At 68.5% G+C, this 57407-nt stretch carries 50 protein-coding genes (1 of these 50 running past the window's edge); 24 read left to right on the plus strand and 26 right to left on the minus strand.

Going from position 1 to position 57407, the window contains the following annotated elements; genetic code table 11:
* Positions 1-390: 390 nt before the first annotated feature.
* Positions 391-1158 (minus strand): peptidoglycan editing factor PgeF, encoded by a 768-nt coding sequence (gene pgeF, locus MFF01_RS12495; RefSeq protein ID WP_238225760.1) that lies wholly within the window; start codon positions 1156-1158, stop codon positions 391-393.
* Positions 1159-1370: 212 nt separating this feature from the next.
* Here pgeF and MFF01_RS12500 point away from each other — a divergent pair, with 212 nt between their 5' ends.
* The 3 genes from MFF01_RS12500 to MFF01_RS12510 all read left to right on the plus strand — a co-directional run bounded on the left by MFF01_RS12500 (position 1371) and on the right by MFF01_RS12510 (position 4640).
* The gene (locus tag MFF01_RS12500; RefSeq protein WP_238225762.1) at positions 1371-2072 is read left to right on the plus strand and encodes a hypothetical protein; all 702 of its coding nucleotides are present in this window, start codon (positions 1371-1373) and stop codon (positions 2070-2072) included.
* 348 nt (positions 2073-2420) lie between these two features.
* Positions 2421-3506: a Rieske 2Fe-2S domain-containing protein gene (locus MFF01_RS12505; RefSeq protein WP_238225764.1), complete on the plus strand. Its 1086-nt coding sequence runs from the start codon at positions 2421-2423 to the stop codon at positions 3504-3506.
* A 60-nt stretch (positions 3507-3566) separates the two neighbouring features.
* Positions 3567-4640: an MBL fold metallo-hydrolase gene (locus MFF01_RS12510; RefSeq protein WP_238225766.1), complete on the plus strand. Its 1074-nt coding sequence runs from the start codon at positions 3567-3569 to the stop codon at positions 4638-4640.
* 6 nt (positions 4641-4646) lie between these two features.
* On the opposite strand, the gene hslU is transcribed toward MFF01_RS12510, so the two are convergent.
* The 4 genes from hslU to hslV form a co-directional block, all read right to left on the minus strand.
* Positions 4647-5960, minus strand: a complete 1314-nt coding sequence (gene hslU / locus MFF01_RS12515; RefSeq protein ID WP_238225768.1) for an ATP-dependent protease ATPase subunit HslU — start codon at positions 5958-5960, stop codon at positions 4647-4649.
* On the minus strand, positions 5960-7069 hold the full coding sequence (locus tag MFF01_RS12520) for a hypothetical protein (protein ID WP_238225770.1): 1110 nt from the start codon (positions 7067-7069) through the stop codon (positions 5960-5962). The genes hslU and MFF01_RS12520 overlap by 1 nt, the downstream gene beginning before the upstream one ends.
* 69 nt (positions 7070-7138) lie before the next feature.
* Positions 7139-8809 carry a methyl-accepting chemotaxis protein gene (locus MFF01_RS12525; protein WP_238225772.1) on the minus strand — a complete coding sequence of 557 codons (1671 nt, stop codon included), beginning with the start codon at positions 8807-8809 and terminating at the stop codon, positions 7139-7141.
* A gap of 64 nt (positions 8810-8873) precedes the next feature.
* The gene (gene hslV, locus MFF01_RS12530) at positions 8874-9431 is read right to left on the minus strand and encodes an ATP-dependent protease subunit HslV (RefSeq protein ID WP_238226026.1); all 558 of its coding nucleotides are present in this window, start codon (positions 9429-9431) and stop codon (positions 8874-8876) included.
* 481 nt (positions 9432-9912) lie between these two features.
* Between hslV and MFF01_RS22065 the strand changes: the two genes are divergently transcribed.
* Complete coding sequence (locus tag MFF01_RS22065; protein ID WP_283207186.1) at positions 9913-11655, plus strand: putative bifunctional diguanylate cyclase/phosphodiesterase; 1743 nt, start codon at positions 9913-9915, stop codon at positions 11653-11655.
* Positions 11656-11745: 90 nt separating this feature from the next.
* Here MFF01_RS22065 and eda read toward each other — a convergent pair whose 3' ends face one another.
* From eda to MFF01_RS12560, 3 genes are all read right to left on the minus strand, one after another.
* Positions 11746-12363: a bifunctional 4-hydroxy-2-oxoglutarate aldolase/2-dehydro-3-deoxy-phosphogluconate aldolase gene (gene eda / locus MFF01_RS12550; protein ID WP_238225774.1), complete on the minus strand. Its 618-nt coding sequence runs from the start codon at positions 12361-12363 to the stop codon at positions 11746-11748.
* 214 nt (positions 12364-12577) lie between these two features.
* Positions 12578-14401 carry a phosphogluconate dehydratase gene (edd, locus tag MFF01_RS12555; RefSeq protein ID WP_238225775.1) on the minus strand — a complete coding sequence of 608 codons (1824 nt, stop codon included), beginning with the start codon at positions 14399-14401 and terminating at the stop codon, positions 12578-12580.
* Positions 14402-14516: 115 nt separating this feature from the next.
* Positions 14517-15992: a SulP family inorganic anion transporter gene (locus MFF01_RS12560; RefSeq protein WP_238225777.1), complete on the minus strand. Its 1476-nt coding sequence runs from the start codon at positions 15990-15992 to the stop codon at positions 14517-14519.
* Positions 15993-16422: 430 nt separating this feature from the next.
* Here MFF01_RS12560 and MFF01_RS12565 point away from each other — a divergent pair, with 430 nt between their 5' ends.
* Complete coding sequence (locus MFF01_RS12565) at positions 16423-17571, plus strand: GGDEF domain-containing protein (RefSeq protein WP_238225780.1); 1149 nt, start codon at positions 16423-16425, stop codon at positions 17569-17571.
* Here MFF01_RS12565 and MFF01_RS12570 read toward each other — a convergent pair.
* The gene (locus MFF01_RS12570) at positions 17550-19421 is read right to left on the minus strand and encodes an ABC transporter ATP-binding protein (RefSeq protein ID WP_238225782.1); all 1872 of its coding nucleotides are present in this window, start codon (positions 19419-19421) and stop codon (positions 17550-17552) included. The genes MFF01_RS12565 and MFF01_RS12570 overlap by 22 nt on opposite strands.
* A 218-nt stretch (positions 19422-19639) precedes the next feature.
* Here MFF01_RS12570 and MFF01_RS12575 point away from each other — a divergent pair, with 218 nt between their 5' ends.
* From MFF01_RS12575 to MFF01_RS12610, 8 genes are all read left to right on the plus strand, one after another.
* Complete coding sequence (locus MFF01_RS12575) at positions 19640-20128, plus strand: tRNA (cytidine(34)-2'-O)-methyltransferase (protein WP_238225784.1); 489 nt, start codon at positions 19640-19642, stop codon at positions 20126-20128.
* A gap of 62 nt (positions 20129-20190) precedes the next feature.
* On the plus strand, positions 20191-20865 hold the full coding sequence (locus MFF01_RS12580; protein ID WP_238225786.1) for a PspA/IM30 family protein: 675 nt from the start codon (positions 20191-20193) through the stop codon (positions 20863-20865).
* 47 nt (positions 20866-20912) lie between these two features.
* Positions 20913-21185: a YiaA/YiaB family inner membrane protein gene (locus tag MFF01_RS12585; RefSeq protein ID WP_238225788.1), complete on the plus strand. Its 273-nt coding sequence runs from the start codon at positions 20913-20915 to the stop codon at positions 21183-21185.
* A 43-nt stretch (positions 21186-21228) separates the two neighbouring features.
* A complete protein-coding gene (gene hemF, locus MFF01_RS12590; protein ID WP_238225790.1) occupies positions 21229-22155 on the plus strand; it encodes an oxygen-dependent coproporphyrinogen oxidase in 927 nt (308 codons plus the stop codon).
* The gene (locus tag MFF01_RS12595) at positions 22152-23288 is read left to right on the plus strand and encodes an ATP-dependent DNA helicase (protein WP_238225792.1); all 1137 of its coding nucleotides are present in this window, start codon (positions 22152-22154) and stop codon (positions 23286-23288) included. Before hemF ends, MFF01_RS12595 begins: the two co-directional genes overlap by 4 nt.
* Positions 23289-23503: 215 nt before the next feature.
* Positions 23504-24526 carry an HD-GYP domain-containing protein gene (locus MFF01_RS12600; protein WP_238225794.1) on the plus strand — a complete coding sequence of 341 codons (1023 nt, stop codon included), beginning with the start codon at positions 23504-23506 and terminating at the stop codon, positions 24524-24526.
* Positions 24527-25393: 867 nt separating this feature from the next.
* A complete protein-coding gene (locus MFF01_RS12605) occupies positions 25394-27019 on the plus strand; it encodes a porin (RefSeq protein ID WP_238225795.1) in 1626 nt (541 codons plus the stop codon).
* Positions 27020-27285: 266 nt separating this feature from the next.
* Positions 27286-28215: an amino acid ABC transporter substrate-binding protein gene (locus MFF01_RS12610; protein WP_238225797.1), complete on the plus strand. Its 930-nt coding sequence runs from the start codon at positions 27286-27288 to the stop codon at positions 28213-28215.
* A 170-nt stretch (positions 28216-28385) separates the two neighbouring features.
* Here the strand turns inward: MFF01_RS12610 and MFF01_RS12615 are convergent, their stop codons facing one another.
* Positions 28386-29228, minus strand: coding sequence for an urease accessory protein UreD (locus tag MFF01_RS12615; RefSeq protein WP_238225800.1), 843 nt, complete (start codon positions 29226-29228; stop codon positions 28386-28388).
* Between the two features lie 31 nt (positions 29229-29259).
* Entirely contained in the window at positions 29260-30105 is an 846-nt protein-coding gene (gene sseA / locus MFF01_RS12620) for a 3-mercaptopyruvate sulfurtransferase (RefSeq protein ID WP_238225801.1), read from the minus strand.
* 223 nt (positions 30106-30328) lie between these two features.
* On the opposite strand from sseA, the gene MFF01_RS12625 reads away from it, so the two are divergent.
* On the plus strand, positions 30329-30526 hold the full coding sequence (locus tag MFF01_RS12625) for a hypothetical protein (protein ID WP_238225803.1): 198 nt from the start codon (positions 30329-30331) through the stop codon (positions 30524-30526).
* Between the two features lie 9 nt (positions 30527-30535).
* On the plus strand, positions 30536-30892 hold the full coding sequence (locus MFF01_RS12630) for a hypothetical protein (protein ID WP_238225805.1): 357 nt from the start codon (positions 30536-30538) through the stop codon (positions 30890-30892).
* Here MFF01_RS12630 and MFF01_RS12635 read toward each other — a convergent pair.
* Together MFF01_RS12635 and MFF01_RS12640 are read right to left on the minus strand one after the other, a co-directional pair.
* The gene (locus MFF01_RS12635; protein ID WP_238225807.1) at positions 30873-32084 is read right to left on the minus strand and encodes a GNAT family N-acetyltransferase; all 1212 of its coding nucleotides are present in this window, start codon (positions 32082-32084) and stop codon (positions 30873-30875) included. The two genes, MFF01_RS12630 and MFF01_RS12635, sit on opposite strands and share 20 nt — an antisense overlap.
* Positions 32084-33496 carry a lipopolysaccharide biosynthesis protein gene (locus MFF01_RS12640; RefSeq protein WP_238225809.1) on the minus strand — a complete coding sequence of 471 codons (1413 nt, stop codon included), beginning with the start codon at positions 33494-33496 and terminating at the stop codon, positions 32084-32086. Before MFF01_RS12640 ends, MFF01_RS12635 begins: the two co-directional genes overlap by 1 nt.
* A gap of 275 nt (positions 33497-33771) precedes the next feature.
* Between MFF01_RS12640 and mntR the strand changes: the two genes are divergently transcribed.
* The gene (mntR, locus tag MFF01_RS12645; RefSeq protein ID WP_238225811.1) at positions 33772-34224 is read left to right on the plus strand and encodes a manganese-binding transcriptional regulator MntR; all 453 of its coding nucleotides are present in this window, start codon (positions 33772-33774) and stop codon (positions 34222-34224) included.
* A 31-nt stretch (positions 34225-34255) separates the two neighbouring features.
* On the opposite strand, the gene MFF01_RS12650 is transcribed toward mntR, so the two are convergent.
* From MFF01_RS12650 to MFF01_RS12675, 6 genes are all read right to left on the minus strand, one after another.
* Positions 34256-35536, minus strand: a complete 1281-nt coding sequence (locus MFF01_RS12650; RefSeq protein ID WP_238225813.1) for a type III PLP-dependent enzyme — start codon at positions 35534-35536, stop codon at positions 34256-34258.
* Positions 35537-35541: 5 nt separating this feature from the next.
* Positions 35542-37050, minus strand: a complete 1509-nt coding sequence (locus MFF01_RS12655) for an AMP-binding protein (RefSeq protein WP_238225815.1) — start codon at positions 37048-37050, stop codon at positions 35542-35544.
* A 4-nt stretch (positions 37051-37054) separates the two neighbouring features.
* The gene (locus MFF01_RS12660; RefSeq protein ID WP_238225817.1) at positions 37055-37333 is read right to left on the minus strand and encodes an acyl carrier protein; all 279 of its coding nucleotides are present in this window, start codon (positions 37331-37333) and stop codon (positions 37055-37057) included.
* A 97-nt stretch (positions 37334-37430) separates the two neighbouring features.
* Positions 37431-38348 (minus strand): transglutaminase family protein, encoded by a 918-nt coding sequence (locus tag MFF01_RS12665; protein ID WP_238225819.1) that lies wholly within the window; start codon positions 38346-38348, stop codon positions 37431-37433.
* Positions 38345-40864 (minus strand): circularly permuted type 2 ATP-grasp protein, encoded by a 2520-nt coding sequence (locus MFF01_RS12670; protein WP_238225821.1) that lies wholly within the window; start codon positions 40862-40864, stop codon positions 38345-38347. The genes MFF01_RS12665 and MFF01_RS12670 overlap by 4 nt, the downstream gene beginning before the upstream one ends.
* Positions 40861-44130, minus strand: coding sequence for a transglutaminase family protein (locus MFF01_RS12675; RefSeq protein ID WP_238225823.1), 3270 nt, complete (start codon positions 44128-44130; stop codon positions 40861-40863). The genes MFF01_RS12670 and MFF01_RS12675 overlap by 4 nt, the downstream gene beginning before the upstream one ends.
* A 363-nt stretch (positions 44131-44493) precedes the next feature.
* On the opposite strand from MFF01_RS12675, the gene MFF01_RS12680 reads away from it, so the two are divergent.
* Positions 44494-45654 carry a zinc-binding metallopeptidase family protein gene (locus MFF01_RS12680; RefSeq protein ID WP_238225825.1) on the plus strand — a complete coding sequence of 387 codons (1161 nt, stop codon included), beginning with the start codon at positions 44494-44496 and terminating at the stop codon, positions 45652-45654.
* A 135-nt stretch (positions 45655-45789) separates the two neighbouring features.
* Here MFF01_RS12680 and MFF01_RS12685 read toward each other — a convergent pair whose 3' ends face one another.
* From MFF01_RS12685 to MFF01_RS12710, 7 genes are all read right to left on the minus strand, one after another.
* Positions 45790-47412: an ABC-F family ATP-binding cassette domain-containing protein gene (locus MFF01_RS12685; protein ID WP_238225827.1), complete on the minus strand. Its 1623-nt coding sequence runs from the start codon at positions 47410-47412 to the stop codon at positions 45790-45792.
* Positions 47413-47481: 69 nt separating this feature from the next.
* On the minus strand, positions 47482-47889 hold the full coding sequence (locus MFF01_RS12690) for an acyl-CoA thioesterase (protein WP_238225829.1): 408 nt from the start codon (positions 47887-47889) through the stop codon (positions 47482-47484).
* A gap of 75 nt (positions 47890-47964) precedes the next feature.
* Positions 47965-48093 (minus strand): hypothetical protein, encoded by a 129-nt coding sequence (locus MFF01_RS22070; protein ID WP_283207187.1) that lies wholly within the window; start codon positions 48091-48093, stop codon positions 47965-47967.
* A 192-nt stretch (positions 48094-48285) separates the two neighbouring features.
* Positions 48286-48579: a hypothetical protein gene (locus MFF01_RS12695; protein ID WP_238225831.1), complete on the minus strand. Its 294-nt coding sequence runs from the start codon at positions 48577-48579 to the stop codon at positions 48286-48288.
* 144 nt (positions 48580-48723) lie between these two features.
* Complete coding sequence (locus MFF01_RS12700) at positions 48724-48909, minus strand: YegP family protein (protein ID WP_238226030.1); 186 nt, start codon at positions 48907-48909, stop codon at positions 48724-48726.
* 123 nt (positions 48910-49032) lie between these two features.
* A complete protein-coding gene (locus tag MFF01_RS12705; protein WP_238225833.1) occupies positions 49033-50526 on the minus strand; it encodes a DEAD/DEAH box helicase in 1494 nt (497 codons plus the stop codon).
* Between the two features lie 275 nt (positions 50527-50801).
* Complete coding sequence (locus MFF01_RS12710; protein WP_238225834.1) at positions 50802-51698, minus strand: LysR family transcriptional regulator; 897 nt, start codon at positions 51696-51698, stop codon at positions 50802-50804.
* A gap of 66 nt (positions 51699-51764) precedes the next feature.
* Here MFF01_RS12710 and MFF01_RS12715 point away from each other — a divergent pair, with 66 nt between their 5' ends.
* From MFF01_RS12715 to lpdA, 7 genes are all read left to right on the plus strand, one after another.
* The gene (locus MFF01_RS12715; protein WP_238225836.1) at positions 51765-52076 is read left to right on the plus strand and encodes an FtsB family cell division protein; all 312 of its coding nucleotides are present in this window, start codon (positions 51765-51767) and stop codon (positions 52074-52076) included.
* Between the two features lie 126 nt (positions 52077-52202).
* Positions 52203-53258 (plus strand): pyruvate dehydrogenase (acetyl-transferring) E1 component subunit alpha, encoded by a 1056-nt coding sequence (gene pdhA / locus MFF01_RS12720; RefSeq protein ID WP_238225838.1) that lies wholly within the window; start codon positions 52203-52205, stop codon positions 53256-53258.
* Positions 53259-53307: 49 nt separating this feature from the next.
* Positions 53308-54744, plus strand: coding sequence for a pyruvate dehydrogenase complex E1 component subunit beta (locus MFF01_RS12725; RefSeq protein ID WP_238225840.1), 1437 nt, complete (start codon positions 53308-53310; stop codon positions 54742-54744).
* Positions 54745-54792: 48 nt separating this feature from the next.
* A complete protein-coding gene (locus MFF01_RS12730; protein WP_238225842.1) occupies positions 54793-55068 on the plus strand; it encodes a DUF5076 domain-containing protein in 276 nt (91 codons plus the stop codon).
* A 12-nt stretch (positions 55069-55080) separates the two neighbouring features.
* Positions 55081-55680, plus strand: coding sequence for a Uma2 family endonuclease (locus MFF01_RS12735; protein WP_238225844.1), 600 nt, complete (start codon positions 55081-55083; stop codon positions 55678-55680).
* 4 nt (positions 55681-55684) lie between these two features.
* Positions 55685-57067, plus strand: a complete 1383-nt coding sequence (locus tag MFF01_RS12740) for a pyruvate dehydrogenase complex dihydrolipoamide acetyltransferase (protein WP_238225845.1) — start codon at positions 55685-55687, stop codon at positions 57065-57067.
* Positions 57068-57133: 66 nt separating this feature from the next.
* Positions 57134-57407: the 5' portion of a dihydrolipoyl dehydrogenase gene (gene lpdA, locus MFF01_RS12745; protein ID WP_238225847.1), read on the plus strand. Its footprint extends 1166 nt past the window's final position; 274 of the gene's 1440 nt are visible here — the first part of the coding sequence; the start codon lies at positions 57134-57136; its stop codon lies off the right edge, out of view.

The following is a 57407-nucleotide window of genomic DNA, read 5'->3' on the forward strand; positions in this document are numbered from 1 at the left end:
GCGGCGCGGAAGGTCGGCGGCGAAAGCAGAGCCGGCGATCACGATACCGGCGAGGGCGGTTGCGCCCCGAAGAAAGGATTTCATCGTCTGGTCCTCTACTCATGCGCACCGCCGCTCCTTTTGGAGACATCCGGTGCAATTCCCCGTCTTTAGGCCAGTCGTCCGAAAGAAGCTGTGGCTTTGCGAACACGCCGCCGGCCGGGAACACGGCCCCTTTGTGGCGGCGCTGGCCTCGATCCTTGGACAACGCCACGGACAACGCGACCGAACGGCCAAGGTTCAATCCCGTGCCGTATTTGTTCCCTGATTCGTCATGTCAAAATGTCGCGCATGCGTCGACGGGCCCGGCCTTGCACAATCCGACGCGGCCCGGACGGTGCGAAAACCGTGTCACGCGAGGGTGATGGCCGAGATGAGGCGACCGTAATCCGCTTCGTGCCGATGGGTCGCGCGGCGGTAGCTGAAGAAGCGTGCCGCATCGGCGTAGGTGCAAGTCTTCAGATCGTGAAAATCCGCGAGCCCGGCCTGTGCCGCACGGGTGGCGATGAAGCCCGGCAGGTCGAACTGGGCGTGGTCGGGCCGAACGCCGGCCGCGAGGAACCCTTCGCAACCGGGCGCCTCGACGCGGAACCGGGCGATGAAATCGGGGCCGACTTCGTATGCCGCCTGTCCGATGGTCGGCCCGAGCACCGCGACGATACTCGATCGCCGGGCGCCAAGGCCTTCCATGGCCTGCACCGTCGCTTCGATCACGCCCGTGAGGGCGCCTTTCCAGCCGGCATGGGCGGCGCCGACGACCCCGTTCCCGGCATCGGCGAACAGGATCGGTCCGCAATCCGCCGTGGCGATGCCGAGGGCGAGGCCGCGGACCCGCGTCACCATGGCGTCGGCCTGGGGCCGGGCGTCGTGCGCGAAGGGTGCCTCGACCACCACCGCCCTGGCGGAATGGACCTGATACAGGCTCACGAGATGATCGGGCGCGACTCCGAGGGCCGAACTCATCCGGCGACGGTTCTCCGCGACCCGCGCCGGATCGTCGGCCGAGCCGAGGCCGCCGTTGAGGGAGGCGTAGAGGCCGTCCGAAACCCCACCCTCCCGGGTGAAGAAGGCATGGCGCAGGCCGGGCAGGGCGCTCAGGGCGGGCGCTTCGAGAAGCATGGCTGTTCGGTCCGGCAATGAAGATGCGACGCCCGGGCATCGCCCCGGGACCGTCCCGGCGGAATTTGGCCGTAACGAAGGTTACGGCAAAGGCAGGGATCGCGGCAAGGCGAGGCCCGGCGGGGGACGGGTTTTACAGGACAATCCGGAAGTCGTTACCCTTCATTAACTATGTTTTGATTAAGTAGGGACGAAAGCCGAGGTTACAGCCGATGTCGGAACCTGTTCGCCAAGTCACCCCGAACGACCGGGCCGGTCGTGCTCAGCCGGGTCCCCTTCGGGACTGGCTCGCCACCATGAAGGCGACGACGGCCGCCAAGACGACGATCACCATCAGATCGGCCCCCGAGCCGATGCAGGACCCGATCGAAGAGGCTGCCGAGGAGCCGTTCCCCGGCGCCATGGAGATCGTCGCGCCGGAGGCGGCGACGACGGCGCCGGAACCGGAGGCCGAACCCGAGGCCGAGACCCCGCCGCAGATGCTTCGTCCGGAGGTGTCCCTGCCCGAGCCCCTGCCACCGCAGAGGCCCCGCCTGCCTGCGCCGCAGCCCGCCGCAAAGTCGACGTCGCGTGTCGAGCTCACCCGGGACATCTCCGAGCTGATGGCCGAGAACCTCGTTCTCAAGACCAAGCTGCGCCTCGAGAACGACCGCTACGAGAGCCTTCAGGGCATGCTCGCCGAGGAGCTGCGGGTTCTGCGCAGCGATGCCGAATCCGACATGAAGATCCTCGACGCCGTCTGCTCCGAACGCGACCAGCTCAAGGCCCTCACGGCGAACGCCGCCCGCAAGATGCACGAGATGAGCGCCCGGATCGAAAGCGAGGTCGCGCAGCTCGCCGAGATGCGCTCGGAGCGCGATCTCTGGATGGCGCGGGCAGAAGCCCTGGCCCTGCCACTGTTCCAGCGTCGCTAAGACGAGCCCCCTGAAAGGCCGAAGGCCCGCCCCGTGAGGGGCGGGCCTTCCATTGCCGAACCGCTGAAGGTCCGGCCGATCCCTTGGTCTTCCCGCCGAGGCGCTAGAAAGCAGCGCTGGAGGCGACGGTCCAGGTCAGGGTGGCCGGGGAGAGCGGCTGATGACAATGAGACACTGGATCACCTCCTTTCGTTCGTTGCGACTGAGGCCAAGGTAGGGGTGCGGCCGGGCTTTGAAAAGGGGCGTGGCTGCGCCCTTCCGCCGCCCCCGTCACGCTCCACCCTGGCCAGGGTCGGACCCCCGGTCTAAACAGCGGCACCCGCCCGCCGGGCGTGACCGGGACCCTTCATGTCTGCCAGCCCGCGCGCATCAGCGCCCGACGAGGCCGCCCTCGACCCCGACGCCATGCGCCAGCCCCTGGCCGATGCGTGGTACTGCGTCGCCCGCTCCGAGGCCCTGAAGCCAGGTGCCCTGCGCGCCGTCGAACTCAACGGCGAGCAGATCGTCCTCGGGCGCGACGCGTCCGGCGCACCCTTCGCCCTGCGCGACCGTTGCCCGCATCGCGGCATGGCGCTGTCGAAAGGGCGCTTCGACGGCGCCGCCCTGACCTGCCCGTTCCACGGCTGGCGCTTCGGCACCGACGGGCGCTGCCGCGACGTGCCGACCCTGTCGGCCTCCGACGCCGCGGATTTCTCGAAGATCGCCGTGCAGCGGTTTCCGATCCGCGAAAGCGCGGGCTTCGCTTGGGTCAATCCGTTCCTCGGCCCCGCCTCCGGCTCCGACGTGCCGGCCCTGCCCGAACTGGGGTTCGAGGCCGCGGGCCGCGTCGTCATCGAGCTCGTGGTCGAGGCGTCCTACGATCTGACCACCCTCAGCCTCGTCGATCCGGGCCACGTCGCCTTCGTGCACGATTCGTGGTGGTTCCGTCCCTCGAAAGAGCTGCGCGAGAAGGTGAAGACCTTCACGCCGACGCCCCACGGTTTCACCATGACGAGCCACGCCACCACGACGAGCTCGCCGGTCTACCGCCTGCTCGGCGGCGCGCCGGCCGTCGAGATCGAGTTCCGCCTGCCCGGCGTGCGCCTCGAGCGGATCGTGGCGGGGGCCAAGCGCGTGGCGAACTACACCTTCGCGACGCCGCTCACCCACGACCGCACCCTGCTGACCAACGCGCTCTATTGGAACATGCCGGCGCTCAATCTGCTGAAACCCGTGGCGCGGCCGCTCATGCGCCAGTTCCTGACCCAGGATCAGCAGGTGCTTCAGCACGCGCAAGCCGGCCTCGACCGCAAACCCACCATGGTGTTGTTCGGGCAGGGCGATCTGCCCTCGCAATGGTATTTCCGCCTCAAGCGCGAGGCGCTGGCTGCCGCCCGTGCCGGCCGTCCCTTCGTCAATCCCCTGGTGACGCAGGAGCTGCGCTGGCGCTCGTGACGCGGGGCCGCCTCAAGCGTGGCCGCTTGATCAGGGCGCGGCCGCCGCCATCTCGGGAGGATGAAACGCAACAACCTGATCACGGCGCTCAGTGCCGCCACGGTGATGACCCTCGGCGGCGTCGGCTATGCCGCGCACAAGCGCGGGCGCAATCCGTATTACCGGGGGCCGAAGTCGGACCATTTCGACGGCCTGCGCTTCCATGGCCCCGACCAGCCCGCCGACAAGACGGTGTCCGACATCGCGCGATGGCGCAAGCTGCGCGGCGTCGAGAGCCCGCCCCGCGCCCTCTGGCCCAAGGCCGAACCGAGCCCGTTCCGCGACCGGCCGCCCGAGCGGTTCCCGGGCCTGCGCGTCACCCTCATCGGCCATGCGAGCTACCTGTTCCAGGTGGCGGGCCGCAACATCCTCGTGGATCCCGTCTATGCCCGCCGGGCGAGCCCGGTGCGCTTCGCCGGGCCGAAACGCGTGAATGCGCCGGGCATCGCCTATGCCGACCTGCCGCCCATCGACGTGGTGCTCATCACCCACAACCATTACGACCACCTCGACGGTCCCACCGTCGCGCGCCTGTGGCAGGCGCACCAGCCGCTGATCCTGGCGCCGCTTGGCAACGACGCGATCCTGCGCGCCTACGACGACACCATGCATGTCGAGACCCGCGACTGGGGCGAATCCTTCGACCTCGGCGGCGGCCTCACCGTGCACATGACCCCCGCCAACCACTGGTCGGCGCGGGGGTTGAACGACAAGCGCATGGCCCTGTGGTGCTCGTTCGTCCTGACCACACCGGTCGGCGTGCACTACCATTCCGGCGACACCGCCTTTCGCGGCGGCTCGATCTTCCGCGAGGCACGGGCGCGGTTCGGGCCGCCGCGTCTGGCGACGCTCCCCATCGGCGCCTACGAGCCGCGCTGGTTCATGCGCGACCAGCACATGGACCCGGCCGAGGCCGTGGCGGCGGGCCTGCTCCTCGGCGCCGACCGGATGCTCGGCCACCATTGGGGCACGTTCCAGCTCACCGACGAGGGGATCGCGGAACCCGTCGCGGCCCTGGCGGCGGCCTGCGCCGAACAGGGCCTCGCGCCGGAGCGCTTCGAGGCGTTCCGGCCGGGGCAGGTGTGGGAGGGCTGAGGCCCGCTACAGGATGAACCGGCTCAGATCGGCGTTCGCCGCCAGGCTCTCCACCCGCGACCGCACGTAGGCGGCGTCGATGGGCACCGTCTCGCCCGAGCGGTCGGTGGCGGTGAACGAGATCTCGTCGATGACCCGCTCCAGCACCGTCTGGAGTCGGCGGGCGCCGATGTTCTCGACGGAATTGTTCACGTCCACCGCCACCTTCGCCAGGGCGTCGACGGCGTCGTCGGAGAATTCGAGGGTCACGCCCTCGGTCTCCATGAGCGCCACGGTCTGCTTCAGGAGGCTCGCCTCCGTGGTGGTGAGGATCTGCTTGAAGTCCTCCACTGTGAGGGGCTGCAGCTCGACGCGGATCGGCAGGCGGCCCTGGAGTTCCGGCAGGAGGTCGGAGGGCTTCGAGACGTGGAAGGCGCCGCTGGCGATGAACAGGATGTGGTCGGTCTTCACCGGCCCGTGTTTCGTCGCCACCGTGGTGCCCTCGATGAGGGGCAGGAGATCGCGCTGCACGCCTTCGCGGGACACGTCGGCCGACGAGCGGCCTTCCCGGGCGCAGATCTTGTCGATCTCGTCGAGGAACACGATGCCGTTGTTCTCGACCTCGCGGATCGCCTCCTGGGTCAGGGCCTCGGTGTCGACGAGCTTGTCGGATTCCTCGGCGAGCAGCGGCGCGTAGGCGTCCTTCACGGTCATCCGGCGCGGCTTGCCCTTCTGGCCGCCGAGCGCCTTGCCGAGCATGTCGCCGAGGTTCACCGCCCCCATGGAGGCGCCGGGCATGCCGGGAATCTCGAACATCGGCAGTCCGCCCGGCGCCCCGCCCGCGAGTTCGATCTCGACCTCCTTGTCGTCGAGTTCGCTCGCCCGAAGTTTCTTGCGGAAGCTGTCGCGGGTGGCCTGGCTGGCGGTGGGGCCGACGAGGGCATCGAGGATGCGGGCCTCGGCGGCGGCTTCCGCCTTCGCCTTCACCGAGCGGCGCTTCTCCTCGCGCACGAGGCCGATGCCGATCTCCACGAGGTCGCGCACGATCTGCTCGACGTCGCGGCCGACATAGCCGACCTCCGTGAACTTCGTCGCCTCGATCTTGAGGAACGGGGCGCCGGCCAGCCGCGCGAGGCGCCGGGCGATCTCGGTCTTGCCGCAGCCCGTGGGGCCGATCATCAGGATGTTCTTCGGCGCGACCTCCTCGCGCAGGGGGCCGGTGAGCTGCTGCCGGCGCCAGCGATTGCGCAACGCGATGGCGACGGCACGCTTGGCGTCGGCCTGGCCGACGATGAAGCGATCGAGTTCCGAGACGATCTCGCGGGGGGAAAAGGCTGTCATCACGCTCCGATGGGGTGCGGCAGCCGGGCTGCCCAGGGGCGGGGGAGGGCGCGCAGGACGCGGGCGCGCAAGGGGTGCCAACCGGCGCTGAGGGCCAGGATGAAGACGCCAAGGGCGAGGAGGCTCGCCGGTACGGTGGCGCCGGTGACGCCCGCCGCGCGGATCAGGCTGCCGAACGCGATACCGGCATAGACGAGGCCGGAGACGAGGAGTGCCCGGCGGTCGATGGCGATCGCCACGACGGCCAGCACGAGCACGATGGCGAGGACGGCCAGCATCGCCCCGCTGGCTCCGCCGTCGGCCCTTGCCAGCTTGCTGAGCACCGGATGCACCATGAGCGGCGCGGCGAGGAGATGGAGCCAGAAGGCGATGTCCGTGCGGCGCGTCAGCCGGTTCGGATCGGCGAGGTCGAACCGCATGGCGAGGGCGAAGACCGCGAGCCCCGCCGCGAACAGCAGGCCGGCAAGCGCGCTTCGGGCGAAGGCCGGCGCCGTGGCCAGGATGAGCGCGTAGGCGAGGCCAGCCGTGGCCGCCGCTCCGGCCGCCACGGTGATGGGTACGGCAAACCGCCGATAATGCGCGGCGACCAGGAGGACGGCTCCCAGGGCGGCGCCGGCGAGGGGCAAGGCTTGGAAAGGGTGCGGGCCGACGAGATCGGGCCACGGCATGCCGTGGCCGGTCACCCCGAGGGCCGCCGCGAGAGCCGAGAAGCCGGCATGGGCGAAGGCCAGCAACAGTACGATGCTCGGCAGGGCCATCCGCCTGCGCCGCGTGAAGAATTCGGAGAGGCCCCAGGCCAGCACCGCCACCAGGGCGTTGCCGGCGACGGCGCCAAGGTGCTCGTACCCGAAATAGGTCGCCGCCCCGAGGAACAGCACGAGGCCGAGCGTCACGAAGATGTCGGCGAAGCCGGTGACGAAGCGCAGGCGCTCGTCGTCGCGCGGCTCGTCGGGCGCGGTCCCGCCCTCGCGCACCAGGCGGTCGAGGGCGAGGGCCTGATCGTCGGTGATGATGCCACGCGCCACGGCCTCGCGCAGGAGCGCCGTCGGGCCGGGGAGGCGGCCGTCACCGGGGACGGAGAAGTCGGGGGTGGGCGAAGTCTGTTCCACACCGCCGACTTAAGCGCGTCGCGCGCGCCTGACCAGGGTGCAGGCGGCCGGGGCCGCCGGGGATGCGGTTCAGGCCGCCCGGATCGTGCCGACGAAGCTCGAAACCTCGCCGTCGAGGCTGGTGGTCCGGCGGGACAGGTCGGCCGCCGCATCCAGAACCTGCGCGGCGCCAATGCCGACCTCGGCCGCGGCAGCCCGCACCTGCGCCATGGTCTGGGTCACGTCCCGGGTGCCGTGGGCGGCGTCCGAGATGCTCCGTGCGATGGCCTGGGTGGCGATCTTCTGTTCCTCGACGGCGGTGGCCACACCGCGGGCGATGCCGTGGACGTCGCCGATGGTGGTGCCGATCTCCGCGATGGCCTCCACGGTTTCGCGGGTCGCCGTCTGGATGGTGGCGATCTGGGCGGTGATCTCCTGCGTCGCCTGGGCGGTCTGCGACGCCAGATCCTTCACCTCGGCCGCGACCACGGCGAAGCCCCGACCGGCTTCCCCGGCGCGGGCCGCCTCGATGGTCGCATTCAGGGCCAGCAAGTTGGTCTGGCCAGCGATGTTGGAGATGAGGGCGACGACGTCGCCGATACGCGCGGCGCTTGCGGCGAGGGTGTCGACCCGCGCCCGGGTGCGCTCGGCACTGGCGACGGCCCCGGCGGCGGCCGAGGAGGTCTGCGCGACCTGATGGCCGATGGCGTCGGCCGTCGCGGCGAGTTCCTCCGTGGCGGCTGCCACGGCCTGGACGTTGTGGGCGGTGGTGTCGGCCGCCGCCATCACGGCGCTCGACCGGGTCTCGGCGTGTTCGGCGTTGCGGGCCATGGTCCGGGCCGTTCCCTCGAGAGTCGAGGCCGCGCCTGAAAGGGTGCCGACGAGACCGCCGACGCTGCCCTGAAACCGGTCGGCGAGATCGACGCGCTCGCCGCGGCGCCGGATGCTGGCGTCCTTGGCCGCCTGGTCTTGATCGGCCCGCAGGATCGCGGCTTCGCGCATGGTGTTGGCGAACACCTGCATGCTGCGCTCGATGTCCCCGATCTCGTCCCGGCGCGGTGCCATAGCGGGGAGGTTGAGGTCGCCGGCCGACAGGCGACCGATGGCGGCCGAGACGCCCACGAGGGGCCGGGCGATCTGGCCGTGGCCGATGACGAGGCCGAGTACAAGGCACATGAGGGGCGCGCCGACGGCGAGAGCCAGGAGCACGATCATGCGCTCGGAGTAGAAGTCGTCGGCCGTCCGCTCGATGCCCGCGAGGCGGGACAGGCCATCGGCCACGAGGGTGTCGATGCTGTCCTGGAAAAATTGCCGATTCGCTCGGTTGGCCTCGTTGAAGCCGAGCTCCGCCGCGGCCTTCGGCGACACCTCAGTGCCGAGGCGCGCGGTCTCGAGGCGCAGGGTGGTGAAGGCCGCCGCACCCTCAACGACTTTGGCAAACACGGTTTCCTCGGCCGCCGTGGCACGCGGTGGCCAAGCCTTCAGCACTGCGTTCATGTCCGCCACGCTCTGACGGAGGCGGACGGCGTACTTGGCCGCGTCGGCCGTATCCTTGGCCGCGTAGATGCCCCGCGATTCGAGCACGACGGTGGCGACGTGACGGTTCAGGGTCGCCGCGTCGAGGGCACGCTGGCTCGCCTGTCGCCCGTGCTCAACCGCGTCGTGGAGGGTGCGCACGGTGCCGATGCCGATGCCTGCCACGAGGAGCGTCATCGCGCTGCAGGCGATGACGAACGCCAGGATCTTCGCCTTGATACGCATGATGGTCCTTTAACCCCCCGAAGACCGTTTCAAGGGTTTTAGGGGATAAGAATCCAAAAGATCGTTAATCTTCGACGAGGCGTGGCGCGGTCTCGATAGTGTCGAGGGCTTCGATGACGATACTGCTGTTTGTGTAGACACAGATTTCGGCTGCGATTCCCATGGACCGACGGACGATGGTCTCCGCGTCATACGCACTGTCTTCGAGGGCGCGAGCGGCGGCCAGGGCGTAATTACCACCCGAACCAATAGCCATGACGCCGTGTTCAGGCTCCAACACATCGCCGGACCCGGACAGCAGCAGGCCGACCTCCCGGTCCGCCACGAGCATCATCGCTTCGAGGCGGCGCAGGTAACGATCGGTGCGCCAGTCCTTGGTGAGTTCGACGCAGGCGCGGGTGAGCTGGCCCGGATACTGTTCGAGCTTGGCTTCCAAACGCTCGAACAGGGTGAAGGCGTCCGCCGTGGCCCCGGCGAACCCGCCGATCACCGTGCCCTTGGCCAGCCGCCGGACCTTGCGGGCATTGCCTTTGACGATGGTCTGTCCGAGGCTGACCTGCCCGTCGCCGCCGATGACGACGCGCCCGCCCTTGCGGACCATCAGGATGGTGGTCGCGTGCATCTGCGGCGGTCCGCTGGTCTCGTGTGCCAAGGGTGTCTCCCGTCTGGATGGATGGTCTCCGGCCGGGAGATAGGCCCTCCAATGGTCCGGTGCCAACCGGGGGCGGTCGTCATGCGCCACCACTCCGGGATCGACGCTGGATCTCCGGACCGGCAGCGCGGGATGGAAAGACGACTTTCAATCCGAGGGCTGATCGACGGTACTCCCGATGGGATGCGTGGAATCCAAGGCGGCCCGATCGGCTTGACGCAGAGTTATGCAGCCACTGTGGCGTCCGGTTAGGCAAATGCCCTGTTGTTCGGCAACTAAAACATTAACATTTCTGGCTTAAGATACATGTTTGTTTATTCGATGATCTGAGTTCATGCGTGCATTTCGTCTCTCCTCATCGTTTTCCGTCGAATGTGCATGGCAGTGGAGCGACGCTGCCACGGTCGTGCGCTGTTCGACTTTCGGTCGTCCGTCGACTCAGAGAAGAGACATGGCCTTCGACGGCGTCTTTCATCCCGCTGACGGTCTCGGTCTCTCGACGCCGAACGCGCGGGTCATCGAACAGAACAGACTTTTCGATGCGGCGCTGGAGAACATGAGCCAAGGGCTGTGCATGTTCGATTCGGGGGGCCGCCTGCTCGTCTGGAACAGGCGTTATCTCGAGATTTTCAGGCTCGGACCCGACCATCTGCGAGTCGGCATGAACCAGCGACAGATCGTCGAGAGCCTGGTCGGTCTCGGGCGCTATGCTCCCGACCTGACGGTCGATGCCCTCTGCGAAGGCACCAGAACCTCCCTCCTCCAGGGGCAGGCGACGTCGATCCTGCGGGCACTCGCGGATGGCCGCACGGTCTCGGCGACCCACCGGGCCATGAGCGGCGGCGGTTGGGTCGCGACCTTCGAGGACGTGACCGAGCGCCGCCGCAACGAGGATCGCATCACCTACATGGCGCGGCACGACGCCCTAACGGACCTGCCGAACCGTGTGGCCCTCCACGAGATCGGCAACGCGATGCTGGGGCAGCTGAGGCCTGGCCAGGCCCTCGCCGTGCTGTGCCTCGATCTCGACCGGTTCAAACCCGTCAACGACGGGTTCGGCCACGCGACGGGCGACAAGCTCCTGCGGCAGGTGGCGCAGCGGCTGCAGCGAGGGGGGCGGGGGGGCGCCACCGTTGCGCGCATGGGCGGCGACGAGTTCGTCGTCCTGCACCGGGTCGAGACGCTGACCGACGCGGAATCGCTGGCCCGGCGGCTGATCGCGGCGGTGAGCGCGCCCTACGATATCGATGGATTGCGGATCGAGATCGGCATGAGTGCCGGGATCGTGCTGTCCGGCGAGGACGATGGCAACGTCATTCCCCTCCTGCAGAACGCCGACCTCGCGCTCTACCAGGCCAAAGCGGACGGGCGCGGAACGTATCGCGTCTTCGAGGTCCAGATGGACGAGCGCGCGCGAGCCCGCCTCAGCCTCGAGCAGGAATTGCGGGAGGCGCTGACGAACGACCGCTTCGAGGTCTTCTATCAACCGCTGGTCGATCTCGGCAGCAACGCGGTGATCGGCCTCGAAGCCCTGGTGCGGTGGCGGCACGCCGAACGCGGTCTCACGAGCCCGGCCGTGTTCATCCCCATCGCGGAGGAGACCGGCCTGATCGTGCCCTTGGGCGAATGGGTGCTGCGGCGGGCCTGCCGGGATGCCGCGCGCTGGCCCAGTCATATCCGGGTCGCCGTCAACGTGTCGCCCCATCAGCTGCGGCAACGCAACTTCACCGCGATGGTCCTCTCGGCGCTCTCCGAAAGCAGCCTCGATCCGAGGCGCCTCGAGCTGGAGATCACCGAGAGCGTGCTCCTCGAGGAAACGGACGCGAACCTCAAGACGCTTCACGCCCTGCGGGGCTTCGGCGTCCGCATCGCCATGGACGATTTCGGCACCGGTTATTCGAGCATCAGTTACCTGCGCCGTTTCCCCTTCGACAAGATCAAGATCGATCGGTCGTTCGTTCGCGAGATCGGGGAGAAACCGGAGGCGTCCGCGATCATCCGTGCGATCATCGGCCTTGGCCGGAGCCTGAACATGACGACCCTGGTGGAAGGCATCGAAACCGAGGTTCAGCGCAGCGCCGTCCAGGCCGAGGGCGCCCACGAGATGCAGGGCTTTCTCTTCAACTCTCCTCGCCCGGCGCGGGAAATCGACGCTCTTCTCAGGATTGCGCGTCCGGAGGACGAGGCCGCCTGATCTGTTCGGCGATGCGCGGGCGCCGTCCGAAGTGATCGGACGGAACCGGACGATCCATTGCGAGCGCCGGATGCCGTCGCCCGGAGTCGGTCAGGCGGCGCGTAGGCGGGCGGCCGCCTCGGCCGAGCGGCGGATGACCGCCTCGTCCGGTAGTCCCGCCGGCACCACCCAGGAGCCGCCGACGCAGAGCACGGGCTTGAGGGCGAGCCAGTCGGGGGCGCTCGCCTCCGTGATGCCGCCGGTGGGGCAGAAGCGGACCTGATGGAACGGCCCGGCCAGGGCCTTCAGGGCCTTGATGCCGCCCGCCGCCTCGGCGGGGAAGAACTTGAACCGGTCGAGCCCGTGATCGAGGCCGCGCATGATGTCGGCCGAATTGGCGACACCCGGCAGGTAGGGCACGCCCCGGTCGAGGGCCGCGCGGGTGAGGGGTTCCGTGAGGCCGGGGGAGACGATGAACTGCGCCCCCGCCTGCAGGGCCGCGTCGAGGTCGCGCGGGTTGAGCACCGTGCCGGCGCCGACCACGGCGCCTTCGACTTGGCGCATGGCGCGGATCACCTCGAGGGCGGCGGGGGTGCGCAGGGTCACCTCCAGGGCGGTGAGGCCGCCCGCCACCAGGGCGCGGGCGATGGGCTCGGCATGCGCGACATCCTCGATCACGAGGACGGGAATGACGGGAACGGAGCGCATCAGCGCGTCGATGCTGGTCATGGGGTGGGCCTCGGTGGCGTTGGAGTGCGGTGGTGCCTGTTCGACGGCTCCGGATCGAACAGTCTCGACGGGCTCCCTCTCCTGGAAGGAGAGGGTTGGGGTGAGGTGTGGGACCTATCCGGAGATGTCCCACACCTCACCCTGTCCCTCTCCTTCCAGGAGAGGGGACCCGCGCCCGACCTCACCTTCGGCGGAGCGCGGGCCGGGCATGATCCTACAAGCCGGCGGCGGCCAGCATGGCGGAGGCGCCCTGCTCGGCTCCGTCGGCGCCGTGACGCAGGAAGGCGAAGAGTTCGCGGCCGGTGCCGAAGGCGGGGGGCGGGGGCGCCGCGTCGGGGCGGGCCTCCCATTCGGCCGGATCGACGCGCACATCGAGGCTGCCGTCCTCGGCGCTCAGGCGCACCAGGTCGCCGTCGCGGATCTTCGCGAGCGGGCCGCCGCCGAGGGCCTCGGGGCTGAGGTGGATCGCCGCCGGAACCTTGCCCGACGCCCCCGACATCCGCCCATCCGTGACCAGCGCCACGCGAAACCCCCGGTCCTGCAGGACGCCGAGCTGGGGCGTGAGCTTGTGCAGTTCGGGCATGCCGTTGGCGCGCGGCCCCTGGAAGCGGACCACCACCACCACGTCGCGTTCGAGTTCACCGGCCTTGAACGCGGCGAGCACGTCGTCCTGATCATCGAAGACGCGGGCCGGGGCTTCCACGGTCCAGCGGGCGGGCTCGACGGCGCTGGTCTTGAAGGTCGCCCGGCCGAGGTTGCCCTTGACGAGGCGCATGCCGCCATCGGCCTTGAACGGCTGGGCGGGGCTGCGCAGGATGCCCTCGTCGTGGGACTTCTCGGGCGCGTCCTCGAACACCAGGGCGTCATCGATGAGCTTGGGGTCGCGGGCGTGATCGCGCAGGCGCCCGCCCGCCACCGTGAGGATGTCGTCGTGCAGCAGCCCGGCATCGATGAGGCTGGCGATGACGTAGCTCATGCCGCCGGCGGCGTGGAAGTGGTTCACGTCGCCCGAGCCGTTGGGATAGACCTTCGCCACCTGGGGCACCACGGCCGAGAGCCGGTCGAAATCCTCCCAGTCAAGGACGATGCCGGCGGCGCGTGCCATAGCGGGCAGGTGGATGGCGTGGTTCGTCGAGCCGCCGGTCGCCAGCAGCCCCACCACGGCGTTGACGATGGCCTTCTCGTCGATGCAGCGGCCGATCGGCCGGTAATCGTTGCCGTCGGCCCCGATCTCGGCGAGGCGGTGCACGGCGGCCCGCGTCACCGCCTGGCGCAGCTTCGTGCCCGGGTTGATGAACGAGGCGCCGGGCATGTGCAGGCCCATGACGTCCATCATCATCTGGTTGGAATTGGCCGTGCCGTAGAAGGTGCAGGTGCCGGCCCCGTGATAGGAAGCGGATTCGGATTCGAGCAGTTCGTCGCGCCCGACCTTGCCCTCGGCGTAGAGCTGGCGGACCCGCTGCTTCTCCTTGTTGGCGATGCCGGACGGCATGGGACCGGCCGGGATCAGGATCATCGGCAGGTGGCCGAACCGCAGGGCGCCGATGATCAGGCCCGGCACGATCTTGTCGCAGATGCCGAGCAGCGCGGCGGAATCGAACATGCCGTGGCTGAGGGCGACAGCGGTGGAGAGCGCGATGGTGTCGCGCGAGAACAGGGACAGCTCCATGCCGCGCTGGCCCTGCGTGACCCCGTCGCACATGGCCGGCACGCCGCCCGCCACCTGCGCCGTGGCGCCGACTTCGCGGGCGAAGATCTTCATCTGGTCGGGGTAGCGACCGTAGGGTTGGTGGGCCGAGAGCATGTCGTTGTAGGCCGTGACGATGGCCATGTTCATGGCGCGGCCGGCCCGGATCGCCGCCTTGTCCTCGCCGGAGGCGGCAAACCCGTGGGCGAGATTGCCGCAGTTCAGCATCGGGCGGCGGACGCCGGAGTCGCGCTCGCGGACGATGAGATCGAGATACGCCTTTCGCGATGGGCCTGAGCGTTCGACGATCCGCGCGGTGACGGCGGCGATCTCGGGGTGCAGCTCGGTCATGATTCTCCCTCGCATGGCGCGAAGTCTGGAACTCTTGAAACCACGGCGCCCCGGCCGTGGCTACCCGGTCGCTCGCCTTCGCAAGGACAGACGCGCCCGTCTGTCCGTCGGGCGTTCAGTGCCCGGAGGCAAGGGTCGCGCCGGGCTTGTCGTGGGTGGCCAGGCGCTCGACCATCGTAGCCGTGGCGCTGTTCATGCCGACGAGGGTCACGGCCACGCCGTGGTGGCGGAACTTCAGCACCACACGGTCGAGGGCGTTCACGGCGGTCAGATCCCAGAACTGCGCCGCCGAGAGGTCGATGACGAGGCCCGTCAGGTCGTCCTCGCGAAACGCGAAGGCATCGTGGAACGCCTGCGCCGTGGCGAAGAAGATCTGACCCGTCACCCGGTAGGTCCGGGTGGCGCCCGCGCGGTCGGAGGTGACAGCGAAGAAGCGCGTCACCTTGTGGGCGAAGAACAGGCCGCTGAGCACCACGCCGAACAGGACGCCGCGGGCGAGGTCGTGGGTCGCCACCACCACCGCGACGGTGCCGAGCATCACGACGCTCGAACTCTTCGGGTTCGTCGCCAGGGTGACGAGGGAGCGCCACTGGAAGGTGTTGATCGACACCATGATCATCACGGCCACCAGGGCCGCCATGGGGATCTGCGCCACGTAGGGACCGAGCACGACGATGAGGAACAGCAGGAACGCCCCCGCCCACAGGGTCGAGAGCCGCCCGCGTCCGCCCGACGAGACGTTGATGACGGACTGGCCGATCATGGCGCAGCCGGCCATGCCGCCGAAACAGCCGGCCACGATGTTGGCGAGACCCTGGCCGGCGCATTCGCGGTTCTTGTCCGAGCCCGTGTCGGTCATCTCGTCGAGGATCGCCGCCGTCATCAGGCTTTCGAGGAGGCCCACCACCGTGAGGGTGAGGGCATAGGGCAGGATGATCCGAAGCGTCTCCCAGGTCAGCGGCACCCCCGGCAGGGCGAAGACCGGCAGTTCCGTCGGCAGGGCGCCCATGTCGCCGACCCGGTGGATCGGCAGGCCGAGGGCCATGGCCACGCCCGTCAGCACCACGATGGCGACGAGGGGGGAGGGCACGGCCTTCGTGAGGTACGGCAGGCCGTAGATGATCGCGAGGCCGGCGGCCGTCATGGCGTAGACGGTCGTCCCCTGGCCGAGGAGTTCGGGCATCTGCGCGAGGAAGATGAGGATCGCGAGGGCGTTGACGAAGCCGGTGACCACCGAGCGCGAGACGAAGCGCATGAGGTTGCCGAGGCGGGCGAGGCCGGCGCCGATCTGGAGGAATCCGGTCAGCAGGGTGGCGGCGAAGAGATAGCCGAGGCCGTGCTCCTTCACCAGGGTCACCATCACGAGCGCCATGGCGCCGGTGGCCGCCGAGATCATCGCCGGGCGCCCGCCCGCGAAGGCCGAGACCACGGCGATGCAGAACGACGCGTAGAGGCCGACCTTGGGGTCGACCCCGGCGATGAGGGAGAAGGCGATGGCCTCGGGGATGAGGGCCAGCGCCACCACCGTCCCGGCCAGAATTTCGCGCGTGATATCGGGAGCCCATTCGCTCCGCAGGGTCCGTCGGGTCATGGAAAAAGCAGTCCGCGTCGTCCCGGTGCCGGGCCCATACGGGGCGAGGGGCACGCAGGATCGCCAAGGGAAAACGCCGCCAGTCAGCGGCGCCGGGGCATCGGGTCGTCCGAAGCCGGGGGGCCTACGGCGGCCCGAGACGGCAGTACAACCTGGCGCGGTCCTTGAGCATGGCGGCGTCGTATCATGGGTGAGACACAAAACCAAAACCATGTTGGATCAAGGCGCCCGCGACAGTGTGTCGGGCCGTTTACGCGGCCGAAACCCATCGGTACGGTCTCGGACAGATGCCCGCCCCTAGGAACGCTACAACCCCATGTTGCGCAGCGCGCTCGAAGAAAAGCGAACTCGCCCGTGGCACCGGCTGCGGCTCTCGCCCGCGTTGGAGGCACGATTTCGTGCCGAGCCGCCGCAAAACCCAGCCACTGTCGTGCGCTCCTGGCTCCTGGTCTTCGTCGTCTTCAACGTCCTGTCGCTGAAGCTCGAAGTCGACGCCTTCGGGCCCGACGCCTTCGTGATACCGGCCACCCTTACCCTGGGCGTGTTCGTCCCCATCGCCATCGCGGCGATCCTGTCGCTGCGGGGAGAGCCGTCGGCCCTGCGCATCGCCACCGCGATCACGGCCACGAGCCTCGTCGACATGGGCATCGTCCTCAACAGTGCCCGGATCGCGCCCGCCGCGCATGCCGACGTGTATCTCGTCCTCGCGGTCATCGTGCCGTTGTCGGTCGGCCTCATCGCTCCCCTGTCGTTCCGTCACAGCCTCGTCTTCTGCGGCCTCGCCTTCACGCTCTACCTCGGTTGGGTCATGGCCCTGCCCCGTGACAGCCTCGCTGGCGGTGGCCTTTTCGGGTATGGATTACCCCTTCTCGTGGCGAGCTTGGTCCTCGTTCCCCTCAAGATCAGCTTCTCGCGGGAGCAGCAGGAAAAGCAGGCGTTCCTCCTGCGCCTCGCCTTGGAGGAGCAGGCGGCGGAACTCGCGGCCGCCAATGCGCGGCTCAAGCGTTTGTCCGAGACCGATGTCCTGACGGGCCTCACCAACCGGCGTGCCTTCGACGCCACCCTCGCGGCCGACTGGGACGCGGCCGAGGGGTGGTACGCCGTCATTGCGGTCGACATCGACCATTTCAAACGCATCAACGACACGGCGGGCCACCCCGAAGGCGACCGCTGCCTCGTCGCCATCGCGGCGGTCCTCGACGGGTGGGTCCGCGAGGCCGGCGGCCTCCTGGCCCGCTACGGCGGGGAGGAGTTCATGGCGCTCTTACCCGGGCGGTCGCCGGACGAGGCCCTCGGTCTCGGCGAGGGCCTCCGCGCCGCCGTCGAGGGTTTGGCGCTTCGCTACGGCCCGGAGCAGGCCGGTTGGATCGTCACGGCGAGCGTCGGTGTCACCGTCGCCCATGGGGCGGCCGGGCGCTGTGGCGTCGGAGCGTCCGACCTCGTCGCGGCCGCCGACCGGGCGCTCTATTGCGCCAAGAACCTGGGCCGGAACCGCGTCGCGGCCGCGACCGCGCTGCCGCAGCCCGCCAACGGGGCGGCGGGCGGAGCCGTCGCGCTCTACTCGGCCGCATCCTCGTAGGACGAAGTCCCGGCGGCCTCGCCGAGGAAGCCGCCGGATTGCCGCTGCCACAGGCGGGCGTAGAGACCGCCCGAGCGGATGAGGGACGCGTGGGTTCCCTCCTCGACGATTCGGCCCGCCTCGATGACGATGAGGCGGTCCAGGGCCGCGATGGTCGAGAGACGGTGGGCGATGGCGAGAACGGTCTTGCCCTGCATCAGAGTGTCGAGGCTGTCCTGGATCGCTGCCTCGACCTGACTGTCGAGGGCCGAGGTCGCTTCGTCGAGGATCAGGATCGGCGCGTCCTTGAGAATCACCCGTGCGATGGCGATGCGCTGGCGCTGGCCGCCCGACAGTTTCACGCCGCGCTCGCCGACCTGGGCATCGTAGCCCGTCCGCCCCTTGTGATCGACGAGGTCGGCGATGAAGCCGTCGGCCTGCGCGAGGCGCGCCGCCCGCTCGACCTCGGCGCGCGTGGCGTCGGGGCGGCCATACGCGATGTTGTCGCGGATCGAGCGGTGCAGCAGCGAGGTGTCCTGGGTCACCATGGCGATGGCGCTGCGCAGGGATTCCTGGCTGACGTTCGCAATGTCCTGGCCGTCGATGCGGATGCGCCCGGATTCGATGTCGTGCAGGCGCAGCAGCAGGGCCGTGATCGTGGTCTTGCCGGCGCCGCTGACGCCGACGAGGCCGACCTTCTCGCCGGCCCGGATATGCAGGTCGAGATTCGCGATGATGCTGGAATCGTCGCGCCCGTAATGGAAGCTGACGTCCTCGAAGCGGATATCGCCGCCCGTCACCGCGAGGGTCCCGGCATCCGGCCGGTCGGTGATGGCGTGGGGCCGCGCGATGGTCTGCATGCTCTCCTGGATCACGCCGACATTCTCGAAGATGCCGCGCACGGTCTGCATCACCCAGCCGGACATGGCCATGAGGCGCAGCACGAGGGCGAGTCCGGCCGCCGCCTCGCCCGTGGTCATGCCGCCGCGCTGCCACAGGGCGAGGCAGACGCCGGCCGTGGACACGATGAGCAGGCTGTTGAGGATGCCCAACGCCGTCGTGGTCGAACTCACGAGCCGGAACTGGTGCAGGTAGGCTTTGGTGTGGACGTCGACGGCATCGCGCACGGCGGCGCGCTCCTCGCGGTCGCGGGCGAACAGCTTCACCGTCAGGATGTTGGTGTAGCTGTCGACGATGCGCCCGATCAGGGCCGAGCGGGTGTCGGCGGTGACGAGGGAGCGCTTGCGGGCGCGGGGCACGAACCAGCGGGTGAGGAACCCGTAGGCGACGACCCACAGCACCACCGGCAGGGCGAGCCACAGGGAGATGGAGCCGAACAGACCTACAGCCGTCACGGCGTAGATGGCGACGTACAGCAGGGTGTCGATGAACACGACAGCGAGTTCGCGGACAGCGGGCCCGACCTGCACCACCCGGTTGGCGAGGCGCCCGGCGAAGTCCGCCTGGAAGTACGAGAGCGAGTGGCCCAACGTGTAGAGGTGGGTGCGCCAGCGGATCTGGTTCGTGACCTGCGGAACGATGAGCTGGTTCGACAGGATCTCGTGCAGCCAGATCGTGATCGGCCGCACCACGAGGACGAGGCCGCCCGCCAGCATTACCTTCGTGCCGTGGTCGGCCCAGAACGTCGCCCGGTCGGCGGTGTTCAGGAGATCGATGAACCAGCCCATCAACAGATAGAGCGAGGCCTCGACGGTGCCGGCGACGAGGGCAACGACGAACAGGACCGCCAGGGCCGCGCGCACGGGCTTGAGATAAAAGCCGGAGAACCCGGTCACGGTCTTCGGGGGCATCCGCCCATCCTCGAAGGCCGCGAACGGATCGATGCGGCGTTCGAGCCAATCGAGGAACATGTCTTTTCCGATTTTTCGTTGCCGATGCGATTCGTTAGTTAAGCGCGGGTCCGACCCCGCCAACCGGGGGGCGATGCCGCATGACGAGGCCGTCAGGCCCGGCGTGATGACGCCGGATACCACGCTGTCGTTCCGTGGGCCCGGCCGGCGAACCCGCAGACCCGGCGCGCAGGGCGAACCCGGCTCGCCTCGCAGCGCACTCCAACCTGAAGCCTCGCATGCTCCGCCTCGCCCTCTACCAGCCCGACATTCCCCAGAACACCGGCACGCTCCTGCGCCTGTCCGCCTGCCTCGGGGTTGCCGTCGAGATCATCGAGCCGGCGGGGTTCGACGTGTCCGACCGTCACCTGCGCCGCTCGGGGCTCGACTATCTCGACCATGTGGCGATCACGCGGCACCGCTCCTGGGCCGCGTTCGCGCAGTGGCGCGAAGAGTCGGGCCTCCGCCTCGTCCTCGCCACCACGCAGGGCGCGGTCCCCTATGCCGACTTCGCCTATGCGCCGGACGACTGCCTGCTGATGGGCCGCGAATCGGCCGGCGTTCCTGAGGCGGTCCACGCGGCGGCCGACGCGCGGGTGGTGGTGCCGATCCGGCCGGGTTTGCGCTCGCTCAACGTGGCGGTCTGCGCCGCGATGATCCTCGGCGAGGGTTTGCGGCAGACGGGCGGCCACACCGCTCATTTGAACGGTGTGCAGAACCGCACTTGAACGTTGTTCAAACTATGACACTTTCCTAGCGACGGCAGCGGCCGTCAGCCGGGAGACAGCCCATGTTCAACCTGTTCCGAACCCTCGCGCGGGGAGCCGCCGCCCAGGCCCGCGAAGACCTCATCGACCGCAACGCCCTGCTCATCCTCGATCAGCAGATCCGCGAGACCCGCGCCGCCCTCGAGCGCAGCCGCATGGCGCTTGCCACGGCGGAAGCCGGCGACAAGGCGGAGGGGCGCCGCCTCGCCGAGGTCGAGGCCCGCGCGGCGGATCTGGAGGAGCGCGCGGTGGCGGCCCTGGCGGCGAACCGCGACCCCCTCGCGAGCGAGGCGGCCGAGGCCATCGCCGAGCTCGAATCCGAGGCGGCGGCGATCCGCACGGCCCGGGACCGGTTCAGTCGCGAACTCGCACGCCTGCGCGCCGTGGTGGCCGACGCGACCCGCCGGCAGGCCGAGCTCGAACGCGGCCGGCGCATCGCGGCGGCGGCCGAATCCGCCCGTCGCCTCGGCGTCGCCGCTACCCCTGAGGACCGCGCCACCCTGACGGAGGCCGAGGCGACGCTGGCCCGCCTGCGCGACCGCCAGGCGCAGGCCGCCGACACGGAGGCGGCGCTCGCAGACATCGAACCCGGCGCCGACATCGCCGCGCGCCTCGAGCGCGAGGGCTTCGGCAGGGCCACCCGCCCCACGGCTGCTGCGGTCCTCGAACGCCTGCGCAGCCGCGCGGCCGCTCTCTGACCACACCCCTCCCGACCGTTCTCGATCCCCACCGAAGGAACACCGCCATGTCCAACGAAACCACGCAGCATTCCGGCGCCTGGGTCGCCTTCACCTACGCGTCGTTCCTCGGGGCCGCCCTCATGGTGGCGCTCGGCATCCTGTTCATGCCCGTCGACATCTGGATGAAGGGCTACTTCGCCATGGGCGTGATCATGCTGGTCCAGTCCTGCATCACCGCGACGAAGACGGTGCGCGACGTCCACGAGGGCCGGCGCATGGTCAACCGCATCGAGGACGCCAAGACCGAGCGCCTGCTCATGGGCGTCGGCAAGGATTGAGGCTCACATTGACGCCCGCGGCACGGGATGGGACATCGGGGCCATGCAGCGCCCCGACACGCCCTTCGTCCCCTTGGCCCCGGCCGAACTCGACGCCCTGAAGGGCGAGGCGACGGCGTGGTTCACCACCCTGCGCGACCGCATCGTCGCCGCCTTCGAGGCCCTGGAGGCGGAGGCCACGGGGCCGTTCCACCCGGACGCACCGTCCGCGCCGGGCAAATTCGAGAAGACGCCGTGGCAGCGCACCGACCACACCGGCGCGCCCGGCGGCGGCGGCACCATGGCGATGATCAAGGGCCGGGTGTTCGAGAAGGCCGGCGTCCACGTCTCGGCCGTGCACGGCGAGTTCGCCCCCGAGTTCCGGGCGCAGATGCCGGGGGCGGCGGAGGACCCGCGCTTCTTCGCCACCGGCATCTCGCTCATCGCGCATCCGTGGAACCCGAACGCGCCGACCGTCCACATGAACACCCGGTTCGTCGCGACCACGCGGACGTGGTTCGGCGGCGGGGCCGACCTCACCCCCGTCCTCGACCGGCGGCGCACCCAGGACGACCCCGACAGCCACGCCTTCCACGCGGCCATGAAGGCGGCGTGCGACGCCCACGCGCCGGCCGCCGACTACGCCCGCTACAAGGCCTGGTGCGAGGAGTACTTCTACCTGCCCCACCGCAAGGAGCCGCGCGGCATCGGCGGCATCTTCTACGACTATCACTGGACCGGCGACCCGGCCGCCGACCTCGCCTTCACCCGCGACGTGGGCGGCGCGTTCCTCAACGCCTATCCGGCGATTATGCGCGCCAACCTCGACAAGCCGTGGACGGAAGACGACCGGATCGAGCAGCAGGTCCGGCGCGGCCGCTACGTCGAGTTCAACCTCCTGCACGACCGGGGCACCATCTTCGGCCTCAAGACCGGCGGCAACGTCGCCTCAATCCTGTCGTCCCTGCCGCCCACCGTGCGCTGGCCGTGAGCGACGCGGGCTCGACCGACACCACCCTGCCGACCCGGTTCGCGCCGCAGCAGGACGCGGCGCTCAAGGCCATCGCGGCCTGGCGCAAGGACGGCGGCGCCCCGGTGTTCCGCCTGTTCGGCTATGCCGGTACCGGCAAGACCACGCTCGCCCGCCGCATCGCCGACGACGTCGACGGCACCGTGGTGTTCGGCGCCTTCACGGGCAAGGCGGCGTCGGTGATGCGTGCCAAGGGCTGCCACGATGCGGCGACGATCCACAGCCTCATCTACCGCACCAAGGAGACGGAGGACGGCGGCCCGGCCTTCACCCTCAACCGGACGGGGCCGATCTCGAAGGCCGAACTCGTGATCATCGACGAATGCTCGATGGTGGATTCCGATCTCGGCAACGACCTCCTGTCCTTCGACAAGCCGGTCCTCGTGCTCGGCGATCCGGCGCAGCTGCCCCCCGTACGCGGCGGCGGCTTCTTCACGGAGGCCGAGCCCGACGTGATGCTCACGGAGGTTCACCGCCAGGCCGCCGACGATCCCATCGTCCGCATGGCGATGACGGTCCGCGAGGGCGGGCGCCTCGCCATCGGTGAATACGGCCGCAGCCGGGTGGTCTCGCGCCGCAATCTCGATCCGAACGCCGTCATCGCCGCCGACCAAGTCCTGGTCGGCATGAACAAGACTCGGCGCCTCTACAACAACCGCCTGCGCGAGATCGCCGGCCACGTCGATCCGATGCCGGCGGTGGGCGAGAAGCTCGTGTGCCTGCGCAACGATCGCACCAAGGGCCTCCTCAACGGTTCGACCTGGACGGTGCAGGCCCAGCGCGCGGCCCAGCGCCCGGACACGATCCGCCTCGACGTGGTGCCGGACGACGATCCCGCCCTCCGGCGGCGCCCCGTGGACATCAAGGTGCTGCGCGCCGTGATGTCCGGCTCCGAGGAGGAGATCCCGGCTTTCCTGCGCCGTGAGACCGACGAGTTCACCTACGGCTACGCCCTCACCGTGCATAAGGCGCAGGGCTCGCAATGGGACAGCGTTGTGCTGTTCGACGAATCCTTCGCCTTCCGCGAGCACCGGGACCGGTGGCTCTACACGGGCCTCACCCGCGCCGCGGAAGAGATCACGGTGGTCGTCTGATCCGGTGTCGGCTTGAGGGAAGCCCAAATCCGCCATCCCGACGAGATCGACCGGATTTGGAAAGCCGGGGCGGCGTAGGATTTCGGTAACCCTGTGGCGCGGGACGGGCTGCCAAGCTGACCCGGATGGTACAGATTGGACGGAGGAACGCGCGGCCCGGCGCAAGCCCCGCAAGGGGCCGTATGCCGTGAACGGGCAATCGCAGGGCCAACCCGATGTTCGTTCTCGTCCTCGATGACACCCCCCTCAACAACCTGTTGATGGCGGAGGCGATCCGCACGATCCCGGATTGCACCGTGCGCGACTTCACGCGCCCGGCCGACGCTCTCGCGTTCGTCGAGGCGCAGGCGGACGCCATCGGGGTAGCGATCTCGGATTACGACATGCCGGGGATGAACGGGGTCGCTTTCATCCGCGCGGCCCGAGCCATACCGGGCTTCGAGCATGTCCCGGTGGTGATGGTGACGAGTTCCGACCAACGCAGCCTGCGCCGCGAGGCCCTGGAGGCCGGGGCGACGGACTTCCTGGCCAAGCCCTTCGACCCCCTCGAGATCCGGGCCCGCATTTCGAACCTCCTCGCCCTCAACCGCGCCCGACTCGATCAGCGGGAGCGCGCGGCGTGGCTCGACCGGGAGGTGAAGGCCGCGACCCAGATCATTGCTGCGCGCGAGCGCGAGATCGTCCACCTGCTGATGAAGGCCGCCGAGCACCGCGACCACGAGACCGGCAACCACGTGGCGCGGGTGGCGCGCCTCGTCGGTCTCATCGCCCGGGGCCTCGGACTGCCGGAGGGCGAAATTGAGCAACTCAGCCTCGCCTCGACCATGCACGACGTCGGCAAGATCAGCGTTCCGGATACGATCCTCCTGAAGCCCGGCCCCCTGACGCAGGACGAGCGCCGCGAGATGGAGCGCCACGCCGATCGCGGCCGGCGTATCCTCGAAGGCTCGTCCTCACACCTGATGCAGCTTGCCGCCGAGATCGCCGCCACCCACCACGAGCGTTGGGATGGCAGCGGCTATCCCGCCGGCCTCGCGGGCGAGGCGATCCCGCTTTGCGGCCGCATCGTCGCCGTAGCCGACGTGTTCGACGCCCTGACGTCGGAGCGGCCCTACAAGAAGGCGTGGAGCGAGGGGGAAGCCCTGAACCACATCCTGGCGAATGCCGGCACGCATTTCGACCCGGCCTGCGTCGCGGCCTTCTCTCACATGCTCTCGAAGGATGAGACGTCGACCTGAGTTCGGCGCCTAATTCTGTTGTCATCCCGAGTGCCGTCCGCGACCACCGCCGGTTCAAAATTCGGCGGGCATCGTTCCTGCGGTGCAGGATGACGGAGGCTTCGGAAGCCCCCGGTCACTGGATTCGTCGGACGCACGCCCGTGTCCGAAGGGTGATCCGTCCACAGGGTTCTCGCGAAATGCGTCGTTGCCCCGCTCTTCAACCGAGGGGAGCGGACCGGGCGCTCGGCCGACCGCTCGAGGCGTCCGATGCGCGAGGCTACATCGAAGAATGTCGGCGGGCCCGTTCGCCGATTGGGCTGCGAGACGATTCGTGTTCGATTCCCACGAATGGCGGGCGGGAATCATCCCGCTCGGATTCTCCCGATCGGTCGGGGGCCTGTGGATGACGGCCTTTCTACCGCGATCGGCTCGGTCCGGACGACCCTGGATCACCGGATTAGGCCCCGATGTTCGCGCTGAGTTCACCCTGAGCAGAAAGCGTTCGCGTTCGAACGATTTTGGAGCAGGATTCCGGCATTCTTCTGCCGATCTGCTTGGTTTCGCGGCGCTTTCAGCTCCGGGAAGGCAGCCTGCCTGCCCGGAACACGAGAGGGAAAGCCACGCGACGTCATACATTTAGCCGCCTGCACAACGTTGCAAGGCCGCAACAGCAGAGCGGAACCGCTGTACCGTTCACGTTTTCGAGTTGCCCGGCGGAACCGCGTCGCACAGAGTGTTGGGGCGCTGGTACACCAGCGGCGCACCAGAATAATCCAGCGGATACGCTCGGCTACCAAAAAAAAAGGATCACACGGGTCGCGATCTCAAGGATCGTCGCACCCGTAGTTGTCCATTCCTCGGGTCTCGAAGCTTTTGGAGATATCAATGAAGCTCTTGAAGAGCTCGCTTCTCGCCTCTGCTGCTGGATTTGCAGCCGTTGCCGGAGCACAGGCAGCCGACCTTCCGGTCAAGAAGGCTGTTCCGATCGAGTACGTCCGGGTTTGCTCCGCTTATGGCGCCGGCTTCTTCTACATCCCCGGCACCGATACCTGCATCCGTCTCTCTGGTCGCGCCCGCCTTGAGGTCGCCTATCAGCCGAGCAACGCCCGCAGCAGCCTCGGCAACGCCGGCGACACCACCGGATATCGCGGCCTCGCCCGTATCAACGTCGACGCCCGCACCCAGACGGCCTACGGCACCCTGCGCGCCTTCACCCGCCTCGAATTCGCCTCGCGCACCGGCGCCGTCGGCGGCCTCCGCTCCGGTACCCAGGAGCGCATCGGCAACGCTTTCTCTGCGACCGGGCAGGATCAGAACGGTCGCGTCCAGCAGTTCGTAAGCACCGAGAAGGCGTTCATCCAGTTCGCCGGCCTCACCGCCGGTCGCGCCTCCTCGTTCTTCGACTTCTACGCGCACGACTTCGAACTCGCGGGCTCGACGGGTGGTTCGGACCTCGCCTCCACCAACCTGCTCGCCTACACGACCAAGCTGGGCGACGGCGGCCTCTCGGCCACGGTCTCGCTCGAAGACCCGTCCTTCCGCCGCAACACCATCTACTCGCAGGAATCGACGACGGTCGGCGCCCCCTCCCGCGTTCTGATCTCGACCAGCGCCCTCGGCGTCCCGACCTTCGGCACCGTCGACGTCTCCCAGCGTAACCGCATGCCCGATTTCGTCGGCGTGCTGCGCTACGACGCCGCCTGGGGCTCGGCCCAGCTCTCCGCCGCCGTGAAGGAGCTGAACACCAGCAACATCATCGGCAGCCCGACGATCGTCGGCGTCAACAACGGCTTTGCCGGCAACTTTGCGGGCGGCAGCGCAGGCGCCTCCAGCGATTACGGCTGGGCCGTGCAGGGCGGCGTGAAGATCAACATGCCGTTCATCGCCCCCGGTGACACCCTGTACCTGCAGGGCGCCTACGGCGAGGGCGCGACCCTCTACACCGGCTTCTCGTCCTACAACGGCAGCTACGCCTCCCGCGTGAGCACCATCAGCGCCGCCGCGTTCGACCCCTACATGTCGGATGCCACCCTCAACCCGCTGACCGGCAAGATCGAGCTGTCCACCAGCTTCACCGCCGTGGCGTCGTTCCTCCACTACTGGTCGCCCGAGTGGCGCTCGGCCCTGTTCGGCAGCTACGGCGAGATGGCCTTCGCCCGCGGTGCCCGCGAGGCCAACGCCCTCGCGTATGCCGGCTCCGCCTTCGCCGGCACCACGGCGTCGAACAACTTCGTCGGCGCCCCGGGCACCCGCTCGTTCGCCCTCAGCCCGACGCTTCGCGACACCTACCAGTTTGTGGTCGGCAGCAGCCTGATCTGGTCGCCGGTGAAGGACCTCGATATCGGCGTCGAGGGCTTCTACACCAAGGTCGGCCTCCAGAACGGTCGCGTCATCGACCAGTACAACAACGGCCTGACCACGGCCGCTCAGATCAACGCCGGCGCCGCCGTCCGGACCGTGACCTCCGCGGACACCTACCAGGTCCGCATGCGCGTCCAGCGCGACTTCTAAGTCGTCCGGACCATCGGATCCGGCGTCGAAGGACCTCGGATCCGACCGCTCCAATCGTCATCGAAAACCTGAACTGGCCCGGCTGCGAAGCCGGGCCTTTTTACGTTCCGGCCGTGCTGGCGCGGCACGCGGATTGCGTTACAGGGAGGTGTGCATCCCAATCGATGCTCCAAAACAGCGATTGCACCGTGAAGACGCGCCGTTAAGCTGTGCGCCAGCCTCAGCGACGGCCGTTGCGGTGATCGCCCCCGGGAGTCAGCCTGCCCATGCGTTCGTGTCATCCCAAATCCGCCCTCACGGCGGCGTTCGTCGCCCTGGCCGTTACGGCGACGGCCCTCGGCGGAGCCCAGGCCCAGGACCTGACCGGCACCCTGAAGAAGATCAAGGAAACCAACCAGATCACCATCGGCTACCGGGATGCGTCGGTGCCGTTCTCCTACCTCGACAACGATCAGAAGCCCGTCGGCTACGCCCTCGAGATCTGCAAGAAGATCGCCGAGGCAGTGAAGGTCAATCTCAAGCTTCCGAACCTAGAAGTGAAGCTGAACCCGGTCACTTCGGCCACCCGTATCCCGCTCATTGCCAACGGCACCATCGACCTCGAGTGCGGTTCGACGACCAACAACCCCGATCGTCAGAAGCAGGCGACCTTCACCAACACCCACTTCCTCACCGCCACGCGCTTCGTTTCGAAGAAGAGCGCCAAGCTCGACAAGATTGACGATCTGAAGGGCAAGACCGTGGTCTCGACCTCGGGCACCACCAACATCCGCCAGATCAACGAGATCAACACGGCGCGCAACCTCGGCCTCACCATCCTTCCGGCCAAGGACCATGCCGAGGCGTTCCTCATGGTCGAGACCGGCCGCGCCGTCGCCTTCGTGATGGACGACGTGCTCCTCGCGTCGCTCGCCGCCAGCTCCAAGGATCCGGGCGCCTACGCCATCTCCAGCGAAGCCCTGTCGAAGCCCGAGCCCTACGGCATCATGCTGCGCAAGGACGACGCCCCGTTCAAGGCCGTGGCCGATGCGGCGACGGCCAAGCTCTATCAGAGCCCCGAGGGCAAGGCGCTCTACGACACCTGGTTCACGAAGCCGATCCCGCCGCGCGGCATCAACCTGAACCTGCCCATGAGCGAGGCCATGGTGAAGACCTTCGCTCACCCGAGCGACAGCCCCGATCCGGCCGCCTACTGAACCTGAGACCCGAGGGGGCTCCGGCGATGCCGGGGCCCCTTTCGTTTGAGGATAGTCGGAAAGCGAGTTCTGGAAGGGATCATCCCTTCGGTGGGGGTCGGGCAGAGCCCGACGTTCTTTCCATGGCTCTGCCCTGGACTCGCGAAGGGCTCGGCCCTTCGAACCTCGATCTACGTTTGCCAGACCCTCGGGAGGGGCACGCCGCGGTAGCCGACCAGGACATCTCCGGCGAGCCGCCGCAGGGCCGCCGGATCTTCGCCGAGGAAGCGCACCACGAGGTGGCCGTTCCAGGCGCTCGCCGCCGCCGCCACGCCCTCGGGCGGCGTTGCCGCATTGAGGAGCGAGCGCATCTCCTCCAGGCGCGCCTCGGCGCCCGGCGCCGCATCGATCAGGGTCGCCATCGCGCGCGCTCGTCCTCCGATGGCGGCACGCGCGAGGATGTCCGAGACCGCGCCGTCGAGGCGCACCGAATCGGCATAGACGAGGCGTCCGTCGCGGCGGATGCGCCAATGGTCGTGGAAACGGCCCTCGGTGATCCGCTCGGCCCGTGCCACCCGACCGAACGTCACCGCCTCGAAGGCAAGGAATCCCGCATCCCCGGCGAGATCGACGTCGAGGGAGCGGTGCAGGTTCACCCCGTCGAACAGGATCGTCTCCTGTGGCAGGAAGGCGAGATGCCCCCCCGGCGCCACGGCGATGCGAGTCCCGACGGTCGTCCGTGGTCCGTCCGAACGATAGATTTTTTCGGCCGCCGTCGTGGTGAGCACGACGCTGCCCCCCGGCCCAACCGCGACGGACACACTGAAGCTGTCGCCGCAGGCGATGCCGCCGGCGCTGTTCAGGAGCACCGCCTCGCACGGCCCCGCCGGCCCGCGCGGCAGACGCACCCGCAGGGGACCGGATTCGGCGATGTCGAGAACCCGGGTCTCGGACCCGATCCGAGCGACGCGCAGATGGACGCGTCCGTCCGAGCGCTGGCGCAGCGGTGGCGCGGGACGGTCGGGGAGCGTCACGACGGCCTGTGCAACGGCGCGGGCCGCCGGGTCATGCGCCGGTCGCGACGGGTCGCTTCGGGTCCGAGCCCCATTCCGACCACGAGCCGTCGTAGAGCGCCTGCGGCGGCCGGCCGAGGGTCTCGAGGGCCAGGGCCACAATGGCGGCGGTGACCCCCGATCCGCAGGTGGTGATCACCGGTCGGTTCAGGTCGACGCCGTTCGTCGCGAACACCGCCTCGAGGGCCTCCGCATCCTTCAGCCGCCCCTCGCTCTGAAGCGCTGCATAATGGACGTTGCGGGCGCCCGGCATGTGTCCCGGTTGCACCCCGGGGCGCGGCTCGGCTTCCTCGCCGCGAAAGCGCGGGCCGGAGCGGGCGTCGACCACCTGGGCGGAACCGGATTCGAGAGCGTCGGCAACGTCTTGCGCCCCCGCGACCGCTCCGGCGGCGAGGCGGGCATTGAACGCTCGGGCCTCGCGCGGCCGTCCCTCGCCGGTCTCGACGGCGCCGCCGCCCGCGACCCAGGCCGGATACCCGCCCTCCAGAATCGCCACGTCGCGCGCCCCATAAACCTGCAGCATCCACCGCACCCGGGGGGCCGCGAACAGGCCCATGCCGTCGTAGACGACGATCCGTGAATCCTCGCCGATGCCGAGGGCGCCGACCCGCGCGGCGAACACCTCCGGGCGCGGCAGCATGTGCGGGAGACCCGAGGTCTCGTCGCTCACGGCGTCGATGTCGAATCGGACGGCGCCGGGAATATGCCCGGCCCGGTACTCACCCGCCGCGTCCCGCCCCTGCGCCGGCAGGTACCAGGAGCCATCGAGAACGATGAGATCGGGATCGCCGATCCGGTCCTTGAGCCAATCCACGGTCACGAAGGGCGTCGTCGCCATGATGCTTGGATTCCATACGGCGTGAGGGAAGGGAGACGTCATCATATCCCGCCGCGGCCTGCCTCCGCCACCGACCCGGCGCATGCGCAGAGGTCGGATTCTCGCGGGTCAAACCGCCCGCGATGCCCTATGTCATCGCTCGTGCCTTACGGAAAGCGGAGCCTTCGCGCCTTTGTCCTCCCGCGAAACCTTCCACATCGAAATCCTCGGGCCCGAATCGGGGATGGACGGCGAAGACGCCGTTCGCCAGCGGGTCTCCGTCCGCGTCGGCAGTCTCGAAGGGGCGACGGAACGCGCCCTCGGCCTGTTCGCCCGCGCGCGAGCACCGCAGCGTGGCGGGGGACCGGCCGAGGCAGTGCGGGTCATCGACGGGGCCGGCACGGAGGTATTCTTCCGCAGCCGCTTCGACGAGCCGGCCTGAGTCGATCCCATGGGATGGCGCCTCTTCCTCGCCCCGGTCCTGGTCCTGGCTTTCGCGGCGCTCTTCGTGCGCTGCTACAGCCTGCCGCCGGCGCCCGACCGCCGCGGTGGGACCGTCGTCGTCCTCGATTGGCCGAACCGGCCGCTCTTCGGCAGTCCGCGCGGCGACTGTCTCGATGTCCCTGCCTCCGATGTTCCGATCGCCTGTCTCATCGGTTCCGTCGCCCGGTCGCAGGCGGGCATCGTCCTCGTGCGTCTTCCCTTCTGCGCGACCTGTCACGACCTCTCCCAGCGGATCGCCGCCCTCGGGCGCGACCCCGACGTCGTCACGGCGGCGCAGGCACGGATCAGTCGCTTCGGCTGGTAGCGGACGCCGCTCCGGTCTTGAGCGCCGCGCGCGTTCGTGCCCGGCGGGCCAGCCACCGGCTCAGGCGGGCGCGAAGGCCTTCGAGCCGCCGCGCGAAGCCGAACAGGGGGTCGCCACCCGGTGTTTCGATGAGGATGTGTGCCAGGGGCATTCGCTCGGCCCAGAACGTCTCGGCGAGCTGAAAATCCGGCGGCGCGCAGGAATCGGCTCCGGCGAGGGTGCCATCGGCGATCAAACCCCGTGTCATTTGCTGGAGCAGTAGGGCGCCGGGGGAGTCGCGCGCCACTGCCTCCGCGAACGAGATCTTGAGACACCACGCCCGCGTTCCGGTGATGTAAGTGATTGCGCTGGCAAGGGTCGTCCCGTCTCGACGCAAGCGGTCGATCCGCACCCGCCCCCGTGCGCCGAAGGCGGCCACGGAGGCATGCAGCAACGCGACCTCGCCGGGGGCGTCGCCGAGGGCCGTCCCGGCCCGGCCCTTCCATCCGGCCCCTTCGAGGGCGATGTAGTCGTCGAGGGCAGCCCTCAAAGAAATAACGTCGCGGACGCTCTCGAACTTCAGGGGGGCGAGGCGCTCGGCCGAGTGGCGCAGGCGCCTTTTCCGTCTCGGCGATAGACGATCGAGGTATTGCGCACGGTCATTGTTCCCCTGAGCCGACGGGTCGAACACGGCGCGGCTGTGTGGCCAGAACCGTGCCCGGGCGAGTCCCTGACTTCGACAGGACCGTTCGAGCAGATCTGCGAAGGGACCGCTCGTCGGAACATAAGTCAGCATTGCACGGGGTCCGCCGAGGCGCCCCATAGCCTGCAGCAGCGCGTCGAGGGCACCGGCCGGCGCAACCGGATCGAGGAGTGGAACGCCGAACACGCCGTAGCCGTGCATCCACCCCATGGCGAGGCGCAGGGGAATGCCCCACCGCAAGCGCTGGCGCCGGTACGGCCACACGGCGCGGAGTTGCAGTCCCGGTTGCTCCGGTGGACGATCGCCGACCAGGATCACCTCGACCCCGTCCCCGAACGCATCTCTGGCGGCGAGGGCAAAATCGGGGTCGTAGAACAGGTTCTCGACGAAGGGGTTCAGGCTGAGGGCACGCCAGGCGGCAAGCCAGGGGGCGGCCGGATCGAGGGGCCGGAGGGCGGCGATGTTGCCGTCAGACAGTCGCACCGTCGTGGCGGTGTCGGCCCAGTCCATCAGGCGGCTCGCCAGCGCCGGACCAGACCGGCGACGCCAAGGATATCGTAACGCCACGCCATGGCCGCGACGCCGGTGAGAAGGATCACGAGTTCAAGAATCACGGTCGCGGTCGTTCGCCCGGCGCTCGCCGCCTCGATCGACGCGATGGCGAGCCGGCAGGCGAGGGCCGTCGCTCCGATCACGGCGACATCGCGCCAGGGTACGGGCATGCGGATGCCCGTCCGGTCACCGGCGATGAAGACGAGGCAGGCGAGCGCCTGCCCCAGGACGACGGCGGTGGCCGCACCCGCGATGCCGTAGGGCGGGATCAGGACGGCCGAGAGGCCGGTGATGGTGACCAGAAGGGTGACGGACGCGATGGCGTCGAGGCGGCTCGACGCCGAAAAATAGATCACCTGTCCGAAGTAGTACGACCGCAGCATGAGGAACACGCTCGCGGCGATGAGCAGGGGGGCCACGCCGAGGGCGGCGGTGCGATAATCCGGCCCGAGCAGAACGACCACGACAAGATCGTCGAAGGCGAGGAAGAACACGCCCCCGAAGGCGGCAATGACGGCCATCAGGCGGGCCGCGTCTTCCAGCACCGGCCGGGCGGCGTCCATGCCACCCTCCCGGGCCTCCCGTTTGGCGATGGAAACGAGGGCGAGGGCGATGCTGTCGCCGAACACGACGAAGCTCTGGCGCAGAAAGTCTGAGAACGCACCGTAGGCGCCGAGTTCGGAGACCCCGACACTTTGGCCGATGATGAGTCGATCGATGGTCTGCGCGAGGGCGGCGGCGGCGAACGAGAGGACGAGGGGCCAGCCATAGTCGAGGAGACGCCGTGCCTCGCTCCAGCTTCCGCGCCCGCGCAGGAGGGGCCCGATGGCACGGAGCGGGGGCAGGGCGGCCAGAAGGTTGGCGATGGCCGTTGCCATGAGGAGATCGACGGCGTGGCCGGTCCAGAGGAGGACTCCGCTTCCGAGCCCAAGAACGAGCACGGCGCGCAGGACGATGGCGGCGGCGACGGCGCCGACCTCGAGGCGGGTCCGCGCGATCTCGCAGGCGCCCTCGAACACCATCATGCCGAGGACGGCGACGACGATGGCGGCGGCGGCCCCCGCCTCGACGATCCCGAGCCACGCCCCGAAGGCGGCCAATAGACCGGCGAGTCCAATCATCGCCCCCAGGAGCCGCATCACGGTGCCGACCTGGCTCGCCGCCCGCGCCTCGTCATAGAGAGCGAAGAACGAGAATTTCGGCCACTGACAGGTGGCGCCGTAGAGGACGAGCGCCCAGGAGAGGATCAGAAGGTAGCCGCCATAGGCTTCCGCTGGGGCGAGCCGGGTGAAGACCGCCAGGGACGCCATGTTGAGGGCCGCGCCGACGCCACGCGAACCGACATAGGTTAGGGTGTGACGAGCGATCATCGTCGTTCCGCCGACGCGGGGCCGATTTCAGGGGGTCGCGTCGTTGTCACGTGCGCCTTCCGCTCTCGCCCGTCGGCCGGACTGACCGAAAGGCCTAGCACGGCGACGTTGCCGAGGCGTCAACGGGGAAAGGGCTGCGTGGTATCGGTCGCTCACCCACGCCGACGTGTTCGGCTGGCGCGTACAGGGGGTCCCCATCGGCCGCGGCCTTCGTTACACAGCCGGGATCAGGCGCCCTCACGGAGCGCTCGAGGGAGAGGGGACCCGCCAGTCAAATGCAGGATGTGCCGCGATCCGATCCCGCCCCCGCGCTCGTCGATCCGGACGTGCACGTCGAGAGCTTTCGCCAGGCGCGCGAGGCGCGCCGCCTGGAACTCGTCGAGGACTACGTCGAACTCATCGCCGACCTGATCGGTGATGGCGGCGAGGCGCGCCAGGTCGATATCGCCGCCCGCCTTGGTGTCGCCCAACCCACCGTCGCCAAGATGCTCAAGCGTCTGGTGGAGGACGGCCTCGTCCAGCAACGGCCGTATCGCGGCGTCTTCCTGACGGCGGCCGGTCAGACTCTCGCCGTCCAGAGCCGCGAACGCCATCGCATCGTCGAGAAGTTTCTCTGCGCCCTCGGTGTGAGCGCCGAGACGGCTCGGCGCGATGCCGAGGGGATCGAGCATCACGTCAGCGCCGAAACCCTCGAAGCGTTCCGGCTGTTCTGCGAAGGCAAGCCGTAGTGGCCCGGCGCCCGGTCCTCCAATCCCAGCACTATCGCTCGATCAGGGTCGCTCGCCCCTCGTCGACAAGGATTTCTGCCGGCAGTGGATGGCTGAGAAAGCCCGTCGGGCTCGCGGTGAGGGCGTAGGCGCCCGATTGCAGCACGGCGATGAGATCGCCGGCAGCGAGGTCCGGCAGCAGCGCAGCCCGTGCTAGAATATCAAGGGGCGTGCACAAGGGGCCGACCACCGACCATGGCCTGTGCACGGCGTCTCCCTCGTCCAACACAGCGGCGACGGGATAGTCCCGCTTGACGATCTGCCCAAGGTTGCCCGAAGCGGCGAGGTGATGGTGCATCCCGCCGTCGGTGATGGCAAAGTGTTGGCCGCGTGAGTGCTTCACGGCCCGGACCCGTGCCACGTAGAGTCCCGCCGGCCCGGTAAGGTAGCGCCCCGGCTCTAGGACGATGCGTGCGGTGGCGAGCCCCGGTTCGACCGCGATCATCGTCTTCAGGGACGGAATGCCGGCGCGGATCGCGTCGAGATCGAGGGCCGTGTCGCCGGCGAAGTAGGGAATGCCGAGGCCGCCGCCGAGATCGACCGTATCGAGGGGGCGATCGATCCGGGCGGCGACCCGTGCCGCCAGCCGAAGGCCGTAAGCCCACTGGGCGAGGAGGGTCGAGGCCGACAGGCCCTGCGTCCCGGCGAACAGGTGCAAGCCCACGAGGCACAGATGGCTTTCCGCCTCAATGCGGTCGACAACGGCGTCCAGCTCCTCCTCGTCGAATCCGAAGGGCGAGGGCTTGCCGCCCATGCGCATGGCACCGCCCTGGGCATCCGGCCCGGGGTTCACGCGGATCGCCACGGAGATGCGACGGCCGTGACGCGCGGCCGCTGCCGTGACGCGCGCCATCTCCTCGACATTCTCGAGGTGGATCTCACCGATGCCCCCGGAGACGACCCGTTCGATATCGGCGTCGCTCTTACCCGGCCCGGCGAAGAGGATCCGTTCAGGAGCGACGCCGGCGGCGAGCGCGGCTGCGTACTCGGCGCCCGAGGCGATCTCCGCGCCCGCCCCCTCGTCGGCGAAGATGCGGATGATATCGGGGCGCGGGTTCGCCTTGACGGAATAATCGACCTCGGCAAAACCCGCGACGGCCTCCGACAGGGCGCGGTAGGCCCGGCGCATGAGCGCCGCATCGTAGACGAAGAACGGCGTGCCGTAGGTCTCTGCAAGGGTAGCAAGGTCCAGTCCCCCGACTTGCAGAACGCCCCCGCGTCGGGAGAAATCAGCGGCGATCAGGCGCTGGGCGAGGCTCTCGGCGTCAGCCATTTCGATCAGATGTCCTGACGGTCCACGGCGAGGCGTTTGTAGTCGATCTTGCCGTTGGGAGTGACGGCCAGGGCCGCGACAGATTCGATGGTGCGCGGCACCATATGGGGTGCCACGGTCTCGCGGAGCGTTCGCAGGGCGGTTTCGGGGGGAGGACCACCCTCGACGGGCACGCCGATCGCGTGGAGGCGCTGGCCGATGTTCGGATCGGGCAGGCCGATGACGGCGACGGCGTCGAAGGCGCCCGTCGCCATGAGGGCGGCTTCGACCTCACCCGGACTGACGCGAAAGCCTGATGTCTTGATCATCGCGTCGTCCCGCCCGACGAACGAGAAGTAGCCGTCCGCATCCTCGACGACGATGTCGCCGGAGCGACACAGGGGCGGCCCAAGGGGGTCGAAAGGATCCGGAACGAGGACCTTGGCGGTGTCCGCCGGCCGATTCCAGTAGCCGAGCGAAACGGTGGGACCGCGATGCATGAGGATCCCGGGTTCGCCCGGCAGGGTGCGGCGCCCGTCGGCGGTGACGGCGAAAATTTCGGTCTCCGGGATGGCGCGACCCATGGAGCCGGGCCGGGCCTCGAGTTCCTCGGGCGGAAGCCAGGTGGACCGAAAGGCTTCCGTCAGACCATACATGAGGACGATGCGCGTCTGGGGGAGGGCGCGGCGCAGGCGCGCGACCGTCTCGAGGGGCACGGCGCCGCCGGAATTGGTGATGTAGCGCAGGCTCGCGAGGTCGGCCTTCGCCAGCCGCGGCGCCGCACGGGTCAGGAGGGTCCATAGGGTCGGGACCCCGGCGAGCCCGGTGATTCGATGGGTTTCGATGGCGCGCACCACCTCGTCGCCGAACCGGACATCGAGGAGCACGAGGCAGGCACCCTGTTCGACGGCGGTGAGGAGCTGGTTCAGTCCATAATCGAAGGCCAGTGGCAGAACCGAGAGGATGCGTTCGTCCGGCGTGATCTCGAGGTAGGTCCGTACGATGCGGGTGCCGGCGATCAGATTGGCGTGCGAGAGCATCACGCCCTTGGGCAAGCCCGTCGACCCCGAGGTGTAGAGGATCGCCGCGAGATCCACGGGCGGAGCCGGACCGTCCCGTGCCGGCAGCGTGAGCAGGACACCCCCGGTCGCCGGTTCGCAGCTCGCCGTCTCGCAGGTCACCGCAAGCGTCTCGCCAAGCGTCGCCCGCAGGGCCGGCTCGGTCACGAGGGCGCGCGCGCTGCAATCCTCGACGATGTGTCGAACCTGGGCCGGGCGCAGGCTCGGATGGATCGGAACGAAGGCCGCACCGGCCTGCGCGATGGCGAAGAGAGCCACGCATTCTGCGATGGACTTCGGAAGCAGCACCGCGACCCGGTCACCCGGCGCGATGCCGGCATCGACGAGGTGGCCCGCCAGCGCCGCGACGCGGCTGCGGAACGCCGCGTAGGTCAGGCGCTCTTCGCCTGCCACGAGGGCGAGACGGTCGCCGGCCGGCCCTTCGAGGAGGTGTCGAACGTGCGTCGGGCCGGGCATGGTGTCAGGCTTGGGATCGCTTCGAAGCGACATAGCCCGCGAGGGCGTTGATGCTCTCGAAATGGGCGAGGGCGAAAGCATCTTCCTCGATCTCGAAGCCGAAGCGCTCGCCGAGCTCCATCATGAGATCGAGCACGCCGATGGAATCGAGGGCATCGCTCGTGACGAGAGACGTCTCGGCGGTGACGGATTCCGGTGAGAGGCCCGGATTGCGTCCGAGGATGAACGCGCGGATCGCCTCGCGCGCCGCGTCTAGCGGCTCGATGTCGTGTCTTTCGTTCAAGGCTCACACTCCACCGGCCGTCCCTCGACGGACGCTGCCGCGCTTAAGCCATGCGGGGCGCGTGTGTCCATGCAGACGTCCCGTCGGTCGACGGTCGTCAGACTGTTTCCGCGTCCGCTATCGGAAGCGGTTCGGGCATCGCCTCGCCGTCCGGTATCACGTCGACCTCGACCTTGAGCTTCTGCGAACCCGACGAAGAGACGATCCCGTCGATGGGCGAGACGTCCGTGTAGTCCCGCCCCCGGGCCACCACGATGTGATCGTCGCACATGGCGATGCCGTTGGTCGGATCGAGGCTGATCCATCCCTCGCCGCACCAGACCGAGACCCAGGCGTGACTCGCATCGGCGCCGCGCAGGCGCGGACGCCCAACCGGCGGGATCGTGCGCAGGTAACCGCTGACGTAGGCGGCCGGTATGCCGAGGCCCCGCAGGCCCGCGATCATGATGTGGGCGAAGTCCTGGCAGACGCCAGCCCTGAGGGCGAAGGCCTCCTCGAGGGGCGTGCGGACGGAGGTGGCCTTGGCGTCGAAGCGAAAATCCGCACGGATGCGCTGCATCAGGTCGTAGGCGCCGCTATGGGCGCTGCGTCCTGGCGGAAAGCTGAGCCGTGCGTAGTCCGTCACGTCCTCGACCAGGGATACGCGCTGGCTCGGGAACAGGTAATGCACCGGCGCTTCGGGTCCGAGCGAGCGCTGCGTCAGGGTATCGTCGCGCACCCGCTCCCACGAAGGGCCGGCCTCCCGCGCGGGAGGCGGCGGCCGCTCGACCCGTACCCGGGACAGCGCCTCGACGCGAAACTCCGTATGCGGCGTATCGATGGTGACCGACGTCACGTCGAGGCCAAAGAAATCGCGGCGCACCGCGCGCTGGCGGGGTTCGGGTGAGACCGTAAGGGAGCTTTCCAGAACCGTCTGGCCCTCGCCGTCCGTCGGCCGGAGGCGGAGACCGCAGCGCGCGAAGCGAACGGGCCGGGCATACCGGTACGTGGTCAGGTGGCGCAGTGTGTAGATCACCCGAGGCCCACGAGCTTTTCCGGCCGCAGGGCGTTCGGAGCGTTTGGAAAGTAGCGGGTCGCGATGGCGTCGGCCAGGCGCTCGAACTCGCGGCTCAATCGCGCGAGGGAGGCACCGTCGAACTCCGACGCCTCGCCGGTGGAGAACTCCGAGGCGAGTTTCGCGGCCAGCCGTTGGTGAGGCTCGGGCAGGCCATCGACCCGCAGGGTCGGCAGGCGCGTCAAGTGCTGCTCGATGGCTTCGATCTGGAACGCGACGGAGCGCGGATTGAAGGGATCGAGGAGCACCATGTCACGGACGGGGTCGAGGGCGGCGCCCTGCATGTAGCGCGCTCCGAACGCGATATGCGAATCGCAGAGCGAGAGCATGATGCCCAGGTCCTCGGCGGTCGCGGCGTCGCCCGCGAACTGGGTCGCGAAGGCGCAGGTGTTGATGACGCGCTCGATGCGCCGGCCGAGATCGACGAAGTGCCAGCCGGGCGTGCGGATCATGTTCTCCTGCGCCAAGCCGGCGAGGGCCGCGATGAGGCCGAGCCCCCGCTCGGCGAGGCCGACGAGCTCGGCCTCCGAATAGGCCCGCCCCTCGCCGATATCGAGGAGGTCCGTCAGATCGGCCAGAACACGCCAGGCCTCGCCCGACAGGCGTTCGCGCAGGATTGCCGCGTTGGCGCGGGCCGAAAGGCTGTGGCGCAAAGCCGACCCGTAGGTCGCGTGTCCGCTCAGGGCTTCTCGCGCCAGGATCGCGGTGGGAAGATCGGGGCCGGAGATGGCCCCCCAATCGTCGAGGAGCGACCGGATCCGCAGGGAGGTCGGCGACCGCGCATCGCTCACGAGATAGGCGTTCACCGCGGCACCGGCGCCGCCGAGATGGGCTCCGACCAAGCGGATCACCGCTTCGGCCCGCTCGACGTAGCGCCCGAACCAGAACAGGTTGTCGGCAGCCCGCGACGGCAGGTGCCCGGCGATGCGGCGCACCCTCTGGGCGGTGGGCTGGATGAGCGGGACCTCATCCACGGGACCGTCGGACATGATCCAGACATCGGCGGCCTTGATGCCGGCGCGCATCTCGCCGGGATCGAGGTCGGGACGCTCCGAGATCCGGCAGAAGCCCCCGGGCATCACCCGCCAGCCGTCCGGCGTCATGGCGGCGAACACCCGCAGGGCGAACGGACGCGGCACGAGGCGCAATGTACCGCCCGTCCGATCCCAGCCGGGCGTCGTGGCGAGCGGCAGACGCTCCTGGGCGACGTAATCGAACGGCCGGTCCCGCAGGGCTGCGACGAGGCGTTCGCGATCGGCCCCGAACGTGAGGGGCCCCATGATCGCGTCGCGCGCCATCCCCTTCGGCGGCGTCGCCACGGGCCGCAGGACAAGGGCGTCGAGGTTGTCGCGCACGTGGACGAGATTGTCGGGATCGCCGCACCACCAGGTACGCGGTCCCGATAGACACAGGTCGCGTCCGATGAGCCGGCGGGCGATACCGGGCAGGTAAGCGGCGAGGGCACCCGATTCGAGAATGCCGGAGCCCGGCATGTTGCCCACAACGAGGCTGCCATTGCGCAGAGCCTCGATCAGGCCGGGCACGCCGAGACGCGACGAGGGGTTCAGTTCCAGAGGATCGACGTAGTCGGAATCGATTCGGCGCCAGAGGGCATCGGCCCGCTTCAGGCCGGAGACCGTTCGGACGTGCAGGGCGCCCCCCTGCATCACGAGGTCGTCGCCCTCGACAAGGAGCAGGCCGAGATAGCGCGCCAGCACCGCCTGCTCGACATAGGTCGAGCTGAATGGGCCCGAGGTCAGGAGACAGATGCGCGGGTCGCTGCGCTGGGCGCCCTCCGCAAGCCCCTGGCGCATGGCCTGGAAGAAGGGGGCGAGGCGCTCGACGTGGAGATCGGTGTAGAGGTCCGGAAAGGCGCGGGTCAGCACCATCCGGTTCTCCAGGGCGTAGCCGGGTCCCGAGGGGGACTGAGTCCGGTCGGCCAGCACCTGCCACCGCCCGTCCGGACCTCGCGTCACGTCGGCCGCGTAGAGCTTGAGAAAGCGGCCACCGGGGGGAACCACACCGGCCAGGGGGCGCATGAATTCGGGGCTGCCCGCGACGACCGCCGCCGGCAGGAGGCCGTCGGCCACGAGGCGGTTGGAGCCATAGATGTCGGCGAGGATCGCCTCCATCAGCTCCGCTCGCTCGACGATCCCGGCACTCAGGGCTTGCCAGTCGGCCGCCTCCACCACGAAGGGAAGGGAGCCGAGCGGCCAGGCGTGGTCGCGCTTGTCGCCGTAGATACGGTACGAGATCCCGGTGTCCCGGATGTGGCGTACGGCCGAGACGAAGCGGGCGGCGATATCCACTTCGGTAAGGTCGCCGAGGCGGTCGAGAACCCGGGTCCAGGCGGCCCGCGGTAGGCCCGCCTCGTCCACGAACGCATCGGGCACGCCCGGATCCGGCCGATAGCTCCGGGTCCACCGTGCCAGCCGTTCCGCCCGCCCGGAGCCCTCCGCTTCGGCCGTATCGGTCATCGCGGGGCCGGGCTTCGCAGATCCAGGGTCATGGGGAACTCGCGATTCGTCTCCTCGACGGGCATCTCGACCTTGCCGGGGGTATGGCCGTGCGCCTGGAACCGCGCGAGGCGGCGTCCCTCCGCCTCGTAGGTGTTGACCGGGAATGTCTCGTAGTTCCGCCCGCCCGGATGGCTGACGTGATAGCGGCACCCGCCAAGGGATCGGCCGCTCCAGGCATCGAGGATGTCGATGGTAAGGGGTGAGTGCGCGGGAATCGTCGGGTGTAGCGAAGAGGCCGGCTGCCAGGCCTTGAAGCGCAGGCCCGCCACCGCTTCACCGGCCGTGCCCGTACCGGTCATGGGAAGGCGGCGACCGTTGCAGGCGATGACGTGCCGGCCGGGGACGAAGCCCTCGACCTTCACCTGGAGCCGCTCGACGGAACTATCGACGTATCGCACGGTCCCCCCGATGGCCCCTTCCTCGCCGAGCACGTGCCACGGCTCCAGGGCCTGACGCAATTCCAGTTTCACGCCACCGTGCTCCACCATTCCAAAAACGGGAAAACGGAACTCCCGCTGCGCGACGAAGGCGGCCGGGTCGAACGCGTAGCCCGCCGCGGCCAGGTCCTCCAGCACGCCGAGGAAGTCGGCCCACAGGAAGTGGGGCAGCATGAAGCGATCGTGCAGGCCCGTGCCCCAGCGGACACAGCCGCCCGTCTGTGGCTCGCGCCAGAGCCAAGCGACGATGGCACGCAGCAGGAGCTGCTGGGCGAGGCTCATGCGCGGATCCGGTGGCATCTCGAAGGAGCGAAATTCGAGGAGGCCGAGACGCCCCGTAGGGCCGTCGGGAGAGTACAGCTTGTCGATGCAGATCTCTGACCGATGGGTGTTGCCTGTGACGTCCACGAGGATGTTGCGGAAGATACGGTCCACCAGCCAGCGCGGAATGTTCGGCTCGTCGGGTTTCGGGACCTGCGCCATGGCGATCTCGAGCTCGTAGAGACCATCGTGGCGCGCCTCGTCCATGCGCGGAGCCTGGCTCGTCGGGCCGATGTAGAGGCCGGAAAACAGGTACGACAGGGCCGGATGGCGCTGCCAGTAGAGCACGAGGCTCTTCAGGAGATCGGGGCGGCGCAGGAACGGCGAGTCGTCGGGCGTCGCCCCGCCCATGACCACGTGGTTGCCGCCGCCGGTACCCGTGTGGCGCCCGTCGGTCAAGAACTTCTGGGCGCCGAGCCTGATCTGACGGGCGTCCTCGTAGAGGTCCGTGGTGATCCGCACGGCATCCCGCCAGCTGGGAGCGGGATGCACGTTGACCTCGATCACGCCGGGATCGGGCGTGACCTTGATGACATTCATGCGCGGATCGAACGGCGGCTCGTAGCCCTCGATCTGTAAGGTCTGTTTCAGCTCGGACGCCGCCTCCTCGATGAAGCCGAGCAGTTCGAGGTACTCGTCCACCCGCTCCAGCGGCGGCATGAAGACGTGGAGCACGCCGTCGCGCGGCTCGACGGCGAAGGCCGTGCGGACGGCGACGCCCGTGATGCCGGATCCGTTGACCGTCCCGGCGCCCGCATTGCCGTCGGGCAGGGCGCCCCGGGTCTCGAGGGGATCCTGGGGTTGATAGTAGGGATAATGCGCGGGCGGTACGTAGGGCAGCGACGAGAGGGGCAGCCGGAAGCCGATGGGGGAATCGCCGGGGGTGAGGAACGCGTGACGGCGCCGGAACTCCCAAGTTTCCGAGATCCACACGCGGTCGGCCGCGCCGTCCTTACCCGTGGGCAGACTCGCGAGCGGAAGCGCGTAGCCGGCGGCGACGCCGAGACCGCGATCGAACACCCGGGCCATGCGGGCATTGGTTTCGGGGTTCGGAAACCGCGGTTCCGATGTCGTGACGTTGACGGGCAGTTCGTCACGCTTCTCCGTCCAGTAGGTCGGATCCTCGAAGGCGGGAAACACGTAGGCCGTAAGGCCGAGGCGCTTGGCGACTCCGTCGATGAGGGCCTTGGCGTCCGTCGCGTTCGCGGTGCGCGGTCCGTCCTCGGCGGCGATGAGGTCGGCGTCCTTCCAGACGGGGATGCCGTCTCGGCGCCAGTACAGGGCGAAGGCCCAGCGCGGCAGGCTCTCGCCGGGATACCACTTGCCCTGGCCGTAATGCAGCATGCCGCCGGGCGCGAAGCGGTCGCGCAGGCGGCGGATGAGCTTGTCGGCGAGCCCCCGTTTCGTCGGCCCCACGGCGGCGGCATTCCACTCTGCCGATTCGAAATCGTCGATGGAGACGAAGGTCGGCTCGCCTCCCATGGTCAGGCGCACATCCTGTGCAACGAGATCCTCGTCGATGCGGTCGCCCAGCGCGTCCATGGCGGCCCAGACGTCGTCGGAGAATGGCTTGGTGATGCGCGGCGCCTCCGCCACGCGCGTCACCGTCATTTCGAAGCCGAATTCGACCTCGGCCGGCTCGGCGAGGCCCGAGATCGGCGCGGCGGAGTTGTAATGCGGGGTGGCGGCGAGCGGGATATGGCCTTCGCCGCAGAGGAGGCCCGAGGTGGCGTCGAGGCCGATCCAGCCGGCCCCGGGAAGATAGACCTCGGCCCAGGCGTGCAGATCGGTGAAGTCCTTGGACGTGCCCGCCGGACCGTCGACGGCCGTGGTGTCCGGAACGAGCTGGATGAGGTAGCCCGAGACGAAACGGGCGGCGAGCCCGAGACGGCGCAGGATCTGCACCATCAGCCACGCGGAATCGCGGCACGATCCGCTCTTCAGGGTCAGCGTCTCGGCGGCGGTCTGCACCCCCGGTTCCAGGCGGACGCCGTACGTGATCTCGCCCGCCACCTGGGCGTTGAGCGCCACGAGGAACAGAACGGTGTTCGACTCCTCGGGCAGACGGCCGAGAAACGAATCGACCTCCGGCGCCATGGCGTCGTCGAGGACGAGATAGGGCTTGAGTTCCGCCGTGAGATCGTCGGCATAGGTGAAGCCGCGGGTCTGGGCATAATCCTCGACGAAGAAGTCGAACGGATTGATCACCGACATGTCGGCCGTGAGATCGACCTCGATCTTCAACTCGCGGGTCTTCTCCGGAAAAACCAGGCGGGCGAGCCAGTTCCCATTCGGATCCTGCTGCCAGTTGATGAAGTGGTTCTCGGGCAGAACTTTGAGGGAGTAGGCCGGTACGGCCGTGCGGGTATGCGGCGCGGGACGCAGTCGGATCACCTGGGGGCCGAGCGCGATCGGCCGGTCGTAGGTGTAGTGCGTGACGTGATGCAGGGCGGCTTTGATCGACACGAGGACTCCCACAGGGCCAGGGCGTGGGGCCGGACAGGCGCGGGCGCCCGATCAGGCCGCGAGGGTCCGGGCCACCGCCCTGCGGTGCTCCCGGGAGAGGCGTTCTTCAAGCCATACGCCAACGGCACCCCGCGTGCGATGGTTTTGCGGTCGAGCGCCTTCGGTTCCAAGTGGCATTGCAGGGCGCCTTGGATGGCGAGGTCGCATCGAAGCGAGTCTGTAAGCAAGTTTCGTGCATGGTCCGAGCCCCGGAGCCGCAGTGGGAACAGAGTCCGATTCCGCAGCTTTGCTCACTGTGTCGGGGTCGACGATCCGCGACGAGTCTGCGGCGCGCGAGGTTGGTACGGGAATCGAGTCGGTGCCATGAAGATCTTCCAGTGCCAGGCGTGCGACCAGCCCGTCAGTTTTGAGAGCACCGGTTGCGAGAGCTGCGAGCGTCGTCTCGGCTATGTCGGCGACCTGCACGAGATGTCCGCCCTGGAACCCGTGGGCGACCTGTGGCACGCCTACGCCGATCCGTCGCGCAAGTTTCGGTTCTGCGCCAATGCCGCTCACGAGGCCTGCAATTGGCTCGTGCCGGACGATTCCCCCGAGCGTTACTGTACCGCCTGCCGCCACAACCGCGTGGTGCCCGACCTCGGCATCAATTGGAATCTCATCCGGTGGCGCCAGATTGAGGCTGCCAAGCACCGGTTGTTCTACTCGCTGCTGCGCCTCAACCTTCCCCTGATGTCGCGCTCGGAGAACCCCGCCACGGGGCTCGCGTTCGATTTCCTCGTCGATCCGTCGGAGAGCTACCGCGTCGGGCCCCCCGTTCTCACGGGGCACCACAGCGGCGTCATCACGCTCAATATCGCGGAAGCCGACGACGTCGAGCGCGAGCGGCGGCGCACGCTCTTCGGCGAATATTATCGCACCCTCCTGGGGCACTTCCGTCACGAGATCGGGCACTACTTCTGGAACGTGCTGGTGCGGTTCGATCAGAGCCTATGGACGTTCCGGTCCCTGTTCGGGGACGAGCGCGACGATTACGGCTTCGCGCTCCAGCGCCACTATCGCGATGGACCACCGGGGGACTGGGAGGAATCCTACGTTAGCGCTTATGCGACGAGCCACCCTTGGGAGGATTTCGCCGAGACCTGGGCGCAGTACCTCCACATCGTCGACACGGTGGAGACGGCCGGCGCGTTCGAACTCCATGTGCGTCCGCGCCTGCGCAACGGACCGGCGAACCCGGTGATCATCGACTATGACCCGTATCAGACGCCGGACTTCACCCGGCTCGTCGAGGCGTGGCTGCCCCTGACCTACGCGGTGAATTCCCTCAGTCGCAGCATGGGACAGCCGGCCCTCTACCCATTCAAGCTGACCCCGGCGGTGATCGCCAAGCTGTCGTTCGTCCACGAGCGGATCGTATCCATGCGCTCCATCGGGTACGGCATCGATAGCGAGGAAGCCGGATCGGAGATCCTGAAGGCGGTCATCACTGGGCTGCGCAAGCGGGTGGCGGCCCCGAACGCCTGACAGGCTCGTCACCCAATCGAATCGAGGAGCCTATCCTCAGGCCCGCGCGGCGCGCGAACCACTGGACTTCACCCTTTTGGGAGAAGCGAATAGGGGCCGTGTCGGTCTCATTGGACCAGCCGGAGCCCAACGCTCTCAACTCCGCAGGCCCGGCGCTTCCTGGCCCGTCCGGGCGACGTACTCGGTATAGCCCCCGCCGTACTGGTGGATGCCCTCGGGCGTCACTTCGAGCACGCGATTCGAGAGGGCCGCGAGGAAGTGGCGGTCGTGGCTCACGAACAGCATCGTCCCCTCGTAGGCCGACAGCGCGGCGATGAGCATCTCCTTCGTGCCCATGTCGAGGTGGTTGGTCGGCTCGTCGAGGACGAGGAAGTTCGGCGGGTCGAACAGCATCAGCGCCATCACGAGGCGGGCCTTCTCGCCGCCCGACAACACCCGGCAGCGCTTCTCGACGTCGTCGCCGGAGAAGCCGAAGCAACCGGCGAGTGCCCGGAGCGACCCCTGCGCGGCCTGCGGGAACGCGTCCTCGAGGGTCTGGAACACGGTGCGCTCGCCGTCGAGCAGGTCCATGGCGTGCTGGGCGAAGTAGCCGAGCTTGACGCTGCCGCCGACGGCGATCGTTCCGTCGTCCGCTTCCGTGGAACCGGTGACGAGCTTCAGGAGCGTCGATTTCCCGGCGCCGTTGATGCCCATGACGCACCAGCGCTCCCGCCGCCGGATGGCGAAGTCGAGCCCCTCGTAGATGCGGCGGCTGCCGTAGCTCTTGTGGACGTTCTTCAGCATCACGACGTCGTCGCCGGAGCGCGGGGGGGCCTGGAACTCGAAAGCCACGGATTGGCGGCGCTTGGGCGGCTCGACCCGTTCGATCTTGTCGAGCTTCTTCACCCGGCTCTGAACTTGGGCTGCGTGCGACGCACGGGCCTTGAAGCGCTCGATGAACTTGATCTCCTTGGCCAGCATCGCCTGCTGGCGCTCGAACTGCGCTTGCTGATGCGTCTCGTTGAGCGCCCGTTGCTGCTCGTAGAAGGCGTAATCGCCCGAATAGGTGGTGAGCGTGCCGCCGTCGATCTCGATCACCTTGGTGACGATGCGATTCATGAACTCACGGTCGTGCGAGGTCATCAACAGGGCGCCCTCGTAGTTCTTGAGGAACGCCTCAAGCCAGATCAGGCTTTCGAGGTCGAGGTGGTTCGAGGGCTCGTCGAGGAGCATCACATCGGGATTCATGAGCAGGATGCGGGCGAGTGCCACGCGCATCTTCCAACCGCCCGACAGCTTGCCGACGTCGCCGTCCATCATCTCCTGCGAGAAGCTCAGGCCCGCCAGCACCTCGTAGGCCCTGCCTTCCAGCGCATAGCCGTCGAGTTCCTCGAAGCGGGCCTGGACCTCGCCGTAGCGCTCAATCAGCGCCTCCATCTCGTCCGCCCGGTCGGGGTCGGCGAGCCCCGCTTCCAGGGCCTTCAATTCCGTGCCGACGACGCTGACGGGGCCGGCGCCGTCCATCACCGCCGAGACCACGGAGCAGCCTGACATCTCGCCGACATCCTGGCTGAAATACCCGATGGTGATGCCCTTGTCGGTGGCGACCTGTCCCTCGTCGGGTTCCTCCTCGCCGGTGATCATCCGGAACAGGGTGGTCTTGCCGGCGCCGTTGGGACCGACGAGGCCGACCTTCTCGCCCTTCTGCAGGGCGGCCGACGCTTCGATGAAGACGATCTGGCGGCCGTTCTGTTTGCCGATTTTCTCGAGGCGGATCATGCGTGCGCGGGACCTTGCTAATATCCCGCGCCTTTACGGCATGGCGCGCGCGAGCGGAAGGGAAGCGTCCTATTCCGCCACCGAGGGAAGATCCACGGATCGCGGCCGGCCGGCATCGTCGATGGCCACGAACGTGAACGTCGCTTCCGTCACCTTCTCGCGCAGCTGCAGGCGGAAGCGCCGGGCCCAGGCTTCGACTTCGATCTTCATGGATGTCCGGCCGACTTGGCTCACGCGGGTGTACACGCACAGCACGTCCCCGACGCGCACGGGCCGGATGAACGTCATGGCATCGACCGCCACGGTGACGACTCGGCCATTGGCGCGGTCCACGCCCGCGATGCCGCCGGCCTGATCCATCTGCGACATCACCCAACCGCCGAAGATGTCACCGTTGGCGTTCGTGTCCGCTGGCATCGCAATGGTCCGGACCGTGAGGTCGCCCCGTGGACCGCCATCCTCTTCCGCCACCGTCATTCCGTGCCGCCCCCGCGATTCGTTCCGTACGACCCTACGTGGTTTCGGCTCCGCCGGGCGCGCTCAATCGGTCTGTTACGACAGAAGACCCGCGAACTTCAGGCCGCCCGCAAGAAGCACGGCCGCGACGGAGACGATGAGTTCCAAGGGGATCACCTGCCACAGGTCCCGCGTCGCGGCCTCGGTCGCTGTTAATTCGGTCATGGCCCAGGCTCCAGGATGTGCGCGGGGCGAGCCCGTGTCGACCGGAAGTCTAGCGCATCATTGTGCACGCATCCAAAACAGATGATGCATTTTGATGCACAAAAGCTTGGCACCCGCAAGGAGTGCCAAGCTTTCAGGCAGAACGATCGAGCCGTCGTCACGCCGCCGTTCATAACGGCGTGGAGGGACAGCTCAGTAGTAGAACCGACGCGGGCCGTAGAACCGGCGCGGACCATAGAAGCGGCGCGGCCCGTAGAAGCGACGGGGACCGTAGAAGCGGCGGCCGTAGTACGGACGACGATAGAAGGGACGGGGCCCATAGAAGCGACGGCGATAACCATAGTACTGCACGGTCTCGGCGACCGCAGGCGCGGCCTCGCTCTGAAGGGCGAGGGCGGGACCGATGGGGGCAGCCGATGCGCCCTGCGGTGCCGCCGCGGCGAAGCCTAGGGCCAACAACGCGGCCAGCATGAGTTTCCTCAGCACGTTCTCAAACTCCTCGAAGTAGGTCGGCGTAGACGTGAAGAACCGACGAGTCCGGACCTGGCCCGGTCGCATGAAACGCGCGAAGCTCGGAAGCGTTGCCACCTTTCGACCGATGCCGATCACGTGGTCGTGGGACGCGATCCGTCAGGCGATCTTCAGCGTCATATCGACGACGGACGCGGCCTGACTGCCCTTCACGAGGGCGATCCCGTGCTCGCAATCCTCGCGCCGCGCATAGCCTTCGGCGGAATCGGCCAGGACGTTGCCGTTGGTCGCGCGCAACCGCCAGCGCCAGGCGCCCCCTGCGTCGCGATAGAGTTCGAACCGCATGGTCATCCCCGTGTTTCGTGCCTGACTGGAAAAATGGCGCGTGCAGCACGGGTCGACAATGGCCGACATGACAACGCCGTCCCGGGGAGCGGGACGGCGTTGTGCTATCGGTTCAGTTTGGGCTCAGCGCGGGAAGCGATCGAGCCAACCGAGCGTACGGCCTTCGCCGCCCTGCGGACGCGGCGCCCGCTGGCGGTTCTCGCCACGCGGCTCCGAACGCGTTTCCTGGGCCTGTCCGCCAGGGCGGCGCTCGCCACCACGGGCTTCTTGGGCTCTGCCGGGAGCGTCGGGACGCCCCGAACGTCCAGGCGCGCCCTGACCACCGCCGCGACCACCCTCGTTGCGTCCCTGACCAGGGCGTCCGCCGCCCGGACGACCACCGCCGGGGCGCTGGCCTTGACGCTGACCGGGGCGCTGGCCCTGGGGCGCCGGACGGCGCTCCTCGGCCTGGGCGGCATCCATCGCTTCCTGGCGCGACGGCGGCGTGAAGCCCTCGGGGAAACCGGCCACGGGAATCTTCTGGCGCGTGGTGCGCTCGATGTCCCGCAGGTAAGCCTTTTCCTCGTCGTTGCAGAACGAGATGGCGAGACCGTTGGCCCCGGCACGCGCCGTCCGGCCGATGCGGTGGACGTAGCTTTCCGGCACGTTGGGCAGATCGTAGTTGATGACGTGGCTCACGGCCTCGACGTCGATGCCGCGCGCCGCGATGTCGGTCGCGACGAGCACCCGGCACGAGCCGTCCTTGAAGGCGGCCAGCGCCCGCTCGCGCTGCGGCTGGGACTTGTTGCCGTGAATGGCCGAGGCGTTGATGGAGACCTTTTCCAGGCCGCGAACGACACGATCGGCGCCGTGCTTGGTCCGTGTGAAGACGAGGACGCGCTCGATTTTCGGATCACGCAGGATGTGGTTGAGCAGGGCCTGCTTCGCGCCCGTATGCGCGAAGATGACTTCCTGGGTCACGCGCTCGGCCGTCGTCGCCACGGGGGTGACGGCGACCTGCACGGGATCGCGCAGGTATTGGTCGGCGAGGCCCGCGATGTTCTTCGGCATGGTGGCCGAGAAAAACAGGCTCTGACGCTCCTTGGGCAGCATCTTCACGATGCGCTTGAGGGCATGGATGAAGCCGAGGTCGAGCATCTGGTCGGCCTCGTCGAGGACGAGGATCTCGACGGCCTCCAGGGTCAGCGAGCGGCGCTCGATGAGGTCCATGAGACGGCCCGGCGTGGCGACGAGGATATCGACGCCGTTGGCGAGCGCCTTTTCCTGACGCGAGATGGTGACGCCGCCGAACACCACGGTATTGGTGAAGGACAGGTACTTCCCGTAATCGGTGAAGTTCTCGGCGATTTGGTTGGCAAGCTCGCGCGTTGGGGAGAGCACGAGGACACGGCAGCCACGGCGAATCGCCTTGCGCGGGGTCTGGGCGAGGCGGTGAAGGATCGGCAGGGCGAAGGCCGCGGTCTTGCCGGTGCCGGTCTGGGCGATGCCGCAAAGGTCGCGGCCCTCCATGGCGGGGGCGAGGGCCTGTGCCTGAATCGGGGTCGGCGTCTTGTAGCCGGCCTCCTCCAGCGCCCGCAGCACGGGCTGGGCGAGACCGAAATCGGTGAATTGGGTCAAAACGAAACTTTCAAGGCAGCGGGACCGTGGCGGATGCCATCCTAAGAAGGCGATCACGCGTATCGATGAGAATCGGTCCGTTGAGCTGGAGCCGCCCGCGTGCCGGGGCGATCCGGGTGCATGCACGTTGAAGAGAGGGGCTCAGGTCGGTCGGAATTCGCTGTATGCGACCCGTCGATCCGTCACGCAGCCCTCTCAAGCGGAACCATGACGGCCGCTGACGCTGCCCTCGCCGTATGCGACTTCGCAGGTGCGAAGTCAATCGGTGAGTCCCATCAGGCGGTTGGCGGTGCTCGCAGATGCGTGACGAAGTCCTGCGCGAAAGCGGGGAGGGCCGCGAAGGCCCGGACGCAGATGGTCAGGTCGCGCACCGCCCAGGGGTCGAGGAGCGGTACCACCACGATGGCCATCGTCCGCGCCGCCCGCGCGGCCGTGGTTTCCGGTACGATGCCGAGGCCGACGCCGCATTCGACGAGGCGACAGACGGCGTCGAAGCTGCGCAGCTGCACCCGCAACCGCATGGGGCGCCCCGTCCGCGCCGCCTTGTCGGCCAGGAACCGGGTCAGGGCGCTCGTGCGGTCGAGGCCGACGAGGTCGTGCTCCAGCACGTCCGCGAAGGCGACGGCCGCCGCAGCGCCTAGCGGATGGCCGACGGCCGCCACGGCCACGAACCGATCCTGCCGGAACGGATAGGTTTCCAGCGCGCCGGTATCGACGGTGCCGGCGACGATGCCGAGGTCGGCGCCGCCTTCCGCCACCAGCCCGACGATCTCGTCCGAGGTCCGCTCCTCGATCTCGACGCTGACGCCGCTCTGTCGGGCGAGGAAGGCGCTGAGGACCTCGGGGAGGAATTCGGTGAGCGCGTTGGTGTTGGACAGGACGTGGACCTGCCCGACGGCGCCGCCGGAGAACGCGGCGAGGTCGCCCTGCATGCGGTCGATGCCGTCGAGGAGGCCCCGGGCATGGACGAGGAGCGCGCGCCCGGCGGGCGTCGGCGTCACACCCTGGCGGCTGCGCGTGAGGAGGGCGGCGCCCAGGGACACCTCCATGGCGCGGATGCGGGCGGAGGCGGCGGCGAGGGCGAGGTTGGCCCGCACTGCCCCGTGCGTGATCGACCCGGCCTCGACCACATGGCGGAACAGGCCGAGATCCACGAGGTCGAAACGCATCATTGCGCGCCGTCCACCGTCGTCCGCCATGAAAGGACTTCCTTAACCGTGTGGCGCGATGGTGTGGCCATGGTGATCCGTCGTCGCGTCCGTTCCGTGCTGATGCCCCTGGCGTTGTACGCCGTGTCGGGGCTCGTGGTCGGTTATTTCGTGCATCAGGCCGAGGGCGGCAATCGTGGCCTCGAGGCCAAGCGCGCCCTCAAGATCCAGGCCTACGGCCTCAATCAGGAACTGGCGGTCGTGAAGGCCGACCGTGCCGAGTGGGAGCACCGGGTGGCCCTGCTGCGTAGCGATCAGATCGACCGCGACCTCCTGGAGGAGCGCGCCCGCGTCGTCCTCGGCCGGGTCCACGCGAACGACGTCGTCGTCATCAATCCGTAACATCCCTCGGATGTCGGTCCGGCGCGGCTGACAACCGTCCCGATCTGTCGGCGGCTCGGCCTCGCTTTCCCAAAATGCGTGTCCTAGAACCTCGGGGAGAAGAGACGGTCCCGGGGGAGAGAGCCGATGGATGCCGCAACCGAGGCGGGCCAGACCAAATCCGACCTGACACCGTCGGACGCCGCCCATGCGCCGGCACCGAACACGCCGCAATTCACCCGCGACGAGGATCTTCACGCCTATCATGAGATGCTGCTCATCCGCCGCTTCGAGGAGAAGGCGGGGCAACTCTATGGCATGGGTCTGATCGGCGGATTTTGCCATCTCTACATCGGCCAGGAAGCCGTCGTCATCGGCATGCAGATGGCCTCCGTCGAGGGCGATCAGGTCATCACCGGATACCGCGACCACGGCCACATGCTCGCCTGCGGCATGGATCCGAAGGGCGTGATGGCCGAGCTGACGGGCCGTCGCGGCGGCTATAGCCGCGGCAAGGGCGGCTCTATGCACATGTTCTCGCGCGAAAAGCAGTTCTTCGGCGGGCACGGCATCGTCGGCGCCCAGGTGTCACTCGGGACGGGCCTCGCCTTCGCGGACGCCTACAAGAAGAACGGTCAGGTCAGCCTGACCTACATGGGTGACGGTGCGGCCAACCAGGGGCAGGTCTACGAGAGCTTCAACATGGCGCAGCTGTGGAAACTGCCCGTGGTCTACGTCATCGAGAACAACCGCTACGCCATGGGCACGTCCGTCGCCCGCGCCTCGGCGCAAACGGACTTCTCGAAGCGTGGCATATCGTTCGGCATTCCGGGTGAGCAGGTCGACGGCATGGACGTGCGGACCGTGCGGGAAGCCGCCGCGCGCGCCATCGCGCATGCTCGTTCGGGGGAGGGGCCCTACATCCTCGAGATGCAGACCTACCGCTATCGCGGCCACTCCATGTCCGATCCGGCCAAATACCGGACGAAGGACGAGGTCTCGAAGATGCGCGACGAGCACGACCCCATCGAGATGGTGCGCAAGCGCCTGATCGACATGCACGGCGTGCCCGAGGCCGAACTCAAGGCCACCGACGCCAAGGTGCGCGAGACGGTGAACGATGCGGCCGAGTTCGCCACCCACGATCCCGAGCCCGATCCCGCCGAGCTGTGGACGGATATCCTGCTGGAGTCGCGCGCCTGAGACCCGGTCTCACGCGCCGCCCACCACCTCCTCGATCGACGAGTCTTTCATGGCCACCGACATCCTGATGCCCGCCCTGTCTCCGACCATGGAGGAGGGCAAGCTCGCGAAATGGCTGAAGAACGAAGGCGACCCGGTGAAATCCGGCGACGTCCTCGCCGAGATCGAGACCGACAAGGCCACCATGGAGGTGGAGGCCATCGACGAGGGCGTTCTCGCCAAGATCCTCGTCGCGGAGGGCACCGAGGGCGTGAAGGTGAACACGCCGATCGCCATCATTACGGCCGAGGGCGAGGACGCCTCCGCCGCCAGCTCCACCGCCCCGAAGGCCGACGCCCCCGCCCAGGCCGCACCGGCCCCCGACATGCAGGCGGAAGGTCAGGCCAAGACGCCTGCTCCGACGGCTAAGACCACCGACGATGCGCCGAAGGCCCCCGCTGCGCCCGCCACCATCACCAACAAGGCGCCCGCGCCCGTGATGGCCGAGTTCCCCGAGGGCACCGAGATGGTCACCATGACCGTCCGGGAGGCCCTGCGCGACGCCATGGCGGAGGAGATGCGCGGCGACGACGCCGTGTTCGTCATGGGCGAGGAGGTCGCCGAGTATCAGGGCGCCTACAAGATTACCCAGGGGCTGCTGCAGGAATTCGGCGCGCGCCGCGTGGTCGACACCCCGATCACCGAGCACGGATTCGCCGGCATCGGCGTCGGCGCGGCGTTCACGGGCCTGCGCCCCATCGTCGAGTTCATGACGTTCAACTTCGCCATGCAGGCCATCGACCACATCATCAATTCGGCGGCGAAAACCCTCTACATGTCCGGTGGTCAGCTCGGCTGTCCCATCGTGTTTCGCGGTCCCAACGGCGCGGCGGCCCGTGTCGGCGCCCAGCACAGCCACGACTATTCCGCCTGGTACTCCAACGTGCCGGGCTTGAAGGTCATCGCGCCCTACACGGCCTCCGACGCCAAGGGCCTGCTCAAGGCCGCGATCCGCGACCCGAACCCGATCATCTTCCTCGAGAACGAGATCCTCTACGGCCAGAGCTTCCCGGTGCCGAAGCTCGACGATTTCGTCCTGCCCATCGGCAAGGCCCGGGTTCACCGGCCCGGCACGGACGTGACCATCGTGTCGTTCTCCATCGGGATGACCTACGCCCTCAAGGCGGCGCAGGCGCTTGCCGAACAGGGCATCGAGGCCGAGGTCATCGACCTGCGGACGCTCCGCCCCATGGACACCGAGACGGTTGTGGAATCGGTGAAGAAGACCGGCCGCTGCGTCACCGTGGAGGAGGGCTTCCCGCAATCCGGCGTTGGCGCCGAGATCGTCGCGCGCCTGATGGTCGATGCCTTCGACTACCTCGACGCGCCGGTCCTGCGCGTCACCGGCAAGGATGTGCCGATGCCCTACGCCGCAAACCTCGAAAAGCTCGCCCTTCCCAACGTCGCCGAGGTGATCGAGGCGGTCAAAGCGGTTTGCTACCGCTAGGACACTCCAAGGTTCGTTCCGCCGGGCGGGGCGAAGAGTTTGAGGATCATGACGGATACCTTCACCGAGCTTTCCGCCCCGCCCGATGCCGTCGAGAACGGCGGCATCGAAGTCTTGCGCGCCAGTGTCGTGAACGGTGCCGTGAGCGTCGCCCTGCGGCGCTCCTTCGACGATCCGGCGACCTGGGGCCGGCTGCTGATCGATCTCGCTCGGCAGGCGGCTCGGGTCTATGCCCTGGAGACCGAGATGTCGGACGAGGAAGCGTTCGAGCGCATCCGCGCCGGGTGGGAGGCCGAGGGCCTTGATCCCGGCGGACTGAATTAGCGGGGAACCACCATGGCCGAGGCCGCGCTCCGCCGGGCCACCTACGCCGACCTCCAGGCCGTGCCGGATCACCTCGTGGCCGAGATCGTGGATGGTGTCCTGGAGACCCATCCACGGCCGCGCCCGCGGCACGCGATGGCGGCGGTGGGCTTGGCCGGCGAACTGCAGGTTCCTTTCGGGCGCGGCCGTGGGGGACCGGGTGGCTGGATCTTCATGGTCAAACCGGAACTGCATCTCGGAACCCACGTCGTGGTGCCGGATCTCGCCGGCTGGCGACGCGAGCGACTTCCCGCCGAGCCGGAGACCGCTTACGTCGAGACTCCGCCGGACTGGGTGTGCGAGATCCTGTCGCCATCGACCACCCGCCTCGATCGCGGCCCCAAACGCCGCATCTATGCGGAAGCCGGTGTCGGTCACCTCTGGCTCCTCGATCCGGGTGACGGCGTGCTCGAAGCCTTCGCGCTCGCCGGGCGCCAATGGCTGCTCCTCGGAACCGTCCAGCGCGGCGAAGACGTCGGCCTCCAGCCCTTCGACGCCGTGACATTTCCCCTCGACGATCTGTTTTCCTTCGACGATCCGGCCGCGCTGCCGTCCCCCTCGCTCGAGACCTGATGCCATGCCGATCAACGTCCTGATGCCCGCCCTGTCGCCGACCATGGAGAAGGGCAACCTCGCCAAGTGGCTGAAGAAGGAAGGCGATCCGGTCAAATCCGGGGACGTGCTTGCCGAGATCGAGACCGACAAGGCCACCATGGAGGTCGAGGCCATCGACGAGGGCGTGCTCGCCAAGATCCTTGTCGCGGAGGGCACGGCGGACGTTCCGGTGAACGACCTCATCGCCATCATCGCGGGCGAGGGCGAGGATCCGGCGAGCGTGGGAGCCGGCGAAGCCGCGAAGGCCGAGGCGCCGAAGGCTGCGCCGTTGAAGGACCCGGTCGGCGAGAACGCAACTCCGGGCGGCGGCCATATGGCCTACGCCCGCGTGAACGAGGCCCCGGACGGCGCACACCCGGCCACCGCGCAGGGCGAGGGCACCCGCATCTTCGCCTCGCCCCTCGCTCGGCGCATCGCCAAGCTGGAGGGGATCGATCTCGGATCGGTGAAAGGCTCAGGCCCGCGCGGACGGGTGATCGAGCGCGATGTGCGCGCTGCCAAGGCCGCCGGGCCGAAGCCCTCCGCAGCGGCCGCTCCCGCCGAAGCGCCGAAAGCCGCGCCGCCTCCTGCGGCCGCTCCACCGAAGGCTGCAGCGCCCACTGGCCTGTCCGTCGATCAGGTGCGCGGCTTCTACGCCAAGGGGACCTACGAGGAGGTGCCCCTCGACGGCATGCGCAAGACCATCGCCAAGCGCCTCACCGAGGCGATGCAGGTGGCCCCGCACTTCTACCTCACGGTGGATTGTGAGCTGGACGCCCTGATGGCCCTGCGCGAACAGCTGAACAGGAGCGCCGGCCAGACCAGGGACGGCAAGCCCTTGTTCAAGCTCTCGGTCAACGACTTCGTCATCAAGGCCATGGGGCTCGCCCTCATGCGGGTGCCCGCCGCAAACGCCGTCTGGGCCGAGGACCGCATCCTGCGCTTCGACAATGCCGAAGTGGGGGTGGCGGTGGCCATCGACGGCGGGCTGTTCACGCCCGTCATCCGCAAGGCCGACCAGAAGATGCTCTCCACCATCTCAAACGAGATGAAGGATTTTGCGGCCCGCGCCCGTACCAAGAAGCTGAAACCGGAGGAATACCAGGGCGGCGTCACCTCGGTGTCGAATTTGGGTATGTTCGGCATCAAGCACTTCACGGCGGTGATCAACCCACCGCAATCCTCGATCTTGGCGGTCGGCGCGGGCGAGAAGCGCGTGGTGGTCCGCGACGGTCAGCCGGCCGTGGCCCAGGTGATGACCGCGACCCTGTCCTGCGATCACCGGGTGCTCGACGGGGCTCTGGGCGCCGAATTGATCTCGGCGTTCAAGGGCCTGATCGAGAACCCCATGGGCATGCTGGTCTGAGCGACAGCCGGGCCCTCTCGAACAACCCCGGCTCGTTCCCTTAGGGAGCGGGCCCAGGAGTGAATCATGGCCGACACCTATGACATCCTCATCATCGGCGCCGGCCCCGGCGGCTACGTCGCGGCGATCCGGGCGGCGCAGCTCGGATTCAAGACGGCGGTGGTCGATCGCGAGCACCTCGGCGGCATCTGCCTGAACTGGGGTTGCATCCCGACCAAGGCCCTGCTGCGCTCGGCCGAGATCTATCACTACATGCAACACGCCTCCGATTACGGTCTGTCGGCCGAAAAGGTCGGGTTCGACGTCGGCGCCATCGTCAAGCGTTCGCGCGGCGTCTCGA

The sequence above is a fragment of the Methylobacterium adhaesivum genome, from assembly GCF_022179065.1.
Lineage (GTDB): Bacteria > Pseudomonadota > Alphaproteobacteria > Rhizobiales > Beijerinckiaceae > Methylobacterium > Methylobacterium adhaesivum.

What these genes read in the sequence shown, in the direction of transcription:
- MFF01_RS12640 (WP_238225809.1), bottom strand. Translation starts at nt 33,496, where the DNA reads ATGATCGCTCGTCACACCCTAACCTATGTCGGTTCGCGTGGCGTCGGC.
- MFF01_RS12725 (WP_238225840.1), top strand. Translation starts at nt 53,308, where the DNA reads ATGGCCACCGACATCCTGATGCCCGCCCTGTCTCCGACCATGGAGGAG.
- MFF01_RS12715 (WP_238225836.1), top strand. Translation starts at nt 51,765, where the DNA reads ATGGTGATCCGTCGTCGCGTCCGTTCCGTGCTGATGCCCCTGGCGTTG.
- MFF01_RS12630 (WP_238225805.1), top strand. Translation starts at nt 30,536, where the DNA reads ATGGGATGGCGCCTCTTCCTCGCCCCGGTCCTGGTCCTGGCTTTCGCG.
- MFF01_RS12650 (WP_238225813.1), bottom strand. Translation starts at nt 35,536, where the DNA reads ATGGCTGACGCCGAGAGCCTCGCCCAGCGCCTGATCGCCGCTGATTTC.
- MFF01_RS12690 (WP_238225829.1), bottom strand. Translation starts at nt 47,889, where the DNA reads ATGACGGTGGCGGAAGAGGATGGCGGTCCACGGGGCGACCTCACGGTC.
- MFF01_RS22070 (WP_283207187.1), bottom strand. Translation starts at nt 48,093, where the DNA reads ATGACCGAATTAACAGCGACCGAGGCCGCGACGCGGGACCTGTGGCAG.
- MFF01_RS12560 (WP_238225777.1), bottom strand. Translation starts at nt 15,992, where the DNA reads ATGACCCGACGGACCCTGCGGAGCGAATGGGCTCCCGATATCACGCGC.
- MFF01_RS12580 (WP_238225786.1), top strand. Translation starts at nt 20,191, where the DNA reads ATGTTCAACCTGTTCCGAACCCTCGCGCGGGGAGCCGCCGCCCAGGCC.
- MFF01_RS12625 (WP_238225803.1), top strand. Translation starts at nt 30,329, where the DNA reads ATGGACGGCGAAGACGCCGTTCGCCAGCGGGTCTCCGTCCGCGTCGGC.
- MFF01_RS12700 (WP_238226030.1), bottom strand. Translation starts at nt 48,909, where the DNA reads ATGCGGTTCGAACTCTATCGCGACGCAGGGGGCGCCTGGCGCTGGCGG.
- pgeF (WP_238225760.1), bottom strand. Translation starts at nt 1,158, where the DNA reads ATGCTTCTCGAAGCGCCCGCCCTGAGCGCCCTGCCCGGCCTGCGCCAT.
- hslV (WP_238226026.1), bottom strand. Translation starts at nt 9,431, where the DNA reads ATGCACGCGACCACCATCCTGATGGTCCGCAAGGGCGGGCGCGTCGTC.
- pdhA (WP_238225838.1), top strand. Translation starts at nt 52,203, where the DNA reads ATGGATGCCGCAACCGAGGCGGGCCAGACCAAATCCGACCTGACACCG.
- MFF01_RS12735 (WP_238225844.1), top strand. Translation starts at nt 55,081, where the DNA reads ATGGCCGAGGCCGCGCTCCGCCGGGCCACCTACGCCGACCTCCAGGCC.
- MFF01_RS12600 (WP_238225794.1), top strand. Translation starts at nt 23,504, where the DNA reads ATGTTCGTTCTCGTCCTCGATGACACCCCCCTCAACAACCTGTTGATG.
- MFF01_RS12680 (WP_238225825.1), top strand. Translation starts at nt 44,494, where the DNA reads ATGAAGATCTTCCAGTGCCAGGCGTGCGACCAGCCCGTCAGTTTTGAG.
- MFF01_RS12585 (WP_238225788.1), top strand. Translation starts at nt 20,913, where the DNA reads ATGTCCAACGAAACCACGCAGCATTCCGGCGCCTGGGTCGCCTTCACC.
- MFF01_RS12500 (WP_238225762.1), top strand. Translation starts at nt 1,371, where the DNA reads ATGTCGGAACCTGTTCGCCAAGTCACCCCGAACGACCGGGCCGGTCGT.
- hemF (WP_238225790.1), top strand. Translation starts at nt 21,229, where the DNA reads ATGCAGCGCCCCGACACGCCCTTCGTCCCCTTGGCCCCGGCCGAACTC.
- sseA (WP_238225801.1), bottom strand. Translation starts at nt 30,105, where the DNA reads ATGGCGACGACGCCCTTCGTGACCGTGGATTGGCTCAAGGACCGGATC.
- MFF01_RS12610 (WP_238225797.1), top strand. Translation starts at nt 27,286, where the DNA reads ATGCGTTCGTGTCATCCCAAATCCGCCCTCACGGCGGCGTTCGTCGCC.
- MFF01_RS12575 (WP_238225784.1), top strand. Translation starts at nt 19,640, where the DNA reads ATGCTCCGCCTCGCCCTCTACCAGCCCGACATTCCCCAGAACACCGGC.
- MFF01_RS12685 (WP_238225827.1), bottom strand. Translation starts at nt 47,412, where the DNA reads ATGATCCGCCTCGAGAAAATCGGCAAACAGAACGGCCGCCAGATCGTC.
- MFF01_RS12670 (WP_238225821.1), bottom strand. Translation starts at nt 40,864, where the DNA reads ATGACCGATACGGCCGAAGCGGAGGGCTCCGGGCGGGCGGAACGGCTG.
- eda (WP_238225774.1), bottom strand. Translation starts at nt 12,363, where the DNA reads ATGACCAGCATCGACGCGCTGATGCGCTCCGTTCCCGTCATTCCCGTC.
- MFF01_RS12570 (WP_238225782.1), bottom strand. Translation starts at nt 19,421, where the DNA reads ATGTTCCTCGATTGGCTCGAACGCCGCATCGATCCGTTCGCGGCCTTC.
- MFF01_RS12730 (WP_238225842.1), top strand. Translation starts at nt 54,793, where the DNA reads ATGACGGATACCTTCACCGAGCTTTCCGCCCCGCCCGATGCCGTCGAG.
- MFF01_RS12635 (WP_238225807.1), bottom strand. Translation starts at nt 32,084, where the DNA reads ATGGACTGGGCCGACACCGCCACGACGGTGCGACTGTCTGACGGCAAC.
- edd (WP_238225775.1), bottom strand. Translation starts at nt 14,401, where the DNA reads ATGACCGAGCTGCACCCCGAGATCGCCGCCGTCACCGCGCGGATCGTC.
- MFF01_RS22065 (WP_283207186.1), top strand. Translation starts at nt 9,913, where the DNA reads ATGGCCTTCGACGGCGTCTTTCATCCCGCTGACGGTCTCGGTCTCTCG.
- MFF01_RS12505 (WP_238225764.1), top strand. Translation starts at nt 2,421, where the DNA reads ATGTCTGCCAGCCCGCGCGCATCAGCGCCCGACGAGGCCGCCCTCGAC.
- hslU (WP_238225768.1), bottom strand. Translation starts at nt 5,960, where the DNA reads ATGACAGCCTTTTCCCCCCGCGAGATCGTCTCGGAACTCGATCGCTTC.
- MFF01_RS12510 (WP_238225766.1), top strand. Translation starts at nt 3,567, where the DNA reads ATGAAACGCAACAACCTGATCACGGCGCTCAGTGCCGCCACGGTGATG.
- MFF01_RS12740 (WP_238225845.1), top strand. Translation starts at nt 55,685, where the DNA reads ATGCCGATCAACGTCCTGATGCCCGCCCTGTCGCCGACCATGGAGAAG.
- MFF01_RS12710 (WP_238225834.1), bottom strand. Translation starts at nt 51,698, where the DNA reads ATGATGCGTTTCGACCTCGTGGATCTCGGCCTGTTCCGCCATGTGGTC.
- MFF01_RS12655 (WP_238225815.1), bottom strand. Translation starts at nt 37,050, where the DNA reads ATGCCCGGCCCGACGCACGTTCGACACCTCCTCGAAGGGCCGGCCGGC.
- MFF01_RS12605 (WP_238225795.1), top strand. Translation starts at nt 25,394, where the DNA reads ATGAAGCTCTTGAAGAGCTCGCTTCTCGCCTCTGCTGCTGGATTTGCA.
- MFF01_RS12525 (WP_238225772.1), bottom strand. Translation starts at nt 8,809, where the DNA reads ATGCGTATCAAGGCGAAGATCCTGGCGTTCGTCATCGCCTGCAGCGCG.
- mntR (WP_238225811.1), top strand. Translation starts at nt 33,772, where the DNA reads ATGCAGGATGTGCCGCGATCCGATCCCGCCCCCGCGCTCGTCGATCCG.